The sequence below is a fragment of the Paenibacillus durus ATCC 35681 genome (assembly GCF_000993825.1).
GTDB lineage: Bacteria > Bacillota > Bacilli > Paenibacillales > Paenibacillaceae > Paenibacillus_AQ > Paenibacillus_AQ durus_B.
Map to the genome: position 1 here is coordinate 3,398,972 of NZ_CP011114.1, position 57,671 is coordinate 3,456,642.

General features: G+C 52.3%; 49 protein-coding genes, 5 tRNA genes, 3 rRNA genes, 2 pseudogenes and 1 other annotated feature (2 of these 60 running past the window's edge). Of the genes and pseudogenes, 7 read left to right on the plus strand and 52 right to left on the minus strand.

Going from position 1 to position 57,671, the window contains the following annotated elements; genetic code table 11:
* The 7 genes from VK70_RS15690 to VK70_RS15715 form a co-directional block, all read right to left on the minus strand.
* Positions 1-244 carry the 5' portion of a tRNA threonylcarbamoyladenosine dehydratase gene (locus VK70_RS15690; RefSeq protein WP_042207836.1) on the minus strand. Its footprint begins 512 nt before the window's first position, so only the first 244 of its 756 coding nucleotides appear in the window; the start codon lies at positions 242-244; its stop codon lies off the left edge, out of view.
* 12 nt (positions 245-256) lie between these two features.
* The gene (gene aspS, locus VK70_RS15695; protein WP_025694375.1) at positions 257-2,032 is read right to left on the minus strand and encodes an aspartate--tRNA ligase; all 1,776 of its coding nucleotides are present in this window, start codon (positions 2,030-2,032) and stop codon (positions 257-259) included.
* Between the two features lie 70 nt (positions 2,033-2,102).
* The gene (gene hisS, locus VK70_RS15700) at positions 2,103-3,356 is read right to left on the minus strand and encodes a histidine--tRNA ligase (RefSeq protein WP_046723493.1); all 1,254 of its coding nucleotides are present in this window, start codon (positions 3,354-3,356) and stop codon (positions 2,103-2,105) included.
* A gap of 731 nt (positions 3,357-4,087) precedes the next feature.
* Positions 4,088-4,516 carry a hypothetical protein gene (locus VK70_RS15705; protein WP_025695240.1) on the minus strand — a complete coding sequence of 143 codons (429 nt, stop codon included), beginning with the start codon at positions 4,514-4,516 and terminating at the stop codon, positions 4,088-4,090.
* A gap of 197 nt (positions 4,517-4,713) precedes the next feature.
* Entirely contained in the window at positions 4,714-4,866 is a 153-nt protein-coding gene (locus VK70_RS28365) for a hypothetical protein (protein WP_155986893.1), read from the minus strand.
* A gap of 159 nt (positions 4,867-5,025) precedes the next feature.
* Positions 5,026-5,469 carry a D-aminoacyl-tRNA deacylase gene (dtd, locus tag VK70_RS15710; RefSeq protein ID WP_025695239.1) on the minus strand — a complete coding sequence of 148 codons (444 nt, stop codon included), beginning with the start codon at positions 5,467-5,469 and terminating at the stop codon, positions 5,026-5,028.
* Between the two features lie 20 nt (positions 5,470-5,489).
* A complete protein-coding gene (locus VK70_RS15715; RefSeq protein ID WP_025695238.1) occupies positions 5,490-7,667 on the minus strand; it encodes a RelA/SpoT family protein in 2,178 nt (725 codons plus the stop codon).
* A 323-nt stretch (positions 7,668-7,990) separates the two neighbouring features.
* Between VK70_RS15715 and uraA the strand changes: the two genes are divergently transcribed.
* A complete protein-coding gene (uraA, locus tag VK70_RS15720) occupies positions 7,991-9,307 on the plus strand; it encodes a uracil permease (RefSeq protein WP_025695237.1) in 1,317 nt (438 codons plus the stop codon).
* 287 nt (positions 9,308-9,594) lie between these two features.
* On the opposite strand, the gene VK70_RS15725 is transcribed toward uraA, so the two are convergent.
* The 6 genes from VK70_RS15725 to VK70_RS15750 form a co-directional block, all read right to left on the minus strand.
* Positions 9,595-10,113, minus strand: coding sequence for an adenine phosphoribosyltransferase (locus VK70_RS15725; RefSeq protein WP_025695236.1), 519 nt, complete (start codon positions 10,111-10,113; stop codon positions 9,595-9,597).
* Between the two features lie 177 nt (positions 10,114-10,290).
* Complete coding sequence (gene recJ, locus VK70_RS15730; RefSeq protein WP_025695235.1) at positions 10,291-12,696, minus strand: single-stranded-DNA-specific exonuclease RecJ; 2,406 nt, start codon at positions 12,694-12,696, stop codon at positions 10,291-10,293.
* Positions 12,697-12,727: 31 nt separating this feature from the next.
* Entirely contained in the window at positions 12,728-13,687 is a 960-nt protein-coding gene (locus tag VK70_RS15735) for a cation diffusion facilitator family transporter (protein ID WP_025695234.1), read from the minus strand.
* A 114-nt stretch (positions 13,688-13,801) separates the two neighbouring features.
* The gene (gene secF / locus VK70_RS15740; protein WP_046723497.1) at positions 13,802-14,704 is read right to left on the minus strand and encodes a protein translocase subunit SecF; all 903 of its coding nucleotides are present in this window, start codon (positions 14,702-14,704) and stop codon (positions 13,802-13,804) included.
* Positions 14,694-15,944, minus strand: a complete 1,251-nt coding sequence (gene secD / locus VK70_RS15745) for a protein translocase subunit SecD (RefSeq protein ID WP_036639918.1) — start codon at positions 15,942-15,944, stop codon at positions 14,694-14,696. Before secD ends, secF begins: the two co-directional genes overlap by 11 nt.
* Positions 15,945-16,172: 228 nt before the next feature.
* Positions 16,173-16,424, minus strand: coding sequence for a post-transcriptional regulator (locus VK70_RS15750; RefSeq protein WP_025695233.1), 252 nt, complete (start codon positions 16,422-16,424; stop codon positions 16,173-16,175).
* A gap of 199 nt (positions 16,425-16,623) precedes the next feature.
* Here VK70_RS15750 and spoVB point away from each other — a divergent pair, with 199 nt between their 5' ends.
* Positions 16,624-18,228, plus strand: coding sequence for a stage V sporulation protein B (gene spoVB, locus VK70_RS15755; protein WP_025695232.1), 1,605 nt, complete (start codon positions 16,624-16,626; stop codon positions 18,226-18,228).
* On the opposite strand, the pseudogene VK70_RS15760 reads toward spoVB, so the two are convergent.
* Positions 18,229-18,989 (minus strand): annotated as a pseudogene (locus VK70_RS15760) (YetF domain-containing protein).
* Positions 18,990-19,204: 215 nt separating this feature from the next.
* Between VK70_RS15760 and VK70_RS15765 the strand changes: the two are divergent.
* The 4 genes and pseudogenes from VK70_RS15765 to VK70_RS15780 all read left to right on the plus strand — a co-directional run bounded on the left by VK70_RS15765 (position 19,205) and on the right by VK70_RS15780 (position 23,272).
* On the plus strand, positions 19,205-19,597 hold the full coding sequence (locus VK70_RS15765; RefSeq protein ID WP_025695230.1) for a TIGR04086 family membrane protein: 393 nt from the start codon (positions 19,205-19,207) through the stop codon (positions 19,595-19,597).
* Positions 19,598-19,696: 99 nt separating this feature from the next.
* Positions 19,697-20,536: a phosphatase PAP2 family protein gene (locus tag VK70_RS15770; protein ID WP_025695229.1), complete on the plus strand. Its 840-nt coding sequence runs from the start codon at positions 19,697-19,699 to the stop codon at positions 20,534-20,536.
* Positions 20,537-20,763: 227 nt separating this feature from the next.
* A pseudogene (locus tag VK70_RS15775) lies at positions 20,764-21,550 on the plus strand (ABC transporter ATP-binding protein).
* A 3-nt stretch (positions 21,551-21,553) separates the two neighbouring features.
* On the plus strand, positions 21,554-23,272 hold the full coding sequence (locus VK70_RS15780; RefSeq protein ID WP_025695228.1) for a hypothetical protein: 1,719 nt from the start codon (positions 21,554-21,556) through the stop codon (positions 23,270-23,272).
* Positions 23,273-23,340: 68 nt separating this feature from the next.
* Here the strand turns inward: VK70_RS15780 and yajC are convergent, their stop codons facing one another.
* The 30 genes from yajC to VK70_RS15930 form a co-directional block, all read right to left on the minus strand.
* Complete coding sequence (gene yajC / locus VK70_RS15785; RefSeq protein WP_025695227.1) at positions 23,341-23,649, minus strand: preprotein translocase subunit YajC; 309 nt, start codon at positions 23,647-23,649, stop codon at positions 23,341-23,343.
* 44 nt (positions 23,650-23,693) lie between these two features.
* Positions 23,694-24,830 (minus strand): tRNA guanosine(34) transglycosylase Tgt, encoded by a 1,137-nt coding sequence (gene tgt / locus VK70_RS15790; RefSeq protein WP_025695226.1) that lies wholly within the window; start codon positions 24,828-24,830, stop codon positions 23,694-23,696.
* A 20-nt stretch (positions 24,831-24,850) separates the two neighbouring features.
* The gene (gene queA / locus VK70_RS15795; protein WP_025695225.1) at positions 24,851-25,879 is read right to left on the minus strand and encodes a tRNA preQ1(34) S-adenosylmethionine ribosyltransferase-isomerase QueA; all 1,029 of its coding nucleotides are present in this window, start codon (positions 25,877-25,879) and stop codon (positions 24,851-24,853) included.
* 6 nt (positions 25,880-25,885) lie between these two features.
* Positions 25,886-27,976, minus strand: a complete 2,091-nt coding sequence (locus VK70_RS15800; RefSeq protein WP_025695224.1) for a SpoIID/LytB domain-containing protein — start codon at positions 27,974-27,976, stop codon at positions 25,886-25,888.
* 36 nt (positions 27,977-28,012) lie between these two features.
* The gene (ruvB, locus tag VK70_RS15805; RefSeq protein WP_025695223.1) at positions 28,013-29,020 is read right to left on the minus strand and encodes a Holliday junction branch migration DNA helicase RuvB; all 1,008 of its coding nucleotides are present in this window, start codon (positions 29,018-29,020) and stop codon (positions 28,013-28,015) included.
* A gap of 83 nt (positions 29,021-29,103) precedes the next feature.
* Positions 29,104-29,727 carry a Holliday junction branch migration protein RuvA gene (ruvA, locus tag VK70_RS15810; RefSeq protein ID WP_025695222.1) on the minus strand — a complete coding sequence of 208 codons (624 nt, stop codon included), beginning with the start codon at positions 29,725-29,727 and terminating at the stop codon, positions 29,104-29,106.
* Complete coding sequence (gene ruvC, locus VK70_RS15815; protein WP_025695221.1) at positions 29,724-30,227, minus strand: crossover junction endodeoxyribonuclease RuvC; 504 nt, start codon at positions 30,225-30,227, stop codon at positions 29,724-29,726. Before ruvC ends, ruvA begins: the two co-directional genes overlap by 4 nt.
* 290 nt (positions 30,228-30,517) lie before the next feature.
* Positions 30,518-31,267, minus strand: coding sequence for a BofC C-terminal domain-containing protein (locus tag VK70_RS15820; protein WP_025695220.1), 750 nt, complete (start codon positions 31,265-31,267; stop codon positions 30,518-30,520).
* 301 nt (positions 31,268-31,568) lie between these two features.
* Positions 31,569-31,645, minus strand: a tRNA-Arg gene (locus VK70_RS15825).
* Positions 31,646-31,651: 6 nt separating this feature from the next.
* A tRNA-Gly gene (locus VK70_RS15830) sits at positions 31,652-31,726 on the minus strand.
* 30 nt (positions 31,727-31,756) lie between these two features.
* A tRNA-Asp gene (locus tag VK70_RS15835) sits at positions 31,757-31,833 on the minus strand.
* A 33-nt stretch (positions 31,834-31,866) separates the two neighbouring features.
* Positions 31,867-31,943 (minus strand) — tRNA-Met (locus VK70_RS15840).
* A gap of 33 nt (positions 31,944-31,976) precedes the next feature.
* Positions 31,977-32,051, minus strand: a tRNA-Glu gene (locus VK70_RS15845).
* Positions 32,052-32,166: 115 nt separating this feature from the next.
* A 5S ribosomal RNA gene (rrf, locus tag VK70_RS15850) occupies positions 32,167-32,283 on the minus strand.
* A gap of 132 nt (positions 32,284-32,415) precedes the next feature.
* Positions 32,416-35,343: ribosomal RNA gene (locus tag VK70_RS15855) — 23S ribosomal RNA — on the minus strand.
* 209 nt (positions 35,344-35,552) lie between these two features.
* Positions 35,553-37,105: ribosomal RNA gene (locus VK70_RS15860) — 16S ribosomal RNA — on the minus strand.
* Together the 16S, 23S and 5S rRNA genes with 5 tRNA genes alongside form the textbook arrangement of a ribosomal RNA operon.
* Positions 37,106-37,896: 791 nt before the next feature.
* Positions 37,897-39,615 carry a LysM peptidoglycan-binding domain-containing protein gene (locus VK70_RS26550; protein ID WP_025697536.1) on the minus strand — a complete coding sequence of 573 codons (1,719 nt, stop codon included), beginning with the start codon at positions 39,613-39,615 and terminating at the stop codon, positions 37,897-37,899.
* Positions 39,616-39,901: 286 nt separating this feature from the next.
* On the minus strand, positions 39,902-40,786 hold the full coding sequence (gene ilvE, locus VK70_RS15870; RefSeq protein WP_025697537.1) for a branched-chain-amino-acid transaminase: 885 nt from the start codon (positions 40,784-40,786) through the stop codon (positions 39,902-39,904).
* 4 nt (positions 40,787-40,790) lie between these two features.
* On the minus strand, positions 40,791-41,678 hold the full coding sequence (gene pheA, locus VK70_RS15875) for a prephenate dehydratase (RefSeq protein ID WP_025697539.1): 888 nt from the start codon (positions 41,676-41,678) through the stop codon (positions 40,791-40,793).
* Positions 41,675-42,655, minus strand: coding sequence for a homoserine kinase (thrB, locus tag VK70_RS15880; protein ID WP_046723499.1), 981 nt, complete (start codon positions 42,653-42,655; stop codon positions 41,675-41,677). Before thrB ends, pheA begins: the two co-directional genes overlap by 4 nt.
* A 133-nt stretch (positions 42,656-42,788) precedes the next feature.
* Positions 42,789-44,075 (minus strand): homoserine dehydrogenase, encoded by a 1,287-nt coding sequence (locus VK70_RS15885; protein WP_025697293.1) that lies wholly within the window; start codon positions 44,073-44,075, stop codon positions 42,789-42,791.
* A 35-nt stretch (positions 44,076-44,110) separates the two neighbouring features.
* A complete protein-coding gene (locus tag VK70_RS15890) occupies positions 44,111-44,548 on the minus strand; it encodes an ACT domain-containing protein (protein ID WP_025697295.1) in 438 nt (145 codons plus the stop codon).
* Positions 44,549-44,794: 246 nt separating this feature from the next.
* A complete protein-coding gene (obgE, locus tag VK70_RS15895; RefSeq protein WP_025697297.1) occupies positions 44,795-46,105 on the minus strand; it encodes a GTPase ObgE in 1,311 nt (436 codons plus the stop codon).
* 17 nt (positions 46,106-46,122) lie between these two features.
* Positions 46,123-46,869 carry a Spo0B domain-containing protein gene (locus VK70_RS27310; protein WP_025697299.1) on the minus strand — a complete coding sequence of 249 codons (747 nt, stop codon included), beginning with the start codon at positions 46,867-46,869 and terminating at the stop codon, positions 46,123-46,125.
* A gap of 205 nt (positions 46,870-47,074) precedes the next feature.
* On the minus strand, positions 47,075-47,386 hold the full coding sequence (rpmA, locus tag VK70_RS15905) for a 50S ribosomal protein L27 (RefSeq protein WP_025688063.1): 312 nt from the start codon (positions 47,384-47,386) through the stop codon (positions 47,075-47,077).
* 17 nt (positions 47,387-47,403) lie between these two features.
* Positions 47,404-47,739 carry a ribosomal-processing cysteine protease Prp gene (locus tag VK70_RS15910; protein WP_025697301.1) on the minus strand — a complete coding sequence of 112 codons (336 nt, stop codon included), beginning with the start codon at positions 47,737-47,739 and terminating at the stop codon, positions 47,404-47,406.
* A 12-nt stretch (positions 47,740-47,751) separates the two neighbouring features.
* A complete protein-coding gene (gene rplU / locus VK70_RS15915; RefSeq protein ID WP_025336030.1) occupies positions 47,752-48,063 on the minus strand; it encodes a 50S ribosomal protein L21 in 312 nt (103 codons plus the stop codon).
* 14 nt (positions 48,064-48,077) lie between these two features.
* Positions 48,078-48,162 (minus strand) — a sequence feature (ribosomal protein L21 leader region).
* Between the two features lie 106 nt (positions 48,163-48,268).
* A complete protein-coding gene (locus VK70_RS15920; protein ID WP_025697302.1) occupies positions 48,269-49,519 on the minus strand; it encodes an Rne/Rng family ribonuclease in 1,251 nt (416 codons plus the stop codon).
* A 100-nt stretch (positions 49,520-49,619) separates the two neighbouring features.
* A complete protein-coding gene (locus VK70_RS15925; RefSeq protein WP_025697304.1) occupies positions 49,620-50,462 on the minus strand; it encodes a M50 family metallopeptidase in 843 nt (280 codons plus the stop codon).
* On the minus strand, positions 50,455-51,297 hold the full coding sequence (locus tag VK70_RS15930) for a M23 family metallopeptidase (RefSeq protein WP_025697306.1): 843 nt from the start codon (positions 51,295-51,297) through the stop codon (positions 50,455-50,457). The genes VK70_RS15925 and VK70_RS15930 overlap by 8 nt, the downstream gene beginning before the upstream one ends.
* 49 nt (positions 51,298-51,346) lie before the next feature.
* Here VK70_RS15930 and VK70_RS29230 point away from each other — a divergent pair, with 49 nt between their 5' ends.
* The gene (locus VK70_RS29230; protein WP_267885597.1) at positions 51,347-51,469 is read left to right on the plus strand and encodes a hypothetical protein; all 123 of its coding nucleotides are present in this window, start codon (positions 51,347-51,349) and stop codon (positions 51,467-51,469) included.
* Positions 51,470-51,545: 76 nt separating this feature from the next.
* On the opposite strand, the gene minD is transcribed toward VK70_RS29230, so the two are convergent.
* The 8 genes from minD to VK70_RS15970 form a co-directional block, all read right to left on the minus strand.
* The gene (gene minD, locus VK70_RS15935) at positions 51,546-52,340 is read right to left on the minus strand and encodes a septum site-determining protein MinD (RefSeq protein ID WP_025688051.1); all 795 of its coding nucleotides are present in this window, start codon (positions 52,338-52,340) and stop codon (positions 51,546-51,548) included.
* A 4-nt stretch (positions 52,341-52,344) separates the two neighbouring features.
* Positions 52,345-53,004 (minus strand): septum site-determining protein MinC, encoded by a 660-nt coding sequence (gene minC / locus VK70_RS15940; RefSeq protein WP_025697309.1) that lies wholly within the window; start codon positions 53,002-53,004, stop codon positions 52,345-52,347.
* Positions 53,005-53,083: 79 nt separating this feature from the next.
* Complete coding sequence (gene mreD / locus VK70_RS15945; RefSeq protein WP_025697310.1) at positions 53,084-53,614, minus strand: rod shape-determining protein MreD; 531 nt, start codon at positions 53,612-53,614, stop codon at positions 53,084-53,086.
* Complete coding sequence (gene mreC, locus VK70_RS15950) at positions 53,614-54,492, minus strand: rod shape-determining protein MreC (protein ID WP_025697312.1); 879 nt, start codon at positions 54,490-54,492, stop codon at positions 53,614-53,616. The genes mreD and mreC overlap by 1 nt, the downstream gene beginning before the upstream one ends.
* A 65-nt stretch (positions 54,493-54,557) precedes the next feature.
* A complete protein-coding gene (locus tag VK70_RS15955) occupies positions 54,558-55,592 on the minus strand; it encodes a rod shape-determining protein (protein ID WP_025697314.1) in 1,035 nt (344 codons plus the stop codon).
* 40 nt (positions 55,593-55,632) lie between these two features.
* Positions 55,633-56,322 carry a RadC family protein gene (gene radC, locus VK70_RS15960; protein WP_025697316.1) on the minus strand — a complete coding sequence of 230 codons (690 nt, stop codon included), beginning with the start codon at positions 56,320-56,322 and terminating at the stop codon, positions 55,633-55,635.
* Positions 56,323-56,794: 472 nt separating this feature from the next.
* On the minus strand, positions 56,795-57,577 hold the full coding sequence (locus VK70_RS15965; protein WP_025697318.1) for a Maf family protein: 783 nt from the start codon (positions 57,575-57,577) through the stop codon (positions 56,795-56,797).
* A gap of 33 nt (positions 57,578-57,610) precedes the next feature.
* Positions 57,611-57,671 carry the end of a DUF4321 domain-containing protein gene (locus tag VK70_RS15970; protein ID WP_025697320.1) on the minus strand. It continues 182 nt past the right edge of the window, so the window shows 61 of its 243 coding nt (coding positions 183-243); its start codon lies beyond the right edge, outside the window; its stop codon occupies positions 57,611-57,613.

A 57,671-nucleotide genomic window follows, 5' to 3' on the forward strand; every position in this document is an offset into this window, starting at 1 on the left:
CCATCAGATCCGCTTTTTTCTGGCCGACTGTCGTGGTGAGCGCGTGAATCTGGCGGTTGATGTTGGTGATATCGACTGCATCCTTATCAATCAGAATAATGCGCCCAACGCCCGTACGAGCCAGGGCCTCCACCGCAATGGAGCCGACGCCGCCGATGCCGAGCACGGCTACCGTACTGTTTTTCATAACTTCCAGACCCTCGGGTCCGATCGCAAGTTCGGTACGCGAGAACTGATGCAGCATGATGTCAGCCTCCTATTTCTTGGCCTTTTCCTTGATGGCCACTCTGATATGCAGCTCATCCAGCTGTGCGTCTTTAACCGGGGACGGAGCGTCCATCAGCAGGTCGGTCGCGCTGGCCGTTTTCGGGAAGGCGATCGTTTCGCGCAGATTATTGCGGCCTGCCAGCAGCATCACGAGCCGGTCGAAACCGAAGGCGATGCCGCCGTGAGGAGGCGTGCCGTATTCAAACGCGTCCAGCAGATAACCGAATTTATCTTGGACCTCTTCTTTGGATAGTGAGAGCGCGTCGAACATCTTCTCCTGCACATCGCGCTTGTAAATCCGCATCGAGCCGCCGCCGACTTCGTAGCCGTTCAGCACAATATCGTAAGCCTGCGCGCGGATTGCGCCGGGATCGGTCTCGAACAGGGCTACGTCTTCTTCGCGCGGACGGGTGAACGGATGATGCTCCGCCACATAGCGCTTCTGTTCCTCGTCATAGCCGAGCAGCGGGAAGTCGGTCACCCAGGCGAATTTGTACACACTGTCGTCGATCAGGCCGAGCTGGCGGCCGATTTTGAGACGGAGCGCACCGAGGACATCGGCGACGATCTTCTTGTTGTCAGCAGAGAACAGCAGCAGGTCGCCTTCCTCGGCTCCCGTACGTTCTTTAACGGCTGCAATCTCTTCCTCGGTGAAAAACTTCACGATTGGGCCGCGGAACTCGCCTTCTTTGACTTGAATCCAGGCCAGGCCCTTTGCGCCGTAACGGGCCGCGTAAGGTCCCAGATCGTCGATTTCCTTACGGGTCCAGGTGCCGCAGCCTTTGGCGTTAAGGCATTTTACTTCCCCGCCCTTTTCGATGACGGAGGCGAACACCTTCACGCCGCTTCCGGCGACGATATCGTTCATTTCGATCAGTTCCAGACCGAAACGAAGGTCCGGCTTATCCGAGCCGTATTTGCCCATCGCCTCGGCATAGGTCAGGCGCTGGAACGGCAGAGCGAGCTCAACGCCGACGGTCTCTTTGAACAGACGCTGCATCAGGCGCTCCATCATGGCAAGCAGATCGTCCTGGGAAAGGAACGACGTCTCGATGTCCACCTGCGTAAATTCCGGCTGCCGGTCAGCGCGCAGGTCCTCGTCGCGGAAACAGCGGGCGATTTGGTAGTAGCGCTCCACGCCGCCGACCATCAGCAGCTGTTTGTAAATCTGCGGCGACTGCGGCAGGGCGAAAAATTCGCCTTCATGCACACGGCTCGGCACGAGATAGTCGCGGGCGCCTTCCGGCGAGCTCTTGGTCAGAATCGGCGTTTCAACGTCGATGAAGCCTTCCCCGTCAAGGAAATCACGGAAAATCTTGGCCGCTTTCGAGCGAAGCAGCAGCGTCTTCTGCATCTCCGGACGGCGCAGATCGAGATAACGGTATTTCAGGCGCAGCGACTCATCCACTTCCACGCCGTCTTCAATGAAGAACGGAGGGGTCTTCGCGGCGTTAAGCACCTCGATTTCGGTCACGCGCACTTCGATTTCGCCTGTCGGCAGGTTGGGGTTGACGGTTTCCGGATCGCGCTGGACTACCTGGCCTTTGACCGCTATCACATACTCGCTGCGGGTCTTGTCGGCAATTTGCAGCGCTTCTCCCGAATAATCCGGATTGAAGACAGTCTGCACGATTCCGCTCCGGTCGCGAAGGTCAATGAACAGAACGCCTCCAAGGTCGCGGCGGGTCTGCACCCAGCCGTTCAGTGTAACCGTCTGTCCGATATGTTCCGTCGTCAACTGGCCGCAAGTTTGGCTTCTTTGCATGATTTTATCATACCCTTTCAAATTAAAAATCTCTATTTGTGATTACAGAATTAATGTTAATACTGCCGCCCTATTTAAGATACTGTCCCAGCTCTTCCAGCTTAACCGTGCGCTGCTCCCCGGTCGCCATCGACTTCAAGGCGATCTCTCCGCGCTGCAGCTCCTCCTCGCCGAGAATCGCCGTATAGCGCGCCGACATGCGGTCGGCGGATTTCATCTGAGCTTTCATTTTGCGTCCCAGATAATCGCGCTCCGCGGAGAAGCCCAGGCTGCGCAGAATGAACAGCTGCTTGGTAACTTCGGCTTCCGCCTCTTCGCCAAGCGCTACGAGATATACATCCAGCGGCTTGGACGCTCCCAGCTCCACCTTCTGATTCTCCAGAATGAGGTGAATACGCTCAAGGCCAATGCCAAGGCCGATACCCGGCTGGTCCGGTCCGCCAATTTCGGCAACCAGGCCGTTATACCGCCCGCCGCCGCCGACCGTGTCGATGGAGCCGATACCGGCCGCCTTGTACTCGAACGCCGTATGCGTGTAGTAATCGAGTCCGCGTACGAGCCGTGTATTGACGACGTACTCGACGCCCATAGCTTCCAGATGCGCCCTTACCTTGGCGAAGTGAACCGTACACTCTTCATCCAAGCTGTCCAAAATGGACGGGGCATCGACGAATTTCTCCTGATCGACCTTGCAGTCCAGCACGCGCAGCGGATTCCGCTCCATGCGCCGCTGGCAGTCGCTGCACAGGCTGTCCTTCATCGGGCGCAGGAAACCGAGCAGCTTCTCGCGGTAGGCGGCCCGGCTGGGAATGTTGCCGACGGAGTTAATTTCAACCCGGACGCCGCTCAGACCGAGATCCTTGCAGAACTGGTAGCCGAGCGAAATCACCTCCGCATCGATTGCCGGATCAACCGCGCCGAATGCTTCCACGCCGAACTGGTGAAACTGGCGGTATCTGCCCGCCTGCGGACGCTCGTAGCGGAACATCGGGCCGATATAATACAGCTTGCTCACATCCGGCTCTCCGTACAGCTTATTCTGTACGTAAGCGCGGACGACACCGGCCGTCCCTTCCGGACGGAGCGCCAGATCCCGGTCTCCCTTGTCCTTAAAAGTGTACATTTCGCCTTCCACGATATCGGTCGTCTCGCCGACGCCTCTTTCGAACAGCTCCGTATGCTCGAACATCGGGGTCCGGATTTCACGATAATTGAAGCGCCGGCACAAATCTCTGGCCTTCTCTTCAACGAACTGCCATCTTTCCACCGCGCCTGGCAGCAGATCCTGCGTGCCGGTCGGCTTCTCAAATCTCTCTTTAGCCACAGCTGATCCCTCCTGATAATGCCCTTAACCACAATGAAATTTCCATTAAAAAATCCCCCGCCCTGTTCATCAACAGGGACGAGGGATTATCGCTAACGATGATCACCCGTGGTACCACCCACATTCCGGCCGGAAACACAAGGTTTCGGTCCGCTCAAGCGGTTAACGCCCGCCTACGCGCAAGGGCGGCTACTGATGCGGCAATCGCCGCTGTTCACCGTGCGTTCTCGGGGAGGTCATTCATTCGCTCATCAACAGAATCCTTGCAGCCAAGTAAATATTAACGCCTGATTTCTCATGAAGGCAGTGTAAATATCAACGTGGGATTCCTCTCTGGGGTTGTGGGTGCCGAATTACTGGGTCCCGTCATCAAAACAATATTATGCCGTATATTGTTAGATTCTACTGAACCACTGCGTTAAAGTCAAGGTAAGGAAGCGACTTTATTCAGCAATTTTTATTTGCTCTGGCCCGCTGCGTTCACAGCCCATCACTCGGCAAAAAAAATGACCTGCAGCCGATTGCCGCAGGTCCAATCTTATATATTATAAAAAAGGGGGTCATGGCTTTATTATAAACACACTATGTTAAGCAAACATGAATGCAATATTACTTCTATATTACAGAAAAGAAAGCGTTTTATTTTCTTTGTATTTTAAAAGCCCCTCCCCTCCTAAAGATGGAAAAGGCTTTTATTAATAAACCATTATACCGACACCATTCCAAAATTTTTAATCAAAAATTTCGACAAATGCATTTTTGCTCCGAAGGGTATGCACCACCCCGTTGAAATCTTCGTCCGACACTTTAATTTCCATAACAAAATGCAGACTGTCCAAATCCCCGTCAGCGTACATCCGGTCTGCGCGGAGATCGTCCCTGCCCAGATGATCATCACCATTCAGCGGTGATCTGTCTTCGTTAACGTCACCTGCGGCCACGGGTACTGACGCAGGAGCCGCACCGAAAGCTGCAAAGGTAGAACCGCTTCCCGCCAAATTATTCGCCGGCATGAGGGGAACCAGGAGCCGCCGGTCTTGCCCCAGCGGATCGGTTAACGCCCACACATCCAGCCCGTCCGCATCGAATGAAAGCAGCGCCGTCTTGGCTCCTTCCGCCTCATCTTCCGTTCTAAAATAAGCCTGAATCCGTCTAGTCATGATTATCGCCTCCCTTAATTTAGAGTCATAACGTCACCCAGTCACCTTGACTCGGAACGGCTTTAATCTCCCTTCTGTTGTTCTTGGTCTCGTTGTTTTATTACCCGGAATCGGCGTCCTTCTAACCCGGTTTGATAAGCGCTCAGCTTATAGATTCTTGTATTTCGAAAAAAGCCGCTTGCTGCGGCCCCTTTTAGTCACGAGCGCGGCAGCAAATTGCGGCTTCTTCCCTTCAGCACATGCTTGCTTAGCCATTCGGACTCCTTGGCGTTTGCGGAAGCTTCAACAAAGCTCCCAGCCGGAAAAGCCGCTAGAGTTCTCCAAGCCCAGGCTTTCGGCGACTGTCTCATTCTTAGCACTCCTTGACTTCTTGCTCGCATTTCATTCATTTGAAGTTTGCCCCGGCTGTCCGCAGCCTATCCAACAAGAAAACGGATGGTCCGAGAAAAGTCTCTCAGCCATCCGTTTCATATCATATCCGCCCAAGCGAAATTATATTACAGCTTCCGCTATCCCCTGCTGTCCAGAATTAGCGTAACCGGTCCCCAATTGATCAGGGAGACATCCATCATCGCGCCAAAAACGCCTGTTTCGACCTTCAATCCAAGCGTCTCAAGCTCCCGGTTAAAATAGTCATAGAGCCGCTCTGCCTCCGCAGGAGCCGCAGCCGCCATAAAGTTCGGCCGCCGCCCTTTGCGGCAGTCGCCGTACAATGTAAACTGCGACACAGACAGAATCGATCCGCCCGTCTCACTCACGCTATGATTCATTTTGCCCGCTTCATCCTCGAAGATACGCAGCCCGGCGATCTTGCCGGCCAGATACTTGGCGTCGTTCTCCGTGTCTTCATGGGTGACGCCGACCAGAAGCATCAGGCCTTCGCCGATCTCCCCGGCGGTCTTTCCGTCAACCTCGACCCGCGCTTCCTTACAGCGCTGCACAACCACTTTCATTGCTGCCACAACTCCTAAACTTACTGCATAATCCGGTGAACCGTGTAGACATCCTTTACCCGCTTCACCTTTTCCACTACCGAATATAAATGATCCGTATTGCGGATCAGAATCGTCATATGAATCATGGCCATCTTGTTCTTGTCGGAACGGCCGGTAACGGCTGAAATATTCGTCTTGCTCTCAGACACCGCCTGCAGCACTTCATTAAGCAGGCCGTTCCGGTCATGGCCGGTAATCTCGATATCAACGCTGTAATTCGCTTCCATGCTGCCTTCCCACTCGACCTCGATGACGCGCGCCGCTTCCTCGCTTTCCTCCGCCTTGATGTTCGGACAGTCCGAACGGTGTACGGATACGCCGCGGCCGCGCGTAACGTAACCGACAATATCGTCTCCCGGCACTGGATTGCAACATCGGGCGAAACGAACCAGCAGATTGTCAATTCCCTTCACGCGTACGCCGTTCGTCGGCTGATTGCGCTTCTCGGCAACTTTGATTTCCTTCTTCTCGGTCGTCAGCTCCAGATGCGCGGCCGCCGCTTCTTCCTGCTCCTTACGAAGCTTTTCCGTTAGGCGGGTAGCAATCTGCGCCGCCGTAATACCGCCGAAGCCTACTGCGGAGAGCATATCCTCGATGTCGTTAAAAGCGAACTTTTTCGCCGCTTCCAGCAGCTTGTCGTCCGACATCCAATCCGACGGCTCTGTTCCGATCCGTTTCAACTCGCGCTCGATCGCTTCGCGTCCTTTTTCAACATTTTCCTCGCGCTTCTCTTTTTTGAACCACTGCTTGATCTTGCTTCGCGCATGCGAAGACTGGGCGATCTTCAGCCAGTCCCTGCTCGGCCCGTAAGAATGCTTCGAGGTTAGGATTTCCACGATATCGCCGGTCTTTACCTTATGGTCAAGCGGTACGATCCGTCCGTTCACCTTGGCTCCAATCGTGCGGTTGCCGACCTCCGTATGAATCCGGAAAGCAAAATCCAGCGGCACGGAGCCCGCAGGCAGTTCGATAACTTCCCCTTTTGGCGTAAAAACGAAGACAAGATCGGAGAAAAAGTCCATTTTGAGCGATTCGACAAATTCCGAAGCATCCTTGGCTTCATGCTGCAGCTCCAAAATTTCGCGAAAAAAAGGCATCCGGTTCTCAGGATTGACGGACGTGCCGCTTCCTTCCTTGTATGCCCAGTGTGCTGCTATCCCATATTCGGCTGTCCGATGCATTTCCCATGTTCTGATTTGCACTTCCGTCGGCTCGCCGCCAGGACCTACGACCGTCGTATGCAGCGACTGGTACATGTTCGCTTTTGGCATGGCGATATAATCCTTGAAACGCCCTGGCATTGGCTTCCACAAAGTATGGATAATCCCGAGCGTGGCATAACAATCCTTGATGTTGTCAACGATAATGCGTATCGCCAGCAGATCGTAAATTTCGTTGAACTGCTTGTTCTTGGTCGACATTTTGTTGTACACGCTGTAAATATGCTTGGGCCGTCCCGAGAGATCGCCTTCGATGCCCATTTCATCCAGCTTGACGCGGATACGTGTGATGACGCTGTCGATAAACTGCTCGCGCTCGGCGCGTTTTTTATGCATCAGATTGGCAATCCGGTAATACTGCTGAGGGTTCAGGTAGCGGAGAGCAATATCCTCCATCTCCCACTTAATGGCCGAAATACCGAGCCGGTCCGCGATGGGACAAAAAATCTCCAGTGTCTCATAAGAGATGCGGCGCTGGCTTTCTTCCGATTGATACTTCAGCGTCCGCATATTGTGCAGCCGGTCCGCCAGTTTGATGACAATGACGCGGATATCCTGTGCCATGGCGATGAACATTTTGCGGTAATTCTCGTTCTGCTGTTCTTCCTTCGACCGGAAACGAATACGTTCCAGCTTGGTCAAGCCGTCCACGAGCATGGCGCAAGTATCGCCGAATTTCTCACGGATCTGCTCAAGCGATACCGTCGTATCCTCCACAACATCGTGCAGCAGAGCCGCAATAATGGAAATGACATCCATTTGCATGCCCACGACGATATCGGCCACCGCAAGCGGATGCAGGATATACGGCTCCCCCGATTTGCGCACCTGGCCTTGATGGGCCTGATCGGCAAATTCATACGCCTCCTGTATGCGTGGAAGATCCTTTTCTTTTATATAAGCTCCGGCCTTTTCAAGTAATCGCTCAATGCCCATACTCGTCGTATCCGTGTCCTTTCTATAATAAAATGAACCCGCGTATTTTGCGCATCCGCAGGCAGGGTTCGGTTCTTTTCATTTTAAAAAAGCCGATAACTTCCCTTATACTGAAAGTTTCCTATTATTATGACGCTTGCGGCGGATTACGTCAACACTTGCCACTCTATGGCATTTCTGAACGATTTATTAGGATTTTGTGAAAAATATAACGAACTTTATAAAAATGTTGTTGAAAAAAACATGCGATCTATTTAATCTAGTTAAGGCGCTTTTCCTTACAAGTCGCGTTAAGATTTAACACAAAAAGAGGAGTGAATGGTTTGCAACACGAAATTCAAGTAGGCGAAAGACTCCCCCTGGGCCCGGGGTTTCTTCTGAGCCTCCAGCATTTGTTCGCCATGTTCGGCAGCACTGTGCTTGTGCCCAACCTGTTCGGGGTTGACCCTGGCATGATTCTGCTGATGAACGGGATCGGGACATTGCTGTACATATTAATCTGCCGGGGCAAAATCCCCGCTTACCTTGGTTCCAGCTTTGCTTTTATTTCGCCGGTTACGGCTGTTCTGGCTGCGCATCAAGGCGATCACCATCACGGCTACTCGCTTGCTCTTGGCGCTTTTATCGTAACGGGAGTAATCTTTGTGATTGTCGCCCTGATTATACGCTATGCCGGAACGGGCTGGGTTGACATCGTATTCCCCCCTGCGGTAATGGGCGCCATCGTTGCCACAATCGGATTGGAGCTGGTACCGGTGGCCGCAGGAATGGCCGGCCTGATTGCTCCTTCCGGCGCTGTGGACTGGAAGCCCGATCCGGGCGCGATTACCCTTTCGATGGTCACTCTGGGCGTGACGGTTATCGGAGCGGTTCTGTTCCGCGGCTTTCCGAAGATCATCCATATTCTGATCGGAATTGTCACAGGCTACGTGCTGGCTTATCTTATGCACAGGGTCGATACCGCGGCAATCGCGAACTCGCATTTTTTTGCCCACCCGACCGTTACGGCGCCTTCCTTTGACTGGCATGTTATTCTGACTATCATTCCGGTATCCCTTGTCGTCATCGTCGAGCACATCGGGCATCTGCTTGTAACCAGCAATATTGTGGGCAAAGACCTTGCCAAAGATCCCGGTCTGGACCGCTCGCTTATGGGCAACGGGATTTCGACCATTATCTCCGGATTCGTCGGTTCAACTCCGAATACAACGTACGGCGAAAATATCGGCGTTATGGCTCTTACGAAGGTTTATTCCGTCTATGTCATCGGAGGAGCGGCGGTTATCGCCATTTTACTCTCGTTCTCCGGCACGTTCTCTTCCATCATCGCCAACATCCCGCTGCCGGTTATGGGAGGCGTGTCGCTGCTGCTATTCGGCGTGATCGCCGCCTCCGGGCTCCGCATCTTTGTGGAACAGAAGGTCGATTTCTCGAAGCCGACCAATATGATTCTGGCAACGCTCGTGCTCGTGGTGGGCATCAGCGGAACAACCCTTACCATTGGCGGTGTTCAGCTCAAGGGGATGGCGCTTGCCACGATTATCGGTATCGTCCTGTCGCTGCTGTTCAAGCTGTTCGAGGTTCTTGGGCTGTCCAATGACAAGGAAAAGATCAAACAGGCCGATGCGGCGGATGTTTAAGCAGACTATATAATAGCACAAGAAGAAACGGCTTCGCCGTCCTTTTAGCAGCTTAAGCTTCCGAAGTAGCGATACGAGTATCGCTTTTAGGCACCGTTTCTCGTAGAAATATAAGACAAATGGATAAGCGCTCAGCTTATATATTTTTATATTTTGCAAAAAGCCGGCAGCCCTCCGCACTTAAGTACGGTCATGGGCTGCCGGCTGTTTATTTCCCGGAAAATAGCGAAAGCTTGCTTGCCGGAGGTTAATCCTTCAGATAGCTCCTCCCATTAAGCAGCGAAAAATTAAACCTCGTAGCTGAGAAGGGACACGACTTCCACATCCTGAAGCTTTTTACGTCCTTCCAGCAGTTCTAGTTCGATCAAAAATGCCGCACCGACCACATTGCCGCCCAATTGGCGGACAAGGTTAACCGCAGTGGAAATCGTGCCTCCGGTTGCCAGCAGGTCATCGGCAATCAGGACATTTTGACCGGGCAGAACCGAATCAGTATGTACTGCAAGCGAGTCTTTTCCATATTCGAGATCATAGCCGGCTTCAATCGTCTCGTACGGCAGTTTACCGCTCTTGCGGATCGGCACAAACCCTACGCCCAGCGCATAGGCAAGAGGAGCCCCTATGACAAAGCCCCGCGCTTCAGGACCTGCGATGACATCAATCTTCAAATGGGCCACACGTTCTTTCAGCGCATCGATCGCCCCGCGGTACATTTCACCGTCCTTCAGCAGTGTCGTAATATCCTTGAAGCTGATGCCCGGCTGCGGGAAATCCGGAATCACGCGGATAATTTCTTTGAAGTCCAAAATAACTCCTCCTAAAAATTTTGATAGCATATGTTTCCTGAGTAAGCTTCGCAAAACTTGCTTCGGAAGCATTCGCTTAGTTTTGATAGCATGCACATCTTGAGTCAGCTTCGCAAAATTCACTTCGTTCTGTAAGCATACAGCCCTGTTGCCGCCCGATCTCTCGCCCGCTATGCTTTAGGATGCGCCGAGACGGCGCGACTCCATCCATTCTTGCAGCTCGGACGGACTTCCTTCCATAAAATATTGCTCCATCTCCGCCAATTGGCTAAGGCGCATAAAATGGCTGGAAGAAGTAAGATCCCGGGCGGCAGGCCGGGTCACAAAGGACAGCTGCCCCTGCTCTCTTCTTATAAAATCAAGTTCTTCAAATACGTCAAGCATCATCTTCAGCATTCGCAGACTCATCGGCGATTTGCGGCTGAGCCGCAGCAGCGCTTCTTGTTCCGGAACCGGACCGGATGCAATAGCGGCCAGCCATTTATAGAGCATCTTAAAATGCTCTCTCGTCGGAACAAGCAGCCGCTCCCGCTCCTGGCGAAGCGAGTGCAGCAGTGCAATATTCTCTGCTTCCGGAAAAGTACGCAGCAATGCATCAAGCTGCTCTGTCGATTCCGGCATATCCAGCAGGCATAGCAGGGATACGCTTCTTCCGTCATCCCCAGGCAGGTTGTCTGCCGGAGAAATTCCGTTATATTGATCATATACCCAAAAGGTCATCCCTTGACATTCCGGCTGGTCTTGCTCTTTCAGCCAATCCTTACGGACCACGGCCGCGGCCAGACCTTGTTTGCCGCCGGTTTGCGGCAGCAGCAAATTCCGCAGGCGCTGCGTCCTGGCGGCGGCATCCCGCACCCCGCGAAAATCAAACAGCTGAGGCTGAGGGACACTCAAATCCTTAAGCATAAGCTGAACCTTGCGGGAACCGTTCCATTCATTGATCGACAATTCCGCCAGCACATCGACACCGGTACCTGGGGGAAGCAGCTCCGCCAGCTCCCCCTTGCCGAAAGCGACGGCTTCGACCGTCGCGCCTCCCTGCTGCAGAACCAGCTTCAGATGCCGATTACCCTGCCCCATAGTGCGGGTCTCCTTCACCACCGCTTCCCGGACAATAAACTTTGGCAGCGGATTGCTCATGCCGAAAGGAGCCAGCAGTTCGAGCTCCTCGGCGGCCTGGAGCGTCAAATCAGCCAGCGAATACTCTCCGTCCGCCTCGGTGACAGGCACTAAATGCTCGTCCGTCAGGACGCCTGAAGTGAATTCCTCAAGCGCGGCGGTAAATGCCTCGAGATTGTCCAGATGAAGGCTCATGCCTGCCGCTGCCGGATGCCCGCCAAAGTGATCCATGAGTTCCGAGCAGGAAGAAAGCGCCTCATAGATGTCAAGGCCCGGAATGGACCGCGCCGAGCCTTTGCAGCAGCCCGTCTCCGGATGGATGTCCAATATAATCACCGGTCTGTAGTACCGCTCGAGCAGCTTGGAAGCCACAATCCCGACAACCCCAACGTTCCAACCTTCCCCGGCCAGAACGATAATGCCCGGAAGCTTTCCGTCCTTGAGTCTCTCCTCCAAACGGCTGACAGCCTCCGCAACAATCCGCTCTACGACCATCTGCCGCTCTTTATTCAGCAAATCTAGTTCTCCGGCAAGGCGCTCCGCCTCCACGGGGTCATCCGTTGTCAACAGTGACACGGCCCGTCCGGCATGATCCAGCCGCCCGCTGGCGTTAATGCGCGGTGCAAGGGCAAAAGCGACATTAACCGCGTCCACACTCTTCACGCTTACGGCGCTCACTTCAAGCAGAGCCCGAACCCCAGGATATTTCGAGCCGCGCATGCTCTTAAGCCCCCGGCGCACAATCACGCGGTTCTCATCAAGCAGCGGCATCAGGTCGGCAATCGTTCCGATGGCCGCGATCTCCGACCATTCTTCCGGAACTTCACCGTCCAGGAGAGCCTGAGCCAGCTTGTAGGCAACTCCCACTCCGGCCAATCCCTTGAACGGATACGGGCAGCCGGGCAGCTTCGGATTAATGAGCGCGTAAGCGGCAGGGAGAACCTCCGGCGGCTCATGGTGATCCGTTACGATAACATCCATTCCCAGCTCGTTCGCATAAGCAATTTGGCTGCATGCGCTGATCCCCGTATCCACGGTGATAACCAGTGAGACGCCCTGCTGCAGCGCCCAATCGAGCGCATGGTTATGCAGTCCGTAGCCCTCAACCGACCGGTGGGGGATATAAATATCGAAAGAAGCCCCCAGATGGCGCAGCAGATGGATCATCAGCGATGTGCTGGATACTCCGTCAGCGTCGTAATCTCCGTATACAAGGATATGTTCCTTTTCCTGTAGCGCTTTTTTTATCCGGGGAACGGCCTCCTTCATCCCCTTCAGCAAGAATGGGTCATACTCTTCTTCCGTTCCGGCGTTAATAAATGCCAGAGCTTCCTCCGGCGCTGTCATCCCCCTTGCGGCAAGCAAGGAAGCAACCAGTGGAGAAACAGAAAGACTCCGGGCCAATTCCCTGGATTGAACGGGATCGACAGCCGGAGAGTGCCATTTGGTTTTTGAATAAAGCAATGCGGTTCACCTTTCTCTCATACTAAGCCGGTTATTGCAGCAGTGTCGGCGTTTCGCTATCCGCCAGCTCATAGTTGGTCTTATAAGGATAACCCGGCTCGTAAGGGACGATATCCATATGAACCTCGCTAACGTGGACGAAACGGTGCTGCAGCAGCTTTTTAGCGCAGTCCGCAATTTCGCGGGCTTCCAACACGGTGATTCGCGGATTGACGCTGATGGTCACATGGAGGTTCACGCAGCGTCCATCTTCTAGCGCCTTTAAATGCTCCACGCGAATGACTCCATGCACCTTCTGAACGGTATCGATAAAGCTGACCGAGTCCTCATGCGGAAGCTCTTGGCCTTCCTTGCCTTGAATCGTACTGAGAATAAGCAAATACCCTTTACGCAGAATGAGGCAGGCCGCCAGAAGAGCGGCGATTGGGTCCAGGTACAAGAGAGGATGCAGGTAGCCTCCGAGCATGGTGGATGCTGCCACGCCAATCAACACGGTCAGCGAAGCGTATAGGCTGAAGCGATGATTATCGGCATAGGCGGCATGACTGCCGTTTCCGATTTTTTGGGCCGAACGGTATTGATATTGAAAAATAACTTCTTTCACCAGTAGAGACAAAAAGATCGTCAACAGGGCGTGTTCTCCCGAAGGATTCAAATCACCGCTCGTCAAATCTCGGATTGCGGAAAAAGCGATTTGCAAACCGCCCATCAAGATGAGCACTGCAAACACTACGGATAAAAAAGGCTCCCGCTTGCTTTTCCCATCCCGGGCAATCGGTCTTTTCTTATGGCTTCCCTTACCTTCGACGCGCCACGGGAGAATTTCGGCCAGCTTCGCTGCGGCATCCGCGCCCGAGTATAAAGCATCGGCGATCAAAGCCTTACTCCCGGAAAAATAGCCCGCGCCTCCCTTAACCAAAGCCAGCGCAAAATCACCAGCAATTCCGAGCCAGGCCGCACGCTCTTTTTGAGACATGTACTTCTCATTCATCTGGATTCCTCCTTGCCGCTTCCAAATATACGCGTGTTGAGTATAAAGACCTGATATCTCCCCCAGGTTTTCAAAAGCCGCGTCGTCATGAACGCGGCTTCGTCTGGTAGCTCATTATGCTTTGGCAGGCTTGCTCTTGGACTTCAACTTCTGGTTCTTCTTCAGCAGCAGCCAGAGCGGGCTCGCGATAAAGATGGAGGAATAAGCTCCGAACAGCAGGCCGATAACCATAGCCAGAGAGAACATTTTGATCGACTCGCCGCCAAGCACAAGCAGGAAGAATGCGGCGATGAATACGGTAAAGGCGGTGTAGAGCGAACGCATGATAGTCTGGGATACGCTCTTGTTCACCAGATTTTTCAGATCGTCGTAGGTCTTTTGCTTGCCGAAACGCAGGTTCTCGCGAATCCGGTCAAAAATAACGATCGTATCGTTGATTGAATAACCGATGATCGTCAATACCGCAACAATGAATGTCAGGTCCACTTCCAGCCGGAAAATGGAGAATACGGCAACGACCATGAACGCGTCATGGATAAGAGCGACGATCGCAGCTATCGCAAAGCGCCACTCAAAACGGATGCTGACATATACAATAATGCCCAGGCAGGAAATGAGAACCGCATAAATCGCGTTGCGGGCAAGCTCCTTGGCCATTTCGGTATCGACGGTGTTGACTTCAAACGACGCCTTGTCGTCAAGCTTGGTAATGGCGCTCTTCAGCGCGGCATCCTGCTGACTTGTCAACTCTTTGTCATAGCGGATGGTCACGCGCTGCGTTCCGGGTGTAATATCCGGCTCATGATCCGTTCCAATGTTAGCGACAGCCGTACGAATCTGGTCCACCGTCAAATTCTTGGAAAGGGAAACGTCAACGTTGGAGCCGGCTTTGAAATCGACGCTGTAGTTCAGATTTAATACGGCCAGGAATATAATCCCCAGAATCGTAAGCGTGATGGAGAAAATGTAAAAATACTTGCTCAAATGAACGTAATCAAGCTCTTTCTTAAAGCGCACTGATTTCACTCTCCTTTACCCCGAATTGCTTCGGCTTACTCAGCTTGCCGGCCTTAACCAGCATATTAAGCAGCCAGCGGGCGAAATAAAGGTTTGTAAATATGCTGAGCAGAATTTCTACAATCAGCACGAGCGCGAAGCCTTTTACCGAGCCTGTACCATAAGCGAACATGACGGCGGCGACGATAATCGTGGTGATATTCGAGTCCATGACGGTACGGAAGGAAGACTTGCTGCCTGCCTTGACGGAGGACATGATGCTCTTGCCGCTCCGCATTTCTTCCCGAATTCGTTCATTTGTAATAATGTTGGCGTCAACCGCCATCCCGATCCCGAGTATGAATGCCGCTATACCCGGAAGCGTCAAGGTAAAGTCGGCAACCACGAAGACCAGAATCAGCAGCCATGTATGCAGAATCAAGGCAAAGCTGGCGATCAGGCCAGGAACACGGTACATGCCGATCATAAAGATCAGAATAAATACCGAACCAATCAGGCCGGCTTTAATCGTCTGATCCAGGGACTGCTTGCCAAGAGTCGCCCCTACGCTTTGGGAGTATTTCTCCGTCAGCTTCAGCGGCAGAGCCCCGAGATTGATCGTATCGGCCAGATTCCGGGCTTCCTCAATTGTATAATTGCCCGAAATCGATGCCGTTCCGTCCGTAAGCTCCGCTCTGACAAACGGATCGGAGAGCTTCGTCTCGTCCAGGTAGATTGCGAGGTGCTGGCCGAGCAGTCGCTTCGTAATTTCCGCAAATTTCTGTTTATCTTTAACCTTGATGCTGATTTCGATCTGATTCAGGTTGTCGCGGCCGACGGTCGCGGCGTTCTCAACGAAGTCGCTGCCCACCAGCTCGACTTTACTGTACGTTCCTTCGGCGTCGCCTGGGGCGGCGCTGCGGAAAGTAAGCACCGCGGGTTCCTTCATTTTCTCACGAACCTCAGCCTCATTGGTAACACCGGCGATTTTCAGACGGATGCGATCCGTTCCTTCGGTGGTAACCTCAGGTTCGCTTGTTCCCAGTACGTTGGCCCGTTTCTCCAGGCTTGCAGCGGTCTGCAGCAGGGAAGCCCGGGTCACTTCCTGGCCTTGCTCGGAAGGCTGGGCTTGATACAATATTTCGAAGCCGCCTTTCAAATCAAGACCCAACCGCACTCTGTCGAGCAGCCCCGGAGTCGATACCGCCATAACGGCCGCCAAGACTAGCACGGTAATGATAAAGCTCAGAAGTCTTTTCATGCTCTTGCTAGTTCCCCTTTCTTAAACTCAATATTCCTATTATAGCGACGCACCAAATGAGCGTCAATTCAAGCTAAGATGAACAACATCCTCCATATTATCAAAAAGAAACGGAGGCTTCAGCCGCTTTTGTTACAATGCGGCAAGCCATCCGTTCCGGGAAAGCTATGAAGTCGGCACTTTTTTACTTTACGCCTTTGTGAAGCCGTTTGCAAAAATCCCTCGCGATTATTTCAGTCCTTTATAGGCGGAAATAGTCAAGTAATTCATGTAAGTTGTCACTTTCAAAGAATAGATATCATTCACAATTCTATGGATCTGCGGCGTTCCTTCCTTGGCGTAATTGCGGCTGACACACTCCCAGATATCCTTGGCAGTTACATATTCATACCCAAGAAGCCGGAATTCCTCAGCCTTGCTGCGGCACATGGCCTCGAGCTCCTTGTCCAGCACCTCTTGATTATCGTGCTCCGATTCCACGTGTTTACACCTCCAGCCGTCTTATAAACCTGGTCCATGAATTTTTCTCAAGTTAAGTATTCGACCTTCTTCCCCGCATTCCTGCTTTGCGGCCAAAATGTTATGCGAGGATGCGAGTCATGTCCGATCAGATACGGCATATCCATTTAATAGGACAACGTTCGGCGATATATTTCACCCCGGGAAGAAGGAATGCCGTTTGAGGAAACCGAAGAGGCAGAGCTTTATTTATGGAACCTTGATCCTGCTAACAGCGGGTATTGTCAACCGGATGCTGGGCTTCATTCCGCGCATCATTCTGCCGCGTGTAATCGGAGCCGAAGGCGTCGGCTTGTACCAGCTTGGATATCCTTTCTTTTTAGTGCTTGTAACTGTCATAGCCGGAGGAATTCCGCTAGCTGTTGCCAAAATGGTGGCGGAAGCCGAGAGCAGAAATCAGCCGGAGCGGTCGCGGCGCATCCTGCATACGGCTCTGGCGCTCAGCGTCTCGCTTGGCATTCTGTTTACGGGAATCGCCCTGGCGGGGGCTTCCTGGGTATCCACCTCGATTCTGACAGACAGCCGCGTATATTACACTTTTATCGCCATGACTCCGATGCTGTCCATTGTCGCCGTTTCCGCCGTATACCGCGGGTATTTTCAAGGTCTGCAGAACATGATTCCCTCTGCGCTGTCTTCCGTTCTGGAGACGGTAACGCGCATTATTTTCATGCTATGGTTCTCGTGGCTACTGCTGCCCAAGGGCATCTCCTTTGCCGCAGCAGGCGCAATGCTTGGGGTTACCGTAGGTGAAATTATGGGGATGCTCGTGCTGCTGATTAAGTACCATTTTGGTGAAAAAAAGGACAACCCGCAGCCTGGCCAGCAAAACAGCGCGCCGGTCGAGACTGCGGAACAACCTCCCGGCGAAGGCAACGCTGACCACAGCGGAGGAATATTGAGACGCCTGCTTGGCATTTCCGTTCCAGTAACTGCCGGAAGACTTGTCGGCTCGTTCTCTTATTTGCTGGAGTCGATTATTACCGCCCGCAGCCTGGCCATGGCGGGAATTGCCACCTCGCTCGCAACCGCTCAGTATGGCTCGCTTCAGGGGATGGTTATCCCTCTGATCCTGCTGCCGGGGGCGCTCACCAGCGCACTCGCCGTCTCACTGGTGCCCTCGCTGTCCGAGGCCTCGGCCCGCCGCGATCTTCGGTCGATCCATAAGCGGATTCATCAGGCGCTGCGTCTGGCCCTGGTAACCGGTGCGCCGTTCGCCGTAATTATGTATGTGCTTGCCTCCCCGCTGTGCAGCCTGCTCTATGGCAGCCCGGACACCGCTCCGATGCTGCGAATGATGGCTCCGTTCGCCCTGTTTCTGTACGTGCAGGCTCCGCTTCAGGCGGTGCTTCAAGCAATGGAACGGCCGGGGACGGCATTATTCAATACGCTGGTCGGGGCGATTGTAAAAATTCTGCTCATCCTGCTGCTTGCTTCAAGGCCCGAATATGGAATCAATGGCGCTCTGATCGCCATCATCGTCAACAGCATTCTGGTCACCCTGCTGCATGGATTCAGCGTCGTCAGATTGATTTCTCTTCGCTTGAAGCTTAGCGATCTTGCTAAGACAGGCGCGGCAATGTTGATTATGGGCGCCGGCGTAAAGTATGTACACACCCACATATCGATAGCCGAGGCGCAGTGGGTGCAGTTTCTGTTCGCCTCTGCTCTAGGCATGGCGTTTTATCTCGGCATCTCGCTGCTGACAGGGCTGTTTACACGGCGTGATCTCGAGAAAATTCCGCTTATCGGCCGCTGGCTCTAGCTACTTGGAACGGATATGATCCACATAAAGCTTACCCTTATGGTCGATTGAACAGAGAAACACATCGCGAAAATCCGAGACGCCTTTTTGCCGAATCTGATTTCTCAGCCAAAACCGCGTTTTTCCGATCATTTCCAGATTATCGTCTTGTACCTTGCCGTCCATAATCAGCGGCACCGGCAGCCCTTCATACCGGATTTTGTCTTTGGGGAAATCTTGGCCGAACCCGTTGGTTTCTGGTTCGCTGCTGCCGATATTGTTGTTACGGATATTGCTGTTACCGGAACGATTGGAAGAGGAGACGTCATTACTTTTCTCGATCACGGTCAACTGGCCGGTTGGCTCCAATATCGCAAATTCGACATCCGCCGGACTGGTAATATTTTGCCCCTTAGCTGCAGGAGCAGGTCATCAATATTATATCTCAGTTTACGCATTTCCTTGCGCTGAATTTTGCCGTCCGCAATTAGAATGCTCGGTTTACCATCTATGAGCAGTCTAAGCTTGCGGCTCTTCAGGCTGAACTGGGCAAGCACTACCTGAATCAGAACCAGTATCACCATCGGCACAATACTGTCATACAGCGGGCGCTTTATATCTTCAATGGCGAATACGGCAATTTCGGCGATCAGAATGGAAATCGTAAGGTCGAACAGCGACAGCTTTCCAATCTCCCTTTTACCCATAATTCGCATGCTCAGGAAGATGAAGAAATACATCAGCAAAGTCATTAAGATATGTGCGCTGATATGCCGTAACATATTGCTTCTCTCTCCTTTTTCGGATCCTCCGAACACCAATAAGCGCCGGACGGAACAATGTAACCCTATTCTGACCGCGCAGCCCATGTAACATTCGGGAAGACCACGCTCAATTACTGGTAATGCCCGCCGGGGCTTTTATGTACTATTGGGGCAAGCCGTCTCATAGTATGAAGTAACTGATTTTGCAACCTGTAAAAAAAGGAGGTTAATCCATGCATTTGCTACGGAAACTGTTCTCGCTGAAAATCGGGAGTCCCGTCCTGTCGGGCCTGTGCCGCGCTTTTCTGTGGATGCTGCTGGGAGCTTTCATTCTTTCGCTGCTGCTCTGGGGAAGCGGTCTGAGCGAACAGGATCTCACTTTGTACACCTACGTTGTACATGGACTGGCTGTCGCCTTCGGTGGCTGGACGGCGGGAAAGCGTGCGATCCGCAAGGGATGGTACCAAGGCAGTCTTACCGGAGGTTTTTACGGAATCATTGTACTGATGATCGGATTTCTGGCCTTGGACAGCCCGCTGAAAGCGGTCGATCTGCTGTGGATAGCAGCTGCTGCGGTCATTGGAGCACTTGGCGGCATGTTTGGAGTGAATTTCCAGAAAGCTTAATAATTCCATTTTAAAAATTAAAACACCGCTTCCCAAAATGTGATACACTGTCTTCATCCTATTGTTGTTTTCCCCACATTCAAGGAGGCTTCGAACGCTTTGCTTTACCAATCTATGAATACCGTTTCCTTGTTTACCGTAATAATGGTCTTTCTGCTGATCGGCCTTGTAACCCGCCGAAATCCGTTTGCGCCAATTGTTTATCTGGCCAAAGAGCTGCTGCGGTCCTACAAATTAGTGCTGCTCATCGCCGGAATGTCCGGTGTGCTCGCGCTTAACAAGTATGAATTGCAAATCGAGAAGAATTTGCATCTCACTTCCGATTTTACCGGCTTTGTGTATGGTCTCGAAGGGCATTTTGTTCAAGAGTTACAGCATCTGTTCTACGCTCCATGGCTGACCCCGATTATCGTGTTCTTTTACGTGTTCATGCTGCAATCCGTGCTGGCCGCATCGCTTGGAGTGTATCTGATGGACAAGAACCGTCTGATGGTCTATGCAACCTGCTACGCCGTTATCCTGAACTACGCGATTGCTATTCCTTTTTACTTATACTTTCCAGTCAACGAGGTATGGTCCTATGCTCCGGCGGGCGTCCGGTTCGTCATGCTGGATGTATTTCCAAGATTTGAACAGGAGTACCGGGCATTGTCCGGACTTAACAACTGCTTCCCCAGCCTGCACACTTCCATTTCCTTGACAACGGCGCTGCTCGCTCTAAGATCGGGCAACCGGCGCTGGATGATGGTTACGGCTATTTCGGCCGCTGTCATTATTTTCGGCATCTTCTACCTGGGTATTCACTGGCTCACCGATATGGTAGGCGGTACTTTACTGGCCATTCTCTCTTCTTCGCTCGGCGTTCAACTTGCCAAGCTTACGCTCCGCGAGAACGAGGTCGCGCTGCGGGTCGAAAGTGAAGCTACCCCGATACGGTAAACGAGAATATTTCCAGGGAGGCACGATTTAGCATAACCCTATCGGTTCATTTTACGCATACTTGCGCATTTCATAGAAGAAGTCTCATTTTGAGGCTTCTTCTTTTTTGTAACAATTTATAAGCGCTTGCGTTTGCCGCAGCCATAGACATTGATCATTTTCCATATTGTGGGATATGATGGGGCAGGGTACAATAAAGTGAATTTAAAAAAAGGATGATCAGACAAATGAACTCTATGGAATGTGTATTATCCATTTCGGACTTATGGATGGATTATGGCGGCAGCTATGTATTACGGGGAATTGACCTGCAAGCAGGACGCGGACAAATAATCGGTTATATCGGTCCTAACGGAGCAGGCAAAAGCACGACAGTCAAGATTATGCTCGGTCTTATTCAAGGGTATCAGGGAACCGTGGAGCTGTTTGGCACGAACATAGCGGAAGAAGGAACCAATTACAAGAAGAGGATCGGCTATGTGCCCGAAACCGCTGATTTATATGACGTTTTGACCGCAAGGGAATATTTGACGTTCATGGGTGAATTATACGGCATGGAAACAAGAGCTGCGGAAAATAAAGCAGTGCGGCTGGCTGAACTGTTCGGACTGGACAAGGCTTTCGATTCGAGAATCTCGTCATATTCAAAAGGGATGAAACAAAAGACCCTGCTAATATCCAGCCTGCTGCATAATCCCGATCTCCTGTTCCTGGACGAACCGCTCAGCGGTCTTGACGCAAATAGCGTCATGATAGTGAAAGAGATTATGGCCCGGCTGGCCGCGCAAGGGAAGACCATTTTTTTATTCTTCGCATATTATGGATGTCGTCGAAAAAATAAGCAGCCGAATCGTCTTGATTAACGGCGGGCAAATCGTGGCGGACGGAAGCTTTGAAGACCTGCGCACGAAGAGTCAAGAAGGAACACTCGAACAGATTTTCAATCAGCTTACAGGCTTTAGCGATCATGAGGAAATTGCGGAATCGTTCGTGTCCATAGTGAAAGAGGGGTAGCAGGTGAAGGAATTTTTAACACTGAAACTGTTAGACAGAGTAAAGCCGTTATTCTTAAAAGCGGGCGTCGATTACGACATCCTGCGGCGGATTCTGCAGGTTAAGCTCACTATGGACCAAAGGAGAACATCCACTGTGTTCGCCAACTCTTCCGGCGGCAGCAAACCGGAGTATACGCGTAAAGGCAACGTATTAAAACAGACGAACTCCGGGGCGTCTCCATTGTCATCCATCAAATCCCTATGGGTATACGGGCTGCTTGGCGCAATTGGCATAACACCTGTTTTGCTGCTGGGTAACAACTATATGCTTCAGGCGGGAATCGTATTCAGTATAATCCTATTCCTTCTGACTACCACGATGATATCCGATTTCTCTTCCGTGCTGCTCGATCTAAAAGACAGGCATATCCTGCACACCAAACCTGTAGATGCCCGAACGCTCGCTGCCGCCAAAATGGTGCATATTCTCAGCTACCTGGTCTCGTTAACCGCTTCACTGACCATTATACCGCTGCTTGTGTCTCTGTTTAGACATGGACTGCCGTTCTTTGTGCTATTCCTGTTTGAATTAATCGCAGCCGATATCTTTGTCGTTGTCGCGACCGCGCTGATGTATTTGCTGGTACTCAAATTTTTTGACGGAGAGAAGCTTAAAGATATTATCAACTATGTGCAAATCGGACTGTCTGTCGCGCTCACGATTGGTTATCAAATCATGTTTCGTGTATTGGATATCATCAATTTTAATGCAAGCTTTACGGTGAATTGGTGGCATTTTCTGCTGCCCCCGTTCTGGTTCGCTGCCCCATTTGAGTGGCTGCTTCAAGGGAATTCCAGACTTTCAGTCCTTGTCCTATCCGCCCTGTCCGTGATTGTCCCATTGTTGTGCGCAATCGTATATATCCGGTTCGGAAGTTCTTTTGAGCGCTATTTGCAAAAAATGGCCGACAGCGGCAAATATGAAAAACGGAAAACCCGAGGTTTACATCTATCCCTTGCCCGTTTGCTGTGCCGCAGCCGCGATGAAGCGATCTTTTATCGTTTTTCGGTGCAGATGATGTCCAGAGAAAGGGAATTTAAGCTAAAAGCATACCCTTTGCTGGGACTTGCAGTGATCTTTCCTTATATTTTCATCCTGAATAATCTTTCGGATTCGTCCTGGGCTGCCCTTTCCCGCAGTTCCATGTATTTATTCATTTATTTTACCGCTCTGTTTATGCCTTCGGTGGTAGCATTGCTGCGCTATTCGGGCAATTATAAAGGCTCTTATATTTACCGTACCCTTCCTTTGAAGGACATCAACGCTATACATAAAGGTGCAATAAAGGCTACGATTACCAGGCTGTTCCTGCCGCTATTCCTGCTTGATGGTATTGTGTTTCTCCTAATATTCAGCTTGCGGATCTTACCCGATCTGATTACAGTTCTGCTGGTCATAATCTTATATACAGCGATCACCTATCGCATGAACGGCCGCGGGCTGCCTTTTTCCGAATCGTTCAAGAACTTGCAGCAGATGGGGATGAGTAAGACTCTCCCTGCCATTTTCATCCTGGGCGCTTTTGCCGGTATGCACTATGCCGCCAGTCTTTTTCCCTTTGGGATATACGTCTATGCCGCAGTTTTGGTTATTCTGAATGTCCTTTTCTGGAACAATGGCTTTAAGTATATGGAAACGAAAGAAGCGTTCAGCTCCACTGAAAACGTAAAGATGCTTTAATCTTAACAAAAGCGGCATGCTTCCCGTTTCTGGAAAGCATGCCGCTTTGTCAATAAGATTAGGCTCTTTTATTCCTTTGAATCCGCTTCCGTTGTAATGGAATGGCTGATCGAACCCCGGTCAAAGGTTAGCTTCGTCACATCATTCACCCGGAGAACCACAGTATCGTCGGAAATCTCCATAATCGTACCGTGCAGGCCGCCGATTGTAACCACCTTATCACCCTTTTTCAAAGCCCTCAGCATGGCATTCCGCGTCTTAGTCTTCTTCTGCTGAGGACGGATCAACAGAAAATAGAACACGACAAACATCAGGACAAACGGACCAACAAGCCCTAAAATGCTTGAGGACTGGTTTGCCGCAGCATATTGAAACATATTTCACCCCCCTTTCAAATCGTCATAAAGCACAATTCAGCACTTTAGAAACCTTTTGAATTATCATTTAAACCGTATTGTGCGAAAAACTCATCGCGAAAATCCAGCAGCCGGTCTTCCATGATGGCTTTACGCACCTTACGCATCAGTTCCAACAGGAAGTACAAATTATGGTAGGTTGTCAAACGAAGTCCGAAGGTCTCGTCGCTCTTAATCAAATGACGTAAATACGCACGCGAATAATTACGGCAGGTATAACAGCCGCATTCCGGATCAAGCGGCCCGAAATCACGGGCATACTGCGCATTTCGGACAACGAGTCTTCCCTGACTGGTCATCGTCGTTCCATTGCGGGCAATGCGGGTCGGCAGCACACAATCGAACATGTCCACACCCCGGATTGCGCCTTCCAGCAGCGCGTCAGGGGAACCTACGCCCATCAGATAGCGCGGCTTGTCCTGCGGCAGCAGCGGAACCGTATAATCCAGCACTTCATACATAAGCTGCTTGGACTCTCCGACACTGAGTCCTCCAATAGCATACCCCGGGAAATCCATGGAAGTCAACTCAGCAGCGCTCTGCTTCCGAAGATCTTCGAACATCCCGCCCTGAACGATAGCGAACAAGCCTTGATCATGAGGACGGGCATGGGCTTTCAGGCACCGCTCCGCCCAGCGCGTTGTCCGCTCCAGCGATTTTTTAACGTAATCGTATTCTGCCGGATAAGGCGGGCATTCATCAAAAGCCATCATAATATCGGAACCAAGCGCATTCTGCACCTCTATCGCCACCTCCGGCGACAGAAACTTCTTATCTCCGTTCAGATGGGAACGGAAATGCACGCCTTCCTCCGTGATTTTGCGCATCTCGCTTAGCGAGAACACCTGAAACCCCCCGCTGTCCGTAAGGATTGGACGATCCCAGTTCATAAACTTGTGAAGCCCTCCGGCTTCGCGAACGATGTCATGTCCAGGGCGTAGAAACAGATGATAGGTGTTGCTCAGAATAATCTGAGCATCCATATCCTTCAGTTCTTCAGGACTCATCGTCTTGACCGTTGCCTGAGTGCCAACCGGCATAAAAGTCGGTGTTTCAATAACCCCATGGGGGGTGTGAACTCTTCCAAGCCGGGCTCCCGACTGCTTGCATGTCTTAATATGCTCGTAAGTAATTGCTGCCATATGCGTAACCATCCTCATACTTAGTAAATGAACATTGCGTCGCCGAAGCTGAAGAAGCGGTATTTCTGCCGGATCGCCTCTTGATATGCGGCAAGAATATGTTCCCTGCCCGCCAAAGCGCTGACCAGCATAACCAGCGTCGATTTCGGCAGGTGAAAATTAGTAATCAAGGCGTTCACCAGTTTGAACTCATAGCCGGGGTAGATAAAGATATCCGTCCAGCCGCTGCATGCTTCAAGCGGTCCATCGCCGAACATGCCGCCGGCCGTCTCCAGTGTACGGCAGGAGGTCGTCCCTACCGCTACGATCCGGCTTCCCTTAGATTTGGCTTCATTCAGCAAATCCGCCGTCTCCTGAGGCAGCATGAAATACTCCGAATGCATGACATGCTCTTCCACCGTATCAACAGACATAGGCCGAAATGTACCCAGTCCGACATGAAGGGTTATATAGGCTAATCGAACCCCTTTATCCTGAATATGCTTCAGCAGATCCTCTGTAAAATGCAGACCTGCCGTAGGCGCTGCCGCCGAGCCTTCATGACGGGCGTATACGGTCTGATACCGTTCCCGGTCATCCAGCTTCTCCTTAATATACGGCGGTAGCGGCATCGTACCAAGTCTGTCCAGAATCTCCTGAAATATCCCTTGGTACATGAACCGCAGCGTTCGCCCGCCCATATCGCTTTCTTCCTCGATTACGGCCCGGAGCTCCTCACCAAAAGATATGACGGCTCCGGTCTTAAGCTTTTTCCCCGGCTTCACCAACGCATCCCAACGGTCCTCGCTGAGGTTCTTGAGCAGCAGCACCTCGGCCTTAGCCCCGGTGTCTTCTTTGATCCCGAACAGCCGGGCAGGAATGACTCTCGTATCATTCAGCACAAGCGTGTCCCCGGGCTGCAATTCGTCGATAATATCGGTAAAATGCCGATGCTCCGTCCTGCCGCTCCGCTTGTCCAACGTGAGCAGCCTGGATGCGCTGCGGTCGGGAAGCGGAGTCTGGGCAATCAGTTCCTCCGGCAGATGGAAATCATACAAATCTACATTCATTGCTTGTCATTCCTTAACTATAGTAACGTTCTGAAAATAGTGTTGCAAAATCTTCTGGTAGTCATACCCTTGCTCTGCCATTCCCTTAACGCCCCACTGGGACATGCCGAGTCCATGGCCGTAGCCCCAGCCAATGAACAGGAAGCCGGGACTTGCGTCAATCACCCTCGCCTTGTTATCCCCGTTCATCACTACGGTTCCGCTGCCGCCTCCCGTTACCATTCCCGTAGCGGACAGTACACCGGCTGGCTGTGAACCGCTTACCGATGCGGTTCTGCCGTCGGCGCCTAATACAGTATAACTGCCGGATGGCACAATATCAAACAAAGTACTGGGCAGCCCGCCCAGGGCAGAGCGGTACAAATCGGGATACTTCACACTTAGGGCATTACCGTTAGCTTTAACCTGAACCGCCCGTCCCGACGGACCGCGTTCCGTCACCTGAAGGCTGGTGATGGATGACGGCAGAGCAGCGCTCGTCTTCCCTTGCAGACTCTTCAGAAGCTCGGCGGATGTATAAGGTCCCTTAATCCAACTGTAGCTGCCCGACTCCAGCACTTTGTCCAGTACAACCGCATTCTCTCCCGGATTCAGCTTGCCGACGGGACTTACGCTGCTGTCAAGAACAGGCAGAGCCCGTACATTGACATCTTTGGTTGTCGCCGTCAGCAGATCCAGACCGGCTGCGGTCTTCTCTCCCGTCAATTTTACGTTGTCTTCCCGGACGTATCCGTCAGTGCCGCCAGGCAGCTGCACATAATACCATTTCTTCGCGGCGGCCACGGCAGAACTGTCAGCAGAGCTGTCGACGCTGGCAAATACATTCCCGCCGTTGTTGTTCCATACCTCGGTCGGGTCGGCGGTCACACCGCCGCTGTTGGACGAGAAGACGGCTTCAATAATGTTCCCTCCGCTCTTCAGCACTTCTCCGGCGGTGGCATCCACCGCCGAGGTAATTGAAGCCGCTTCGGTGCCGATCCCGTTGTATACCTGACTGAGCGTAGTATCAACGACATTTGCGATATCGAACCGCATTCCCTGCGCAAGCGCATAACTGCGGGCCGCTACCGCCTGGGCTTTAAGCGCTTCTGCCGGCCAGCTCGAAGAGACCTCTCCGCCAACAACCGAGTATAGATATTGCTCCAGCGACAGTTCATTGATCACCGATAGCGACCCGTTCATTCCGCCAAGCTCCAGACTGCCTCGGTAAGTCCGCTTGGATCTCTCGGCAAGCTGAATACCCGCGCTGCTTCCGGAAGCCATGAACTTCGCCCCGCCGGATACCGCATAATGCGGCGCCTGCGTCTCGCTGTTCAGGTCAAGACCGGCTTCCGTCCGGATCATGAGGCCCGCAGAAGCTGTCGTTAAGGACAGCTGCGGAAGCACTTGGCTAAGCACAATCCGCGCCGCATCCAGATCACTGTCGCTGGCAGCTTCGGACACCCATACCTCGTATTTCGATCCCCCGCCTTCGGAAGGTACGACGGCGGTCCAGGCGTCAACGCCGGCAGCGGCGATGCTTGCTCTGGCGGTATCTGCTTCCAACTGCGTGGCATAGCTGCCCGCAGTCAGATGCTTGCCGCCCTTAATGACGGGAGGCTGGTCCGCAGGAAGGCTTAAGCCGGCATTAGCCAATCTGTCAACCGCATTCTTTGCGGCGCTTTCGCTGGCATATGTTCCTGTATAGAGTTGATATACATTGCTGCCGCCCTTTGAGTTCAAGAACAGCAGAGGCTTGTCCGATGTAGATTGAAGCTTCTTCGCCGCGTCGGCCGCCATCGGCCAGGAGGATGTCTCAAGCACTTTGACGCGGTAACCGTCCAAGCTTGCCCGCACCTTTGTCCCTGAAGGGACCGTAACGAGAACGTTCCCGCCATTTTCGGCGGCCAGGCTCCAAGTCTGGCTCGAGAGGAGCGTGACCGCCGGAACCGTCAATTTATATTTACTGCCGATATCCGCAAATAACGCAACGCGTATCGTTCGAGGGGAATCAGCGTAACCTACTCCAGAGGGAATGAGCAGGCATCCCGCCGCCAGCGCCGCGGCCAGCAGACCTTTTGCCAGTGCCCGTTTACCTTTCTTCCACAATTGCCTCATCTTCGCGTTATCCTCCAATCGCCAAATTCGAATAGATCAGGATTGCTCCGGAGGGAGCGGAATTCCTAAATGCTGGTAAGCTGCCGGGGTAACCATTCTTCCCCTGGGCGTACGCTGCAAAAATCCGATTTGCAGCAAGTACGGCTCATAGACGTCTTCGATCGTCTGGCTCTCCTCGCCGATCGTGGCGGCAATCGTGTCCAGCCCGACAGGCCCGCCGCGAAATCCGCTGATCATCGAATGCAGCATTCGATGATCAATGCTGTCAAGACCTCTCGGGTCGACCTGCAGCATCTTGAGCGCTTCGTCGGCAACATCCGGCGTAATGATCCCGTCTCCTTTGACTTGGGCGAAATCGCGAACCCGTTTCAGCAGACGATTCGCGATCCGCGGGGTTCCCCGTGAACGCAGCGCAATCTCTTCAGCTGCGTCGCCGACAATTTCAATACTGAGAATATCGGCGCCGCGCGAGACGATGTAGCTCAGTTCGTCCACCGTATAGAACTCCAGACGGCTGACAACGCCAAACCGGTCGCGCAGCGGCGCGGACAGCAGCCCGGCCCGCGTGGTGGCCCCCACCAGTGTGAACGGGGGCAGGTCCAATCGTACCGAGCGGGCGCTCGGGCCTTTGCCGATCATAATATCAAGCGCGAAATCCTCCATTGCCGGATACAGCACTTCCTCTACTGTCCGGTGCAGCCGGTGAATTTCATCGATGAACAGCACATCGCCTTCCTGCAGATTGGTAAGCAGCGCCGCCAGATCGCCCGGCCGCTCGATCGCGGGACCGGACGTCGTCCGCAGATTCACTCCCAGTTCGTTGGCGATGATATTGGCCAGCGTCGTTTTACCTAGACCCGGCGGTCCGTACAGCAGAACATGATCCAGCGCCTCCCCCCGCATTTTGGCCGCTTCGATATAGATTTTCAGATTCTCCTTAACCTGGTTCTGCCCGATATATTCAGCCAGAAAACGGGGACGCAAACTAAGCTCCACCGCCTGGTCTTCCATCATTAAATTTGCGGATATGATCCGGTCCTCCATCTTTCCATCGCTCCACTTCATCATGTACTTAGCGGACCTTCGTCACCTGCTGCTCATTTGCTCTTTACTTCGCTAGATCCGGTCTACTTCGCTACATACAGCAGCTTAAGCGCTTTTTTCATCAGCACATCGACCGAAGCGGTCTCCGCGCCTTCCTTCTTCAGCGCCAGCCAGACACGATCCAGCTCACTTTCCGTATACCCAAGCGCCTTAAGCCCGTCTCTGGCTTCCTGCCAGGACAGCTCACCGGAACCGCTCTCCGAATTCTCTTCCAGCGCAAACAGTCCCGTTTGGAACGTGACCGTTCCCAGGCCTTCCAGCTTATCCTTCAGATCAAGAATCATACGCTGCGCAGTCTTCTTGCCGATTCCCGGCAGCTTGGTCAGGAATGTAATATTCTCCTGATAAATCGCCGAAATGACATGGTCCGGTGTGCCCCCTGTCAGAATCCCAAGCGCCACGCGGGGACCGATACCCGACACCTCGATCAGCTTCCGGAACAATTTCTGCTCTTCCCGGGTGGGAAAGCCGAACAGCAGAATCGCATCCTCGCGAACATGATGATGAATATATACCGTTACCGGTCCCTCTTGTTTCGCGAAAGCATAGGGATTTGGGCAAAACACCCGGTATCCCACACCCTGAACATCCAGCACCACGTATTCCTGTTCCAGATGGACGACCGGTCCTCTCAAAAAATCAATCATTTTCGCAATACCTCATTTATCTTCGAATTCAGCGTATAAGAGTGGGCATGACATACCGCAACAGCCAACGCGTCGGCTACATCATCTGGTTTCGGAATAGCACACAGCTTCAGATACATCCGCACCATTTCCTGAACTTGCCGTTTCTCCGCCTTGCCATACCCGACTATGGCCTGCTTCACCTGCATCGGCGTATATTCCGCCACAGCAAGTCCGCGCTGCACCGCTGCCAGCACCAAAACGCCGCGAGCCTGCCCGACCGACATTGCCGTCGTCACGTTCCGGTTGAAGAACAGCTTCTCCAGCGCTACGGCATCCGGCTTGTAGCGGTCGATCAGCTGCAGCATCCCTTCATAGACATGAAGCAGCCGTTCCTCCTCTGGTGTGTGGGCTTCCGTCTGAATACTGCCGTACTGCACCGGCGTAAGCTTGCTGCCGTTCTTGTCAATAAAGCCGAAGCCGACAATCGCAATCCCCGGGTCGATCCCCAAAATTCGCACAACCATCTCTCCTCTATTGTAAACGGGAGCCTTCCCGCACGGTCCATTTCATGGCCCTTAAAGCGAACATATGTATTCCTTCTACCCATTATAGCAAAAATAGCCTGCACGGGGGGCATAAAATTTGCCATAAGCGATATATAAATAGTCCCGAATAGATAAACCCGTCCTTCTGGGTATGTCTGACAGTATGCATATATAAGAATACAGATAAGCAGCAAAAAGACCGCAGGCTTTCGCCAGCGGTCCCAATATCCTTGTTCCATGATCATATGCTTAAATCAATCACCCTACATTGCCTCGGCATTGTCCCTCGCATAATCGCTGAAGGTTGACAGAACACTGTTATACTCATCGATATCCTGCACGCGGATTCCGCCTTGAAGCTGCCACCACATCTTCTCCGGTAGAGCAGATTTCATAGTGCCTATGTCGATTTGAAAAAAAGTCTTGAGCGCCTCCTCCCGTTTAGGAGGGCCTTTGTACAGGGTAAGATTCCCTTCGTTATCTATGCCAATATACGCTTCCTTCTTACAGGAAGGCGATAAATCGTTCACATTCCGTTCCAGCCAGACATCTCCTTCAGGCCCAATCTTCCCCTGCCAGTCCGAATGTTCAGCAATGAGGAACTGCAATTCCTTAGGGCTCATCGCTTGGGGTACATTACGGATTTCCTCGTCACAGACATAGGTTGTTTTATAATGCACTTTCCGGCTAAGACCGCTATCGGCAATAACCTTGATAAGGGAATCGGCATTGCCTTGATTTGAAGCCTGCTCTTTCTGATCTTCTTGCTCGAACACAGCGGAAACCTGCTCAGGCAGTAGGATGTCACCGCCCGAGGCGCGGTCATTGAGCTCGGCAAAGGTTTGCTCCGCTGCCGACATTGATCCTGTCAACAGTCTCGATATATCCTCAGACATGCGCATGCCGGACCAGGCACAGATTATAAGAACTGCGCATGCCGTTCCGACCCACAGCGCTTTTTTCCAACGTCTCCACCGGCGCCACAGCTGCTTTTTCAGACGAAAAGAACTCATGTTAATCCCCTTCATTCTGCTTTTTTCCTTAATCTGTCCTCGGACGCCGAAATTTATGCAGTGTTAGCTCTTTCGTTACGATATTCCAGTTACGCTGTTATAAAATACAACAAAAAAGTGGCTCAAGCTGTAAACCGGCTTAACCCACCTTACTATGTATCGATTCGGTTGGTAAAAATCATCATAAATGCTCTGAGAGATGCGGTCACGATACGTACCCGACTGCGATGAATTTTTACTCGAACTTAGGTTCCAATGAACTCCAACGTTTCGGATCAGGTTACTCTTCATGAAGCAATAATGGCGCGCCCTGAGAGATTCGAACTCCCGACCTTTTGATTCGTAGTCAAACGCTCTATCCAGCTGAGCTAAGGGCGCAAGATATGGAGCGGACGACGGGAATCGAACCCGCGACCCTCGCCTTGGCAAGGCGATGCTCTACCGCTGAGCCACGTCCGCATATCTTTAATTTAGGAAAGTACATTTAAATGGCGGAACCGACGGGATTCGAACCCGCGATCTCCTGCGTGACAGGCAGGCATGTTAGGCCTCTACACCACGGTTCCACGAGGCACTTCTTATTCTTAGATAAGAAGATTTGGTTGCGGGGGCAGGATTTGAACCTGCGACCTTCGGGTTATGAGCCCGACGAGCTACCGAGCTGCTCCACCCCGCGTCAATCAAATAATAACCAAGTGTTATAAATTAATGGTGACCCGTAGGGGATTCGAACCCCTGTTACCTCCGTGAAAGGGAGGTGTCTTAACCCCTTGACCAACGGGCCATAAGTATCACTTCTCAATCGTGACAACGAACTTCATTATACCAAATCAACTGATATAAAGCAATAGTTATTTATATAAACAAAAACCACTGCTGGGATCAGCAATGGTTCATGTGCTTGGCAACGTCCTACTCTCCCAGGACCCTTCGGTCCAAGTACCATCGGCGCTGGAGGGCTTAACGGTCGTGTTCGGGATGGGTACGCGTGGAACCCCTCCGCCATCGCCACCAAACGGGCGTTTGTGAAACAAACGCGGCCCGCCTGAAATTCGGTTTATCACGGATCGTGTGAATGAATTTCAAAGCGTTATCCTACAGGGATCTTGCTCCCTGAAAACTGGATCGAAACGAAACATTGCGTTATTTTGGATAAGCCCTCGACCGATTAGTATTGGTCAGCTCCACACGTTGCCGTGCTTCCACCTCCAACCTATCTACCTCGTCGTCTTCAAGGGGTCTTACATATTGGGAAATCTCATCTTGAGGGGGGCTTCACGCTTAGATGCTTTCAGCGCTTATCCCGTCCGTACGTAGCTACCCAGCCATGCTCCTGGCGGAACAACTGGTGCACCAGCGGTACGTCCATCCCGGTCCTCTCGTACTAAGGACAGCTCCTCTCAAATTTCCTACGCCCACGACAGATAGGGACCGAACTGTCTCACGACGTTCTGAACCCAGCTCGCGTACCGCTTTAATGGGCGAACAGCCCAACCCTTGGGACCTACTTCAGCCCCAGGATGCGATGAGCCGACATCGAGGTGCCAAACCTCCCCGTCGATGTGGACTCTTGGGGGAGATAAGCCTGTTATCCCCAGGGTAGCTTTTATCCGTTGAGCGATGGCCCTTCCATGCGGTACCACCGGATCACTAAGCCCGACTTTCGTCCCTGCTCGACTTGTAGGTCTCGCAGTCAAGCTCCCTTCTGCCTTTGCACTCTTCGAATGATTTCCAACCATTCTGAGGGAACCTTGGGACGCCTCCGTTACGCTTTAGGAGGCGACCGCCCCAGTCAAACTGCCCGCCTGACACGGTCCCCGTACCCGCTTAGGGTACCAGGTTAGAACCTAGATACGATCAGGGTGGTATCCCAACGGCGCCTCCACCGAAGCTGGCGCTCCGGCTTCCAAGGCTCCCACCTATCCTGTACAGATCGTACCCAAGTTCAATATCAAGCTGCAGTAAAGCTCCATGGGGTCTTTCCGTCTTGTCGCGGGTAACCTGCATCTTCACAGGTATTAAAATTTCACCGGATCTCTCGTTGAGACAGCGCCCAAGTCGTTACGCCATTCGTGCGGGTCAGAATTTACCTGACAAGGAATTTCGCTACCTTAGGACCGTTATAGTTACGGCCGCCGTTTACTGGGGCTTCGGTTCACAGCTTCGGGTTACCCCTAACCGCTCCCCTTAACCTTCCAGCACCGGGCAGGCGTCAGCCCGTATACTTCGCCTTGCGGCTTCGCACAGACCTGTGTTTTTGCTAAACAGTCGCTTGGGCCTTTTCACTGCGGCCCCCTCGGGCTATTCACCCTACCGAGGCACCCCTTCTCCCGAAGTTACGGGGTCATTTTGCCGAGTTCCTTAACGAGAGTTCTTCCGCGCGCCTTAGAATTCTCTTCTCGCCTACCTGTGTCGGTTTGCGGTACGGGCACCTTCTCCTGGCTAGAGGCTTTTCTTGGCAGTGTGAGATCATGACCTTCGCTACTATAGTTTTCGCTCCCCATCACAGCCTGGCCTTGCGATGCGCGGATTTGCCTACACATCAGCCTCACTGCTTGGACGGACATCCATCAGTCCGCGTCACTACCCTCCTGCGTCCCCCCATCGCTCGATAGCGGATTACGGTGGTACAGGAATATCAACCTGTTGTCCTTCGACTACGCCTGTCGGCCTCGCCTTAGGTCCCGACTGACCCTGAGCGGACGAGCCTTCCTCAGGAAACCTTGGGCTTTCGGCGGATCAGATTCTCACTGATCTTTTCGTTACTCATACCGGCATTCTCACTTGTGTACGCTCCAGCTGTCCTTACAGTCAACCTTCAATGTATACACAACGCTCCCCTACCCCTGATGCAAGCATCAAGCCATAGCTTCGGTGGTGTGTTTAGCCCCGTTACATTTTCGGCGCAGAGTCACTCGACCAGTGAGCTATTACGCACTCTTTCAATGGTGGCTGCTTCTAAGCCAACATCCTGGTTGTCTGTGCAACTCCACATCCTTTCCCACTTAACACACACTTGGGGACCTTAGCTGATGGTCTGGGCTGTTTCCCTTTTGACAATGGATCTTAGCACTCACTGTCTGACTCCCGGCGACAAGTAGATGGCATTCGGAGTTTGACTGAGCTTGGTAACCCTTGCGGGCCCCGCACCCAATCAGTGCTCTACCTCCATTACTCTCATTCACCGAGGCTAGCCCTAAAGCTATTTCGGGGAGAACCAGCTATCTCCGAGTTCGATTGGAATTTCTCCGCTACCCCCACCTCATCCCCGAACTTTTCAACGTTCGTGGGTTCGGGCCTCCAGTGCGTGTTACCGCACCTTCACCCTGGACAGGGGTAGATCACCCGGTTTCGGGTCTACGCCCACGTACTTAAGCGCCCTATTCAGACTCGCTTTCGCTGCGGCTCCGGCTCCTCGCCTTAACCTTGCACGTTAAACGTAACTCGCCGGTTCATTCTACAAAAGGCACGCCATCACCCATTTAACGGGCTCTGACTTCTTGTAAGCACACGGTTTCAGGCACTCTTTCACTCCCCTTCCGGGGTGCTTTTCACCTTTCCCTCACGGTACTGTTTCACTATCGGTCGCCAGGGAGTATTTAGCCTTGGCAGATGGTCCTGCCGGATTCATACGGGGTTTCACGTGCCCCGCACTACTCGGGATCCGTCTTGGAGGGAATCGAATTTCAATTACAGGGCTGTTACCTTCTCTGGCGGGCCTTTCCAGACCTCTTCATTTACCCTATTCCTTTGTAACTCCGTGTAAGACGTCCCACAACCCCGAAGAGCAAGCTCTTCGGTTTAGGCTGTTCCGCGTTCGCTCGCCGCTACTGACGGAATCACTCTTGTTTTCTCTTCCTCAGGGTACTTAGATGTTTCAGTTCCCCTGGTCTGCCTCTATCCATCCTATGTATTCAGATGGAAGTGACTGTGCATTACCACAGCCGGGTTTCCCCATTCGGACACCCCCGGATCAAAGCTTGCTTACAGCTCCCCGAGGCCTTTTCGTTGTTCGCCACGTCCTTCGTCGGCTCCTGGCGCCTAGGCATCCTCCGTGTGCTCTTAGTAGCTTAACCAACTAAGCACTCTTACTTCACTTGTTTGGACACAAGTTTCAGCTAAAAGATGTTCTAAAACGCAATTTTCGTTTCGGTATCCAGTTTTCAAGGATCAAGGTTCTTGCTTTTGAGAGGTTGAACTCTCAAAACTGAGCAACGAGTGAGTGTTGCCGGAAGTCAAGCTTCCGTATTTGAATGTTTCCGCTGCGGGAAACGATTCTCCATAGAAAGGAGGTGATCCAGCCGCACCTTCCGATACGGCTACCTTGTTACGACTTCACCCCAATCATCTACCCCACCTTCGGCGGCTGGCTCCTTGCGGTTACCCCACCGACTTCGGGTGTTGTAAACTCTCGTGGTGTGACGGGCGGTGTGTACAAGACCCGGGAACGTATTCACCGCGGCATGCTGATCCGCGATTACTAGCAATTCCGACTTCATGCAGGCGAGTTGCAGCCTGCAATCCGAACTGAGACCGGCTTTATAAGATTGGCTCCGCCTCGCGGCTTCGCTTCCCGTTGTACCGGCCATTGTAGTACGTGTGTAGCCCAGGTCATAAGGGGCATGATGATTTGACGTCATCCCCACCTTCCTCCGGTTTGTCACCGGCAGTCACTCTAGAGTGCCCAGCCTTACCTGCTGGCAACTAAAGTCAAGGGTTGCGCTCGTTGCGGGACTTAACCCAACATCTCACGACACGAGCTGACGACAACCATGCACCACCTGTCTCCTCTGTCCCGAAGGCCTACGCTATCTCTAACGTATTCAGAGGGATGTCAAGACCTGGTAAGGTTCTTCGCGTTGCTTCGAATTAAACCACATACTCCACTGCTTGTGCGGGTCCCCGTCAATTCCTTTGAGTTTCAGTCTTGCGACCGTACTCCCCAGGCGGAGTGCTTACTGTGTTAACTTCGGCACCAAGGGTATCGAAACCCCTAACACCTAGCACTCATCGTTTACGGCGTGGACTACCAGGGTATCTAATCCTGTTTGCTCCCCACGCTTTCGCGCCTCAGCGTCAGTTACAGCCCAGAAAGTCGCCTTCGCCACTGGTGTTCCTCCACATCTCTACGCATTTCACCGCTACACGTGGAATTCCACTTTCCTCTTCTGCACTCAAGCTGCCCAGTTTCCAGTGCGACCACAGGTTGAGCCCATGGTTTAAACACCAGACTTAAACAGCCGCCTGCGCGCGCTTTACGCCCAATAATTCCGGACAACGCTTGCCCCCTACGTATTACCGCGGCTGCTGGCACGTAGTTAGCCGGGGCTTTCTTCTCAGGTACCGTCACTCCTTAAGCAGTTACTCTTAAGGACGTTCTTCCCTGGCAACAGAGCTTTACGATCCGAAAACCTTCATCACTCACGCGGCGTTGCTCCGTCAGGCTTTCGCCCATTGCGGAAGATTCCCTACTGCTGCCTCCCGTAGGAGTCTGGGCCGTGTCTCAGTCCCAGTGTGGCCGTTCACCCTCTCAGGTCGGCTACGCATCGTCGCCTTGGTGAGCCGTTACCCCACCAACTAGCTAATGCGCCGCAGGCCCATCCCTTGGTGACAGATTGCTCCGCCTTTCAGCCTCCTAGCAGGAGCTAAGAGGAATTATCCGGTATTAGCTACCGTTTCCGGTAGTTATCCCAGTCCAAGGGGCAGGTTGCCTACGTGTTACTCACCCGTCCGCCGCTAAGTTGATCAAGAGCAAGCTCCATCACAACTCCGCTCGACTTGCATGTATTAGGCACGCCGCCAGCGTTCGTCCTGAGCCAGGATCAAACTCTCCAATAAAGATGCTGCAGCGCAACATCGGCTGAATAGGAAATCGCTCCAACTCGGCTGAGCGGATGATTTCGTATCCAGATATCGAAAAGAGCTGATAAGCTCAATTTGAAACATCTGACGAGAATTTACATTCTCAGAACGGCATTTCAAAAGCGTGAAACACGCTGTGAAATCCATCTTTTTTTTGGAACTCGCCAAGCGAATTCCCACTCACTCGTTGTTCAGTTTTCAAAGATCAACTCTTCATTGCTTTAAATCTTCAGTGCGGATGACTGTTTGTCAACCGGATCTTTAATATATCATTTTTTTCGACCGATTGCAAGACTTTTTTTAATAGCTTTAGCACCTCTAAAATATAACTCTGCGCTGCTATTAGCAATTTGTCATCAGCAACTAGATTTATAATATAACATGTCTGCGATACGTATAACAACCTGTAATATTTTCCAATCTTCTATATGATACTATTTCCTTATTCTATATAAGCTGAACTTAAGATTTTCTCATCAAATATCAGTCGTAACTACGAGGAATGTTTGGACTTCCGGCCGCTGTTGTCCCCAGATTTCTAAATTAATACCGCTATTCACGGATGAAATCCGGAGACAAAGGCGATCGCTGTCGCTCCTAACTGTTCCAAACTCCCCCTTCGTTACTCCTTACCCTGATGCCATTTTTCAAGTTCATCTTATATAATTACCCTAAAATCCCGGAAATGAGACAAGTAGAACAATAAAAGTGCAGACCGTATCCGAAGATACGAACCTGCACGCGGAAAATCTATGATTACTTAAGTATCAATCAGAAATCCAAGGGTTACGACGTTTTTTCACTGTGTCTTTGACTTTCCCTGAACGCTGCTGCTTGGTTGTGCCGCTAGTTTTAACATCTTTTCCCCGTCGGCTTGATGTTTTGTCCTTAGCCGTGGAAGCCGGGTTAGCTTCCCCTTGATCGGCGGCATTTTGTTCTGCAGTCAGGCTGGCGGCAGCAGTATTTTGCTCGGACAAAGCTCCTGAGACGGAATTAATCTCCGTGTCCAGAGGAAGCCGGTTCGAATAAACCCAATCCTCCGTGCCTGGAAATCTCGGAACCGGTGGGATTCCTTGGTTAACTGGAGAGCCAAATGATGCGGGTGCGGGCGGGTACGAAGGTGCCATATAGGGTTGAGGAAAGCCCATGTCATAAGGGGAAGATTGGGCTCCGCTCGTATAGACAGGCATATTGCCATACATCGGCGCTTCATTACCGAATTGATACGGCTGGATTTCAGGTGACCCTCCGCATCCGCAGGAAGGCCAAGGAAGCGTTGTCGGCTGAGCCCCATACTGCGGAGAGGTGTACGCCGGATTCTCAGAATAAGGTGTGAAGTCGTTAGCAGGCATCTCAGCGGTGTAGGGCATAACACCCGGATAATATGGTGCCGAGACATTGGCGACAGGATAACCTGTATCCGGATAGCAATAGGGCGCAGGCATTTCCGGCATATACGCAATCGGTTGTGTCTCACAAGGCGCATAAGATATTGGCTGAACGGCCTCATACATCGGATAAGCTGGCGGGCAATCATTATAATAGGGATTTTCCGTTATTCCCGGGTATCCGTATGACTTATCGCAAGGAGCTACAGGCTCGCAGGTGCAATAACTCTTGGGAGGCGCGGGTTTAGGATACTCCTTGATAGGCTCAGCCTTCGGCGGTAAAGGGGCTGCTTTTTGTGCGGGAACCGAAATCTGGACGAACAGATTCTGCGTCTCGGTATGAATCATCTCTTTAACTGGAGCAGCAGGCGCAGGAATGTTTGCCGGTTGTTGAACAGGTACAGGAACTGGGACAACGGGAGCCGTTTCTGCCTTTTTTATCGGTTGTTGAACAGGTACAGGAGCTGGGACAACGGGAGCCGTTTCTGCCTTTTTTGCCGATTGTTGAACAGGTATAGGAGCTGGAGCAACAGGTGCTATTTCTGCGGCTTTTTCAATGGGGCCTGTAAAGGCCTTTCCGCCGGGAGCGGTTTTCTCTGATACAGCCGTCGGCGCATATTCCGGTTGGGCTAGGTTTGGATTTACTGGGTTCGCCGGATTTGCCGGATTTGCTGGATTTGCCGGGTTTGCCGGGATTACTGGATTCACTGGGTTGACTGGATTGACTGGATTGACTGGATCTGCCGGATGTATTGGAGAAACCGTCGCTTTCTTGGGAATATTCACGACATCCCCTATTTTGAGTACATCGGGGTTCTTCAGTTGTGGATTGGCCCCAATCATATCCTTGAGCTGAATTCCCCATGCTTTTGACAATTTCCATAGGGTGTCTCCTTGCTTGACCGTATGCTTGTGGTACAACTCACTGCCGTCCGGTGCAGGAGCGGGGACAGAAGGGATTTTCACCTTGTCACCGACAGCCAGGACATCGGGGTTTGCAATTTGCGGATTGGCTTCGATCAATTTATCCAGCGGCACCCCGTACTTTTTCGACAATTCATAGAGTGTATCGCCTTGCTTGACAATGTGTATTTTCACGCAGATTTAACCTCCTAACTTTTTGTGGAGCAATGCTTTTTGAAATATAAGAATGTATAAGCTTCGCACTTATGCACAGCCTTATATTTCTACGAGAAACGATGCCGCGCTTAAGCGGACAGCAAAGCCGTTTCTTCTGGCGCAGTGATTTGCGGTAAAGCCGCCTCCTTCGTTACTACATCTTATGCAGCCCATGGGCGATTGACATCCCAGAAGCAAAAAAAATCCTTTCATGCGGCATAAGTGCATACGCGCATAAAAGGATTGATCGCTGCTATTCAAAAACTTAGGACTGCCACACCTTATAGCCATCTTTGTCCACAATGCTCCGGAATTCCTCCAGCAGCTTAAGCGTGATCGGACCGGCATGGCCTTCGCCGATAATCCGTCCGTCGATCTCGCGGGCCGCAATAACCTCCGCTGCCGTACCGGTGAAGAAGACCTCATCCGCAATATAAATATCATGCATCGTGAAAGGCTCTTCTTTAAGCTTGATGCCGAGCTTCTCGCACAGCTCGATAATGGCAAGACGCGTAATACCCTCAAGAGCGCCAAGGTAGCACGGTGGGGTGTAGACAACGCCTTTTTTGATAATAAAAATATTATCTCCGGAGCCTTCCGTCACATATCCCTGTGCGTTCAGCATGATCGCCTCATCGGCTTCCGCAAGATTGGACTGAATCTTAACCAGAATGTTGTTCAGATAGTTAAGCGATTTGATCTTCGGATTCAGCGCATCCGGAATGTTGCGGCGCTGGGACACGGAAACGGCGCGAAGGCCGTTGAGATAAGCCTCTTCGGGATAGATGGCCAGCTGCTCTACAATAATGATGACACTGGCTTTTGGACACCGGCGGGGGTCAAGTCCGAGGTTGCCCGGGCCGCGGGAAACGATAAGGCGGATATAACCGTTGCGTATATCATTACGGCGGATCGTCTCCGCCATTGCTTTCAGCATCTCGTCGTAAGTCAGCGGGATGTCAAGCATGATGGATTTGGCCGAATCATACAGCCTGTCCAAATGCTCTTTGCATTTGAAAATATTGCCGTTATAAATCCGGATTCCTTCAAAAATCCCGTCGCCATACAGAAAGCCGTGGTCAAAAACGGATACCATGGCCTTTTCTTTCGTTACATATTGTCCATCTAGATAAATCAACTGCTCAGACATGAACTTACTGCACCTCCGCTTTCTCTTCCTCATAGGTGTATGTGGGATACGAGCCTAAGATACGGACCTGGCAGCCCAAAGCTTTGATTTCCTCAATAGCGGCAGGCAGGAGGACCGATTCCAACGGTTCGAGCACATCAATATAAAAATAGTAGGTACCCAGTTTCTTCTTTGTAGGCCGTGATTCAATCCGCGACAAATTCAGCTTGCGCCAAGCAAAGGCTGCAAGAACCTGGTGGAGCGCACCAGGAAAATCCTCAGGCAGGGTGACCAGCACGCTGGTCTTGCTGCCGGTGCTTACGCGGGGAATCTCAATCTTCCCGGGTCCCGCCAGCACAAAACGCGTAAAATTATTGTGATGATCGGTAATTTTGCTTGCGACAATCTCTAGTCCAAAAGTCTTCGCGCCAAGCTCAATGCCGATTGCCGCCCAGCCTTTGCCGGGGTTGTTCTTAACGATTTCCACAGCTTCCGAGGTGCTTCCCACGGTTTCAAGCTCGGCAGTCGGAGCATGACTGCGGATAAAATGGCCGCACTGGGCCATTGCAACCGGATGGGAAAGGATTTTGACGATCCGCGAGTAATCGACACCGCCTTTGCCGTCCGCAAATTCACCGGGATTGGCAATCAGGTTCTGCACAGAAGGATAAATCCATTCAGCCTGCATCGGCAGGTCCACTTCATGAATAAGCCAGTCCATATGCATGCTGACCGAGCCTTCAATCGTATTCTCGACCGGAATGACGCTGTAATCGGTCTCTCCTTTGGCCGTGGCCAGAAACACGTCGGAAATAAGCTTATGGAACACCGGCCGGCAGGGTTCCCCTTTCATCAGATACAGCAAAGCTTCATGAGAGGTCGTTCCCTGCGGCAGCACAGCAATTGATTTCATGACCGTACTTCTCCTTTTATCATATCCAAAAATGATTGGTTTTGCATCCCATTTTCGTCTACAGACTCCGCAAGCGCCCCCGTTCGGCACGGCAGAAGCCAGCGGGTACGCGCATCAATACCGTGACTGCGCATCGTTTCCATCAAAAAGGCTTCCAGTTCGCTCTTTCGGTGTTCTCCCTGGTCTACAAACGCAATCAGCGTCGGACCGGCGCCGCTTAGAGCGATTCCAAGCGCTCCGTGCTGCGTCGCTTCCGCCAGCACGGTCTCCATGCCTGGAACCAGCGGAGCCCGGTACGGCTGGTGCAGCCGGTCCCGCATCGCTGCGCCGATCAGATCCAGACGCCCGCAGGCGAGCGCCCCGGTCAGCAGCGAAGAGCGGCTGACGTTGTATACGGCATCGGCGACGGTTACGCTGGACGGGAGAGCCTCCCTAGCCTTGGACGTCGCCAGTTCAAATTCGGGAATAACGACAAGCACCTCAAGATCCTCCGGCGGCTCGATGCGGATAACATCCGCATGGCTGCCGTCCCAGGCGGCGGCGATGATTCCTCCGAACAGAGAAGCGCCGACGTTGTCGGGATGCTTCTCCAGCGAGGTTGCCATATCGAAGAGCCTGTCATTGCTCAGAGGGGATCCGATCAGCGCATTGGCCGCAACCATGCCGCCGATAATGGCGGAAGCGCTGCTGCCAAGCCCGCGTGTCAGCGGAATTTCGGAATACATCGAAATTTCCAGCTCGGGGACGGATACGCGGGCCTCGTCGAATACCATCTGTGCAACCTTGTAAATCAAGTTGCTCTTATCAAGGGCCACATCCTTCATCTCATCACCGTACAGGTGGAAGACCGTCTCTTCCGCTTCGCCCATTTCGATCCAGGCGTACAGCGACAGCGCCATGCCGAGCGTATCGAATCCCGGACCCAAATTCGCGGTGCTGGCGGGTATTTTCACCCTAACCTTTCTATTGCTACTCATGAGCGCACCGCCCTTTGTCTGCGGCCAGACCTTTTTCTAATATAATGGAATATTGATCTCTATTATCATGCAGTATGAAATATTTCACAACCCATGGTCTCCTTTAAAGATAATGCCTTCCCTGCGGTTTGCATCAGCCTTCGACACGGTAATGACTCTTGACGCGGCGGATGACCTCAAGTTCCTCGAAACGGCGGAGAACCTTGTTCATACTGGACTTGCTGGCATCATGCGTAACGATAATAATCTCGGCCGCCGGGTTATTCGGATTCGCCTGCTGCACGACGGAATCGAGGCTGACGTCGCATTCGGCAAGCACCTGGGTGATTTTGGCAAGTACCCCTGCTTTATCGTCCACATGGAGCAGCAGGAAGTTTTTAAAATAAATATCGTCGTCGCTCTTCAGCTTCTTATTCTTATAAGGAACGATTTGTTTCAGTCCGTTAACGCCCAGCTTCAAGTTCTTGATCACCGCCACCAGGTCGGCCACAACGGAGGTTGCCGTCGGCATTTCGCCCGCTCCCGCTCCGTAGAACATCGTTTCCCCGACTGCTTCGCCATAGACATAGACCGCATTGAAAACCCCGTTAACGGAAGCGATCGGATGGCTCGTACGGATCATGGTAGGCTGAACGCTGATGCTGAATTCATCATTATCGCTCTCGGCAATGCCGAGCAGCTTCATCTCGTATCCAAGGCGCTTCGCGAACAAAATGTCCTCTTTGCTGACGCCGGAAATTCCGCTTACGCTCACGTCCCGAAGTTCAACGTTGGTGCGGAAGCCCAGCGTGCCGAGAATTGCCATTTTGCGGGCCGCGTCAAGTCCTTCCACATCAGAGGTCGGATCGGACTCGGCATAACCGAGCTCCTGCGCCTCCTTCAGCACATCATCGTATGAAGCGCCTTCCTGACTCATTTTGGTCAGTATATAGTTGGTTGTTCCGTTGACAATACCCATGATTTTAACGATCCGGTCGGAAGAAAAGCCTTCGATCAACGTCCGGATAATCGGGATGCCTCCCGCCACGCTGGCTTCATAAAAAACATCGCATTGTTTTTCCTGTGCTTTTTCCAATATTTCGGTCCCATATAGAGCCATAAGATCCTTGTTGGCGGTAACGATATGTTTCCCCCGCTCAAGAGCCTCCAAAATATACTCTCTGGTGGCGTCGACCCCACCCATGACCTCAACGATAACATCGATTTCCGGGTCGCGGATGACTTCCCAAGGATCGGTGGTCAGCTTTGCCGGATCGATTTCAATCGAACGGGGCTTATCACAGTTCTTGACAGCAATACGTTCAATATGTATCGGCGAACCGACCTGACTGCTCAAATCCTCCTGGTTCCCCTGCACGATGCGAACTACGCCCGTACCGACCGTTCCCAGCCCGAGCAATCCTACTTTCACCGGTTTCATCTGAATCTGAATCCCCCTTAACGTATATTCCCTTTCTAACCTTGACCTACAATCAGAGCTCGCTTGACGCCGGCCATCCCTTTCAGGCTATCCAGCATGTCTCCCAGTTCATCATTTATGTGGGTGATTTCAATGGAAAGGACAACGTTCGCCCACCCTTGAAGCGGAATGCTCTGATGAATGGTCAGCACATTGGCTCCATGACCTGCTACGGCCCCAAGCACTTTGGACAGCATGCCCGACTCATGCTCAAGATCCATCGAGATCGTCACGATGCGCTCTCTTTCCAGCTGATGGATCAGATGGATGCCGTCCTTGTATTTGTAAAAAGCGCTCCGGCTCAGCCCCACCTGCTCCACGCCCTCATGAACCGTCTTGGCATCGCCGGCTTCCAGCAGCTGCTTGACCTGCATCGTCTTCAGTACCGCCTCGGGCAAAATATCTTCACGAACCAAATAATAACGTTCTTTCACAAACGTCCTCTCCTCAAAGACTTTTGTTTTTACATAGTGGACATTATAAAGTTATTCAGAAAGAATTGCAATACTTTTCACAAAACCGTTGTACTCTGAAATTCAATTTTCGATTCCGTAGCAGCCCAGGAACAACTTCGACATATGATATACCTATTGAAAAAGTGTAAGAAAAAAGGCGCCGTCACGGTTCTTCCTGTGCGAAGAAACCATGCTGCGCCTGTTTGCGTTCCGTTATTCACTTGTTCAATAGTAGCTGCTGTTCTCGACAAACTCGAATTCGAAGTCAGCGATTCGAACAATGGTGCCTTCCACCGCGCCGCGTTTGCGGAGCTCCTCATCCACACCCATATGCCGCAGCGTCCGCGCAAGCTTCAGAATCGCATCATGCGAATTGAGCTGCATCCGCTTGAGCATCCGCTCAATCTTCGGACTGTTGACGACAAAGGCTTCGTTATCACGGGTGATCGTAAAGGAGTCATCATCCTTTGCCTCAAGCTTATATACTTTATGCTCACCGCTCTCTGCCACTTCCTCCACGGCCGGAGCCTGCGGAATGGAATCAAGCAGATCGGCGGCGCGGTAAAGCAGCTCTTGAACGCCTTTGCGGGTCAGCGACGAGATTGGCAGGATCTCCAGATCGGGCCGAAGACTGCCTGCGCGCTCGCGGAAAGAAGCGAGATTCGCCTCCGCTTCCTCCATGTCCATCTTATTGGCGGCCACAATCTGGGGACGATCGGCAAGGCCGGTGTTGTATTGCTGCAGCTCTTCGTTGATCTTCACCCAGTCCTCGAACGGATCACGGCCTTCGGAGCCGGCCATATCGACAACATGAATGATGATACGCGTGCGTTCGATGTGGCGCAGAAATTCGTGCCCCAGCCCAACACCCTCATGAGCGCCCTCAATCAGTCCGGGAAGGTCGGCCATGACAAAGCTGCGGCCGTCACCTACGTCCACGACGCCGAGATTCGGTGTAATGGTTGTAAAATGGTACGCTCCGATCTTAGGCTTGGCAGCCGAAACGACGGACAGCAAAGTGGATTTGCCTACGCTCGGAAAGCCGACAAGTCCAACATCCGCCATTACTTTTAGCTCAAGCACAACGTAGCGTTCCTGGCCTTCCTCCCCGTTCTCCGCAAGCTCGGGAGCAGGGTTGTTCGGCGTTGCGAAGCGGATGTTGCCCCGGCCTCCCCGGCCTCCCCGGGCCACAACCACTTCTTGGCCATGACGCGTCATGTCGGCGATGATCTCGCCGCTGTCATCGTCAATGAGCACCGTTCCCGGCGGAATGCGGACGATCATATCGTCGGCTCCCGCGCCGTGCTGGCTCTTATTGCGCCCTTTTTCCCCGCGCTGGGCCTTGAAATGCCGCTGATACCGGAAATCCATCAGGGTACGCAGCCCTTCGTCCACGCGGAAAATGACGTCGCCGCCCTTGCCGCCGTCACCGCCGGCTGGACCGCCCTCCGGCACATATTTCTCACGGCGGAACGCGACCAGACCGTCGCCGCCGTCGCCGCCTTTTACAAATATTTTCGCTTTATCTACAAACATGGATGTCTCACCTTCCTTCACATTCCCATCGGCAAGCGCAGCTGGAAGTCTGCCTTATGGGGTGTCAGCTGCTCCGCTATTACAGTTTTACCTTGAACGATATTAAATATCTGTTCCCGGAACAGCTCCGTTCCTCCGCGCAAGCCGTCGCCGTTGCCGCCAAATGCAATGACAACGTCCCCTTTGTCCTTCTTAAAGGAAAGGAGCAGCGAACGGGTCTCGCCCTGGGCAGCCAGTCCTCCAAATTGACAGGCTCTAACCGCCTGCATAATTACCGAGGTTAGCTCATCTCCGGCCTCGGGCGTCAGCTTATCTCCAAGCTGCAATCCTTCTTCCACTTCAATGTCCAGCTGCAGGCTGCCGCCTACGGTGCGAAAGGATTGAAGATAGAAGACCAGCGAAGGAATACCAAGCTTGGATATCCGGCTGTCCAGCTCAATGCGTTCTTTTATTCTTTCCACACACTGTACCGATTTATCAGGCTTGCCCAGTTGAATATAGCCGTACAGTATCTGGAGATCATTCATCCAGTCATGGCGGTGATGATTAAGCGTCCGGATCGCCGTCTGCTGCAGGATCCGTTCTTGCTTCCGCAGTTCCCGTTCATAAAGGCGGCGGACCGCCAGGACGCTGAATAAAGCTGCCGCCGCGGCCCACAAGCCAAGCAGAAGGCATGTCCAAAGCGTCGGCCATACGCATGCGACCCCTAAGGGAAACGCTATCGATAACACCGGCGCTCCTACTGCGCTTTTCCAGGATTTCATACTGTCTTCCCCGTCCCTTACGTTCGCGAATTCTTAGCACTCTACCGCAGTCAGACCCGTTCATATTTACCAAGTATACCATAGGAATTCCCCCGGATTCATTAAGAAGCGGCAAGAATTTTCCTGTCCTATAGATTCTTATACTCTGAAAAAAAGCCCCCGGCGTTCATGCCGGAGGCTTTACTAGCAATTATAGTCCGTAAGCTTACGCTTCCAGAGCCGCCGCTACCGGAGCGACGTCTACCGGGTAGACGCTCACTTTCTTGCGATCGCGGCCCAGACGCTCGAACTTCACAACGCCGTCCACTTTGGCGAACAAAGTATCGTCTTTACCGATGCCTACGTTCGTGCCAGGGTGGATTTTCGTTCCGCGTTGACGCACCAGAATGCTTCCGCCTGTTACGGCTTGGCCATCGGCGCGTTTCACGCCAAGACGTTTCGCGTGGCTATCGCGTCCGTTCTTTGTGGAACCTACACCTTTTTTCGATGCGAACAATTGAAGATCCAATTTCAACATGCTGTCTACCTCCTTCTTCAAATAATGACATCCTGTATCTGAATATACTTACCGTACGACTCTGCAATCGAATTGAGCATAACGACCATGGATTCCAAAAGCAGCTGCACTTTGGCAGCAGTTTCGGGGTCTTCAATCGGCAACAGCGTCCCGCTGAGAAACCCGTCCTTCATGGATGAATCCAGCACGACTCCGGTTAAGGCTTCAATCGCGTTAACGGTACCGACCGTTACGGTCGAAACACCGGCACATACGATATCTCTGCCCCTTCTATCATACTCGGCATGACCTTTGACGGCAAAACCGATGATCTCGCCCTGAGAGGAAGACCTCGTAATCCGCACGTTAATCATTAACGCACCTTCTTACGCTTGAATCTTCTCGATCGTTACTTTTGTGTAAGGCTGACGATGGCCTTGCTTCTTATGGTAGTTCTTCTTCGGTTTGTATTTATAAACGACAACCTTCTGACCTTTACCATGCTTCTCGACCTTCGCCGTTACGGAAGCGCCGCTTACGAGCGGAGTACCCGCCGTCAGACCGCTTTCGTTCGATACAGCCAGGACACGGTCAAACGTTACGCTTGCTCCGTCTTCCGCGTTCAGCTTCTCGATGAACAATACGTCGCCCTCTTGGACTTTGTATTGCTTGCCGCCAGTTTCGATAATTGCATACATTGGTTTTGCACCTCCTCATGTCTCAGACTCGCCTGGTCCAGGTGGCTCTCCCTTACGGAATCGCACTTGATTACCCGATCGGAGCGGTTACAGCATGTGCAGGCAATTCAATAAACCAGACACATACTTATAGATGATAGCATGGAGACCTGGAATAGTCAACGCTGTTGCTGCATATAAATATTTTCCAACAAAGCGATACCGGTTATTCCCGTCCCTGCTTCCACATCGGCGTTCGGCCGGTGCCTCCGCAGCATTCGCATGGACGGGTGGAGAACTCCAGAACGTCATGCCTCACTTTTTTCCGCGTCATCTCAAGCAGCCCCAGCCGGGTCCAGCCCAAAATATATGTCTTCGTCCGGTCGCTATTGACGATGCTTTCAAGCCGGGACACCACCATTTTGCGATGCTCTTCCCGTTCCATGTCAATGAAATCGATGATGATAATGCCACCGGTATCCCGAAGCCGGATCAGACGCCCAATCTCTTCTGCAGCGAGCAGATTGGTGCGCGTAACCGTCTCCTCCAGCGACGCTCCGCCCGTATACTGTGCCGTGTTGACATCGATTACTGTGAGCGCCTCCGCCTCATCCCAGATGAGCGTTCCTCCGCCTTCTAGCGTGATTTTGCGGCTGAACCCGCGCTCCAGTTGCTCTTCCACTCCGTATGCGGCAAAAATCGGCTCGGTTCCGGTATACAGTTCCACCGGCTTGTATCCTTCCGGAGCCATCTCGCTTAAGAAAGCCTCGACCTCCTTGACGGCCTGCGGAGAATCTATCCGAAGCTCGTCCAGCCGGGGATCGAACGCGTCGCGGATGAACCGCTGTACGATACTGAGATCACGGTGCAGCAGCGCCGGCGCTTCCGCCTTCTGGGCGCAGCTCATGATTCTCTCCCACTGTGCCCGCAAAAGAGATAAATCTCCTTCCACCGCTTCGGAGAGCTCGTCCTCGGACACGGTGCGCATAATGAGACCTTCTTCATTCTTCCGCAGGCGTTCGGCCAGCGCCTTCAGCCGGTTCCGCTCGGATTCGCGCCCGATCTTTTTCGAAACCCCGACGTATTCCGCAAACGGCATATATACCATCCAGCGCCCCGGTAGCGTGTAGTGTGTCGTGACCCGCGCTCCCTTGTTTCCTCTAGGTTCTCTTCTAACCTGAACAATAATTTCCTGTCCGGGCTTTAGCAGCGTATCAATCGACGGCTTTACTTTAGGCTGTTTCTCCAAATGCGGATGCAGTACATCATCTACATATAGAAAGGCATTTTTTTTCTGCCCGATATCGACAAAAGCGGCCTGCATTCCAGGCAGCACATTCATTACCCGTCCTTTGTAGTAGCTGCCGACCAGTCCCTGCTGCTCCTCCCGCTCAGCCGCATATTCCACCAGTCTTCCCTTCTCCAGAAGGGCCATCCGGGTCACATGCTGCGAACAGTGAACGATCATTTGTTTCATGGCGTCACCTCTGGTTGCATAAGAAGAACGGCTACGCTGTCCTTTTAAGGACTGCAACCGTTTCTTGCAAAAATGTGAGACTATGGATAAGCGTGAAGCTTCATATCCCAAAATAGGACGAGAGCAAGCGCTGCTCCGGTATGACCGCCATCACGCCTCCTTCGGCGTCAAGCACATAGATCAAATGATACTGGTGCCGTTTAAATAGACGCAGGATATCATCCAAAGGTTTCGCAAGAGGCGCAACAATCGGGAGTGCAGGTGTGCCTTTGTCCATATGTTGTTCATATATCGCGCCCCGGTTCATGAGAAAAGCCAAGAACCGGAAAGGAAGATTTCGGTGATCCGTTATATTGGAATACAGCAGAAATGCGGCGATCATCAGCAGATTAAGCCGAAGTCCGCCGCCGCTTACCAGCGGCAGCAGGGCATACACGGCCGTCAAGGCGCTTGCAGCAATGCTGATTCTTCCGCACCAGAGCAGAGTCGAGTAATACGGCGACTGAAGGCTTAGGGCAGCTTGTACGATTCTCCCTCCATCGAGCGGCAAAATAGGCAGCATATTGAATAAGGCGATAATGAGATTGGCTTGAATGAGATATGTCATATAGGCTTCGCCGCCCCAACCGGCTTCTTTCAAAACGGCCGCGAACACGATCATCAGCACGTTCTGCAGCGGCCCTGCCAGCGCAATTCCGATCTCGCGGTATGCGGTCAGCTTTCCATTGTCCTCAATAACCGCGACTCCTCCGAACGGAAGCAGTTGTACCGATTTGACGGTGGCCCCCGCCAGGAGCGCCGCCCAGACATGTCCCAGCTCGTGAACGAGGACGATGGCAAATAGCGTCAGCAGCTCGAGAAACTGCCCGGTAAGCACGGAAAGCAGCATAATGATGACAAACAGCGGATGCAGGAAAAAGGAAATGCCCCAAACCTTAATCAAAACCGATCTCTTCCGCCGGATCGATATATGCCTTGTTCCGCATCACCGCAAAATAGAGCAGCTTAGGAGAAGATGCGCTCGTTTCCTCCATCCATCCGACGGTATCGCCACTCTTCACCCAGTCATCCGCTTTCAGCTTCGTTCCGTTTAAATGTCCGTATTCGGCAGTAATTCCTCCGCTATGCTGAACGGTTACACGGATGCCTCCATCCGCTTCACGCGAAACGGACAGCACCCTTCCCATATCTATGCTTTTTACCACCGCGCTTCCAGGTTCATCGGCCGCAGGCTTGATTTCTACGCCTTTTATTGTAGAGGCAAATGGCCTAACAATGCTTCCTGCTATAGGAGGAGACAGCTTATGAAGCGCAGAGGCTTTCCGCGCCTTATCCTCTCCGTTCCCGAAAATCGGGATAAACGCCGGAGCTCCGTCAAAATACCGTTCGTACCACATACGGGCTGCAGAAAAATCCATATCCTTGCTTAAGCTGTCCGAAATGAAATTTTTCGCGCGATAAGCCCATGGCTGCTGCACCGTAAAGATCCCCCATACCACTCCGAACAGGAGCCCGCTAATCATTGTGCGCCGAATAAAGCTGGACAAAAATCGCGGCTTCTGCCGTTCCACTTCCCCGTCCCAGTTTCGCTGCCGCTCTTTCCATAGTTTTTCCGGGTCGGGCTCGGCGCCGTTCCCATTCAGGTATTTATGCCAATCTTCCGTATTGCCATCCCCAGGCCTTCTGAATCGCGGCGGTTTGGTGAAATCCGAGTTGTCTTCCAGCAGATTGCGGATAGGCTGCTTGCGGTGATTCCCTGCGATTGTTTTGTGACCCATATCGATCCCTCCGGCGGGCTTGTTTAGTACCATCCTATGAGGGAATGCGGTGATTTTAGAACAAGCCTTCATTGGAGAAACGGCGGGCTGGGCGCAGCTTTCTGATCAAGGCATCGTACTGTTGGCGGCTCTCTCTCCCGCATGCGCGAAGCTGATAAAGTCTTATATTTGAACAAACAGCCCCGGACAACCACTAATGAACGCGGTGTCCGGGGCTTGCTTTTTTTGGCAGTCTCAGGTTTATGCCTTTAACCGATGCCGAAAAACTTCTTCAACTTTTTGAATGCGCCCGGCTTGCGGTCAAGCTGCATCAGAGGCACAGCGTCGCCCAAAATGCGGCGGGCAATATTACGGTAGGCGATGGCGGCGCCCGAATCCGGATTCATGACCGTCGGCTCTCCCATATTAGCCGCCTTGATCACAAGTTCGTCATCCGGCACAATCCCGATCAGGTCAATATTGAGCACCTGCAGAATATCCTCGACATCAAGCATATCGCCGGATTTTATAAGTCCAGGCCGGATGCGGTTAATGACCAGTTTGGGCGATTCCACATCGGACTGCTCAAGCAGCCCGATCACCCGGTCGGCGTCGCGTACGGCTGCATGTTCGGGCGTTGTCACGACAATCGCCTTATCCGCGCCGGCTACCGCGTTGCGGAAGCCGTGCTCGATTCCAGCCGGGCAATCGATTAGAATATATTCATATTCCTTCTTTAATTCCAATACGATGTCTCTGACCTGCTCGGGGGTGACTGAAGTTTTGTCCTTTGTCTGCGCAGCCGGGAGCATATACAGCTCTTCAAACCGCTTGTCTTTGACCAATGCTTGGCCAAGCCGGCAGCGTCCTTCGGCAACATCCACCAGATCGTATATGATCCGGTTCTCAAGACCCATAACCACGTCCAGATTTCGCAGCCCGATATCGGTATCAACGAGACATACTTTTTTCCCCTGCAGCGCAAGCGCGGTTCCAATATTGGCCGTTGTGGTCGTCTTGCCCACGCCGCCTTTGCCGGAGGTAACAACAATCGCTTCTCCCATGAGGCTACACCCCTTTAAACACATTTAAATCCCGACGCAGCTTGACGATGTTGTGTATTTTGTCGATTTTCATAGCACCTTCCGCCAAAAATGCGAATTCCATGCTGCTCTCGCGGGTTTCCCATTCATCCGGGGGCCGGCTGATGATCTCGGCTATGCGAAGCTGGGTCGGAGCCATCACGGAAGCCGCGATTATCGCTTCTTCATTGCCCTCCACTCCCGCGTGAGCCATACCTCTCAGCGCCCCGAGAATAAAAATATCTCCGGTGCAGGTAATTGTGCCGCCGGGATTCACGTCTCCAAGAAAGAGTAAATCTCCCTTATGATGCAGCACCTGGCCGGACCGAAGGATGCCGCTCATCACGAACATCGAACTTCCGCTCTCCGGTTTCGGGGCATTCTGGGCCTCGATCGAACGGATCAGCAGATTGCCCGGTCTGCGCAATATCTCCAGCACCGCTTCCTTTTCTTCCTCTGTTACCGAACGGCTGCCAAGCTTGACATCCACATGCACGATCGGTCCGGTCAAAATATTTTGATGGCTGTGCTCCAGCTTATAGCGAAGCTCGTCCAGCAGTTCTTCAAAGGGACATTTGTCATCTAGCAGGAAGACCAGGCCGTCCTTGATGCCTTTTATCCGTACATGCTTGGATATTACTGTCATTTGCCCCTCCCCCCATTCTCATTCATTCGTGCCAAGGCCCTAAAGTTCCTGCTTGATTCGATAGAAATTGAGCCAAGCCCTACTCCTTCTCTTCCTTGCGCGTCCCGTTCTCCAGCTTCTCAAGCTGACGCCGGACGGGAATGTACAGCAGAAGTCCAAGGACAAAATGAATAAGCATGGTGGGCAGCATATAGTTTAGCAGCGCCCAATTGTATGGATCGCTGTTCAGCTTGAATATGCTGTAAATGCCGAATAAGATGCTGTCTTCGAGCAAGCTTCCCAGAAGCACAATCGTCATCATAAGCGGCAGCGGAGCCCGCGGTGTCTGGAATATCAAACCGATTAAATAAGCTGATACACCCATAGCAAAGGAATGAGCTCCGATGATTCTTCCGTAAAATACGATATCTTGCAGCATACCGAAGCTTAGCCCCAGTACGAGCGCCGTATGCCGGTGACGATATACGGTCACAAATAAAATAACAATAAAGACGAGGTTCGGGACAATCCGCATTTCCCACGAATCCGGTATGATCCAGGGCAATACGGTGCCCTGAAGAATAAACAGCAGAAACAGCAGCAGAATAAGAGTCGACTTGCGCGCGTTCACTACTGCTCCTCCTGCGGAGTGAAGACGACCAACAGGTTCTTCCAGTCCTCATATTCGGCCGCTGGCTTGATGATCGCAGTCTTGGTCAGCCCGAATTCCCCGTCCTCGACGCTCTCGACGGTGCCGATTGTAAGCCCCCGCGGGTAGAGACCGCCGAGTCCGGACGATATAATGGTGTCACCCCTGGCGATCGGGTCTTTCTCGTCAATCCGGGTCATAATGAGCCGACCGGTCTGCTGGTCATAACGTTCAACCATGCCGAACGTCTGGTCGACTTTGCCGATGGCCGTGGCGGCGATTGGCGGCTGTGAGTTCGGATCGCTGCTGTCCATCATGGTCAGCAGCTTCACAGTGGACGTAAATTTACTCACTTGACTGATGATACCGACCATGCCTTTCTCGGAAATAACGGACATATTCGGCTTGACGCCGTCCCGCGCCCCCAAATCAATAACGAGCGAATTGTTGCTCGGTTCCGTCGTCAGGCTGACAACCTGCGCGTAGTGGTACCCGTAATTGTATTTATTTCTCTGCGCCTGCGTTAATTTCCACAACCTCTTATACTTCTCGGTCTCGGCTGCGATTAGGTTATACTCCGCTTTCTCCCGGGTATACTGGGCAACAGTGATCTTCAGTCGTTCGTTCTCCTCGGCGAGACCCTTCAGGTTGGCGATATCTTCAAAGAAGCCCGCTATGTATCCAGCGGGCTTGTAGAACACATTCTGCACAAAACCGGTCGTATCTCTGACGAAATTTTCGGGCCACGACAACGACTTTCTTGTTCCGAGAGAGAAGCCCATGACCACAATAAAAAGCACCAGCGTAATCAACAGTATGAACAGCCGCTTATTGCTGAACAGCTTAAACAGTTTCAACACCCTCTAACAACCGTTTTCTCTCCCGCTCCAGAAGTTCTAGATAGCCTTCCTCTCTCCCCATAAACCTACCGTTTCGACCGAAAGGATGCGCTGCCTCGGGTCTTGAACAGATGGATATTTTCCAGCGCTTTACCGGTTCCGATCGCCACGCAGTCGAGCGGATTCTCCGCTACGATAACAGGCATGCCGGTCTCGCGTGCCAGCAGCTTATCCAAATTGCGAAGCAGCGCCCCCCCGCCGGTCAGAACAATCCCACGGTCCATAATGTCGGCGGCAAGCTCAGGCGGACATTTCTCCAGCGTTACTTTTACCGCTTCGGTAATCGCATTGACCGTATCGGCCAGCGCCTCGGAAATCTCGCCCGATGTGATGCTGAGTGTCTTTGGAAGTCCGGTCACAAGATCCCGTCCTCGGATTTCCATCGTCTCCGCCTTCTCTAGCGGCAGTGCGGAGCCAATATCCATCTTCAATTGTTCCGCCGTGCGTTCCCCAATCATGAGGTTGTATTGGCGCTTAATGTACTGGATAATTGACTCGTCCATCTCGTCTCCGGCCACACGTACGGACCGGCTTGTTACAATACCACCAAGAGAAATGACGGCAACCTCCGTCGTGCCACCGCCAATATCGACGACCATGCTGCCCGTCGGTTCCCATACCGGCAGGTCGGCGCCGATCGCGGCCGCGAACGGCTCCTCGATAATATATGCCTCGCGGGCTCCGGCTTGCTTCGTCGCATCCTCTACGGCCCGCTGCTCCACGGCGGTAATTCCCGAAGGTACACATACCATTACGTTCGGATGGCGCTGGAACATGGAGCGCTGCTTCTGAGCCTGCCGGATAAAGTATTTAATCATGGTAGCGGTTGTATCGAAGTCGGCGATAACCCCATCCTTCATCGGACGGATAGCCCGGATATTTCCCGGCGTGCGGCCGATCATTTTTTTGGCGGATTCGCCTACAGCTTCAATCGTTTTCGTATCGGTACGGATCGCGACAACGGAAGGCTCTCTTACCACAATGCCTTTTCCGCGGACGTAAACCAGTGTATTTGCCGTTCCCAAGTCAATTCCCAAATCTTTTGTAAAGCCACCTAACATGCTGTAAACTCCCTTTCCCTGTCAATTGCATCGTTTATTGTTACATAAGTCCTTGTTCCTTCATGCTGACAAATCCGTCATCGCCGATAATCAAATGGTCCAGCACGTCAATTCCAACAATTCCGCCTGCCTCAAGCAGTCTTCGGGTCAGGGAAATATCCTCCGGACTCGGTGTCGGATCGCCGCTGGGATGGTTATGAGCACATATAATGGAAGCGCTGCTGCACTTAATGGCCGCCCGAAATACCTCTCTTGGATGAACGATGGATGCATTAAGGCTGCCCATCGAAAGCGTTTCCTGCGCAATTACATGATTTTTCGTATTCAAAAAGAGACAGACAAAATGCTCCTTCTGCAAATAGCGAAGCTGCTCGGTCAGAATATCCGCCGCATCATGCGGGCTGCGAATCGTAACCGGCTGGCCCAGCCGCGAGTTCGACATCCGGCGTCCCAGCTCAATCCCGGCTTTCAGCTGCACCGCTTTGGCGGGACCGATCCCCTTGATATCCATCATTTCTTCAATGCTAAGGTCGGCCAGACGGCGAAGACCGCCAACCTGTCCCAATATTCGCTGCGCCACATGAATCGCCGATTCCTGGCGGGTTCCCGTCCGCAGCAATATAGCCAGCAGTTCAGCCTGGCTGAGTGATTCCGCCCCATTTTGCATCATGCGCTCTCTCGGTCGTTCTTCATGGGGAAGGTCTCGCAGCATGAACGTTGACGATTCCATCCCTGATCTCTTCCTTTCAGCCTCTGCATATGCGATATGGCTGTATGACAGTAATAGTTATCGAATAACTATGCGTGCGCGTCCGAAAATCCCAACAAGCGCCCCAGTTATCTTATACCCTAAATCATTATACGGGTAAAGCCAGCTCAATACAAATATAAATCGGACAGGGGAAGGAACCGCTTTAATACACTTTCGCCGCTTGCTCCAACCTGAAATTACCGTTCCTTGGAACGATTCGGCTATTTTTTATCATCCATCTTAGTGCAATACCTATCCGTACTAGTCGTAGCATCAAAGGAGACGCCGATACTAAGAGCATTGATGGGATCCGCTTATTGTCAAACATGATTTTTAAAAGTACTCATTTCACAAAAATGGTCTTTTAGTAGTGTGTTTTCCGAGATAAGACTAAAGTCCAATGAATCATAGGATATTAATCTTTCCCTTGGCACTTACATGCCCCTCTCAATTATGCCTTTAACGGATTGATGCCAAATTCCAACAGCATCCGGTAAAGAAGATTCAATGGAAGTCCCATTATACTGTAAAAGTCACCCTCAATCTTTTCAATAAAAAGCGAGCCTATTCCCTGAACCCCGTAGCTTCCGGCTTTATCCATCGGCTCGCCCGTCTTGATATAGCCGTCGATTTCTTGGGCCGACATCGGCCGGAAAGTCACACGGCTCTCCGTATAGCCGGCAATAGCCGCAGGCTCTCCGTTGGGCGATTGCGACAGCACGCGGTACCGTCCAATGCCGCCGAGCCACACCGAATCGCTGCCGGTATTTTCATTGCTTCCCGGCTTGCCCGGGCTGCTAAAGGCAGGGGCTGCCATTTTCACCAAAGCCGCTTCTGCTGATATCCCCTCCCGGAGCATGCCGCCGTTCACCCCATCCCCGAGCTTAATGCAGGCCACACCCGTATACACTTTATGGCTTCGCCCCTGAAGGGCGGTTAGCATCTCCCTGCTCTCTTCCTCATCTGCCGGTTTGCCGAGAATACGCCCCTCTAGAACAACAATCGTATCGCTTCCGAGGATGACTCCGCTCCGTTCTCCTGCAAGCGGAAGAACAGCTTCCGCTTTGCGCAGGGCAAGCGCGCTTACAATTTGTTCAGGTTCCCACTCTGCCGGAAAGCTCTCATCGGCCTCGCGCGGGATAACGTCAAAGGGCAGTCCCAGTAAAGATAAAAGCTCCCGGCGGCGAGGCGAACCGGAAGCAAGAATAATCGGAGTTATGCTGTTATCGTTCATGTTGTAATTGTTCCTTTCCATATGGTGAAATGCTTACTTCCTGCGGTACAGCCACACGGCGATAATAATACCGATCAGGCTTAGTATGCACAAT

Bases quoted from the DNA above. Each gene is read 5' to 3' on its own strand.
- ilvE (WP_025697537.1), bottom strand. From the start codon at position 40,786: ATGTCTGAGCAGTTGATTTATCTAGATGGACAATATGTAACGAAAGAA.
- VK70_RS27310 (WP_025697299.1), bottom strand. From the start codon at position 46,869: ATGAAATCCTGGAAAAGCGCAGTAGGAGCGCCGGTGTTATCGATAGCG.
- rpmA (WP_025688063.1), bottom strand. From the start codon at position 47,386: ATGTTGAAATTGGATCTTCAATTGTTCGCATCGAAAAAAGGTGTAGGT.
- ruvA (WP_025695222.1), bottom strand. From the start codon at position 29,727: ATGATTGATTTTTTGAGAGGACCGGTCGTCCATCTGGAACAGGAATAC.
- queA (WP_025695225.1), bottom strand. From the start codon at position 25,879: ATGAATGTAGATTTGTATGATTTCCATCTGCCGGAGGAACTGATTGCC.
- dtd (WP_025695239.1), bottom strand. From the start codon at position 5,469: ATGAAAGTGGTTGTGCAGCGCTGTAAGGAAGCGCGGGTCGAGGTTGAC.
- thrB (WP_046723499.1), bottom strand. From the start codon at position 42,655: ATGAGTAGCAATAGAAAGGTTAGGGTGAAAATACCCGCCAGCACCGCG.
- VK70_RS15820 (WP_025695220.1), bottom strand. From the start codon at position 31,267: ATGAGTTCTTTTCGTCTGAAAAAGCAGCTGTGGCGCCGGTGGAGACGT.
- minC (WP_025697309.1), bottom strand. From the start codon at position 53,004: ATGACAGTAATATCCAAGCATGTACGGATAAAAGGCATCAAGGACGGC.
- VK70_RS15715 (WP_025695238.1), bottom strand. From the start codon at position 7,667: ATGGGCATTGAGCGATTACTTGAAAAGGCCGGAGCTTATATAAAAGAA.
- VK70_RS15800 (WP_025695224.1), bottom strand. From the start codon at position 27,976: ATGAGGCAATTGTGGAAGAAAGGTAAACGGGCACTGGCAAAAGGTCTG.
- VK70_RS15885 (WP_025697293.1), bottom strand. From the start codon at position 44,075: ATGAAACCGGTGAAAGTAGGATTGCTCGGGCTGGGAACGGTCGGTACG.
- rplU (WP_025336030.1), bottom strand. From the start codon at position 48,063: ATGTATGCAATTATCGAAACTGGCGGCAAGCAATACAAAGTCCAAGAG.
- yajC (WP_025695227.1), bottom strand. From the start codon at position 23,649: ATGTTTCAATATGCTGCGGCAAACCAGTCCTCAAGCATTTTAGGGCTT.
- VK70_RS15920 (WP_025697302.1), bottom strand. From the start codon at position 49,519: ATGAAACAAATGATCGTTCACTGTTCGCAGCATGTGACCCGGATGGCC.
- obgE (WP_025697297.1), bottom strand. From the start codon at position 46,105: ATGTTTGTAGATAAAGCGAAAATATTTGTAAAAGGCGGCGACGGCGGC.
- ruvB (WP_025695223.1), bottom strand. From the start codon at position 29,020: ATGGAGGACCGGATCATATCCGCAAATTTAATGATGGAAGACCAGGCG.
- VK70_RS28365 (WP_155986893.1), bottom strand. From the start codon at position 4,866: ATGAGACAGTCGCCGAAAGCCTGGGCTTGGAGAACTCTAGCGGCTTTT.
- VK70_RS15765 (WP_025695230.1), top strand. From the start codon at position 19,205: ATGCATTTGCTACGGAAACTGTTCTCGCTGAAAATCGGGAGTCCCGTC.
- VK70_RS15735 (WP_025695234.1), bottom strand. From the start codon at position 13,687: ATGAATGAGAAGTACATGTCTCAAAAAGAGCGTGCGGCCTGGCTCGGA.
- tgt (WP_025695226.1), bottom strand. From the start codon at position 24,830: ATGGCAGCAATTACTTACGAGCATATTAAGACATGCAAGCAGTCGGGA.
- pheA (WP_025697539.1), bottom strand. From the start codon at position 41,678: ATGAAATCAATTGCTGTGCTGCCGCAGGGAACGACCTCTCATGAAGCT.
- VK70_RS15965 (WP_025697318.1), bottom strand. From the start codon at position 57,577: ATGAACGATAACAGCATAACTCCGATTATTCTTGCTTCCGGTTCGCCT.
- VK70_RS15955 (WP_025697314.1), bottom strand. From the start codon at position 55,592: ATGTTAGGTGGCTTTACAAAAGATTTGGGAATTGACTTGGGAACGGCA.
- radC (WP_025697316.1), bottom strand. From the start codon at position 56,322: ATGGAATCGTCAACGTTCATGCTGCGAGACCTTCCCCATGAAGAACGA.
- VK70_RS15930 (WP_025697306.1), bottom strand. From the start codon at position 51,297: ATGGGTCACAAAACAATCGCAGGGAATCACCGCAAGCAGCCTATCCGC.
- aspS (WP_025694375.1), bottom strand. From the start codon at position 2,032: ATGCAAAGAAGCCAAACTTGCGGCCAGTTGACGACGGAACATATCGGA.
- VK70_RS15705 (WP_025695240.1), bottom strand. From the start codon at position 4,516: ATGACTAGACGGATTCAGGCTTATTTTAGAACGGAAGATGAGGCGGAA.
- secD (WP_036639918.1), bottom strand. From the start codon at position 15,944: ATGAAAAGACTTCTGAGCTTTATCATTACCGTGCTAGTCTTGGCGGCC.
- VK70_RS15910 (WP_025697301.1), bottom strand. From the start codon at position 47,739: ATGATTAACGTGCGGATTACGAGGTCTTCCTCTCAGGGCGAGATCATC.
- minD (WP_025688051.1), bottom strand. From the start codon at position 52,340: ATGGGAGAAGCGATTGTTGTTACCTCCGGCAAAGGCGGCGTGGGCAAG.